The organism is Georgenia alba (genome assembly GCF_042665525.1).
Lineage (GTDB): Bacteria > Actinomycetota > Actinomycetes > Actinomycetales > Actinomycetaceae > Allobogoriella > Allobogoriella alba.
Genome location: NZ_JBHTCQ010000002.1, coordinates 56,828 through 112,666 on the forward strand (window position 1 = coordinate 56,828; position 55,839 = coordinate 112,666).

At 72.5% G+C, this 55,839-nt stretch carries 56 protein-coding genes (1 of these 56 running past the window's edge); 37 read left to right on the forward strand and 19 right to left on the reverse strand.

The genetic code is table 11. The features are described from left to right. Positions 1-43 precede the first annotated feature (43 nt). Positions 44-1,183 carry a D-alanine--D-alanine ligase family protein gene (locus ACFQQL_RS10180; RefSeq protein ID WP_382393944.1) on the forward strand — a complete coding sequence of 380 codons (1,140 nt, stop codon included), beginning with the start codon at positions 44-46 and terminating at the stop codon, positions 1,181-1,183. Between the two features lie 18 nt (positions 1,184-1,201). Here ACFQQL_RS10180 and ACFQQL_RS10185 read toward each other — a convergent pair whose 3' ends face one another. Continuing rightward, positions 1,202-1,699 carry a DUF3515 family protein gene (locus tag ACFQQL_RS10185; protein ID WP_382393946.1) on the reverse strand — a complete coding sequence of 166 codons (498 nt, stop codon included), beginning with the start codon at positions 1,697-1,699 and terminating at the stop codon, positions 1,202-1,204. A 32-nt stretch (positions 1,700-1,731) separates the two neighbouring features. Continuing rightward, positions 1,732-2,049: a winged helix-turn-helix transcriptional regulator gene (locus tag ACFQQL_RS10190; protein ID WP_382395350.1), complete on the reverse strand. Its 318-nt coding sequence runs from the start codon at positions 2,047-2,049 to the stop codon at positions 1,732-1,734. A 104-nt stretch (positions 2,050-2,153) separates the two neighbouring features. Here ACFQQL_RS10190 and ACFQQL_RS10195 point away from each other — a divergent pair, with 104 nt between their 5' ends. Next, complete coding sequence (locus tag ACFQQL_RS10195) at positions 2,154-2,906, forward strand: NAD(P)H-dependent oxidoreductase (RefSeq protein WP_382393948.1); 753 nt, start codon at positions 2,154-2,156, stop codon at positions 2,904-2,906. 170 nt (positions 2,907-3,076) lie between these two features. Here ACFQQL_RS10195 and ACFQQL_RS10200 read toward each other — a convergent pair whose 3' ends face one another. Further along, on the reverse strand, positions 3,077-3,436 hold the full coding sequence (locus ACFQQL_RS10200) for a GntR family transcriptional regulator (protein ID WP_382393950.1): 360 nt from the start codon (positions 3,434-3,436) through the stop codon (positions 3,077-3,079). Positions 3,437-3,574: 138 nt separating this feature from the next. Between ACFQQL_RS10200 and ACFQQL_RS10205 the strand changes: the two genes are divergently transcribed. The 5 genes from ACFQQL_RS10205 to ACFQQL_RS10225 all read left to right on the forward strand — a co-directional run bounded on the left by ACFQQL_RS10205 (position 3,575) and on the right by ACFQQL_RS10225 (position 9,656). Beyond that, the gene (locus tag ACFQQL_RS10205; RefSeq protein WP_382393952.1) at positions 3,575-4,558 is read left to right on the forward strand and encodes a thiamine-phosphate kinase; all 984 of its coding nucleotides are present in this window, start codon (positions 3,575-3,577) and stop codon (positions 4,556-4,558) included. Between the two features lie 174 nt (positions 4,559-4,732). After that, a complete protein-coding gene (gene rpmB / locus ACFQQL_RS10210; protein ID WP_382393954.1) occupies positions 4,733-4,927 on the forward strand; it encodes a 50S ribosomal protein L28 in 195 nt (64 codons plus the stop codon). A 126-nt stretch (positions 4,928-5,053) separates the two neighbouring features. Continuing rightward, positions 5,054-7,363, forward strand: a complete 2,310-nt coding sequence (locus ACFQQL_RS10215) for an ATP-dependent DNA helicase RecG (protein ID WP_382393956.1) — start codon at positions 5,054-5,056, stop codon at positions 7,361-7,363. 47 nt (positions 7,364-7,410) lie between these two features. Then, positions 7,411-8,133: an ABC transporter ATP-binding protein gene (locus ACFQQL_RS10220; protein WP_382393958.1), complete on the forward strand. Its 723-nt coding sequence runs from the start codon at positions 7,411-7,413 to the stop codon at positions 8,131-8,133. After that, positions 8,130-9,656 (forward strand): DUF6297 family protein, encoded by a 1,527-nt coding sequence (locus ACFQQL_RS10225; protein WP_382393960.1) that lies wholly within the window; start codon positions 8,130-8,132, stop codon positions 9,654-9,656. The genes ACFQQL_RS10220 and ACFQQL_RS10225 overlap by 4 nt, the downstream gene beginning before the upstream one ends. 90 nt (positions 9,657-9,746) lie before the next feature. Here ACFQQL_RS10225 and ACFQQL_RS10230 read toward each other — a convergent pair whose 3' ends face one another. Then, positions 9,747-10,778: an LLM class flavin-dependent oxidoreductase gene (locus ACFQQL_RS10230; RefSeq protein WP_382393962.1), complete on the reverse strand. Its 1,032-nt coding sequence runs from the start codon at positions 10,776-10,778 to the stop codon at positions 9,747-9,749. Between the two features lie 128 nt (positions 10,779-10,906). Here ACFQQL_RS10230 and ACFQQL_RS10235 point away from each other — a divergent pair, with 128 nt between their 5' ends. From ACFQQL_RS10235 to ACFQQL_RS10250, 4 genes are all read left to right on the forward strand, one after another. Continuing rightward, entirely contained in the window at positions 10,907-11,311 is a 405-nt protein-coding gene (locus tag ACFQQL_RS10235; protein WP_382393964.1) for a transferase, read from the forward strand. Positions 11,312-11,330: 19 nt separating this feature from the next. Beyond that, positions 11,331-11,885, forward strand: a complete 555-nt coding sequence (gene rsmD / locus ACFQQL_RS10240; RefSeq protein WP_382393966.1) for a 16S rRNA (guanine(966)-N(2))-methyltransferase RsmD — start codon at positions 11,331-11,333, stop codon at positions 11,883-11,885. Between the two features lie 116 nt (positions 11,886-12,001). Continuing rightward, positions 12,002-12,493, forward strand: coding sequence for a pantetheine-phosphate adenylyltransferase (gene coaD, locus ACFQQL_RS10245; RefSeq protein ID WP_382393968.1), 492 nt, complete (start codon positions 12,002-12,004; stop codon positions 12,491-12,493). Further along, positions 12,490-13,041, forward strand: a complete 552-nt coding sequence (locus ACFQQL_RS10250; RefSeq protein ID WP_382393970.1) for a hypothetical protein — start codon at positions 12,490-12,492, stop codon at positions 13,039-13,041. Before coaD ends, ACFQQL_RS10250 begins: the two co-directional genes overlap by 4 nt. A 6-nt stretch (positions 13,042-13,047) precedes the next feature. On the opposite strand, the gene ACFQQL_RS10255 is transcribed toward ACFQQL_RS10250, so the two are convergent. Next, complete coding sequence (locus ACFQQL_RS10255; protein ID WP_465254040.1) at positions 13,048-13,875, reverse strand: alpha/beta fold hydrolase; 828 nt, start codon at positions 13,873-13,875, stop codon at positions 13,048-13,050. A 117-nt stretch (positions 13,876-13,992) separates the two neighbouring features. On the opposite strand from ACFQQL_RS10255, the gene ACFQQL_RS10260 reads away from it, so the two are divergent. From ACFQQL_RS10260 to mutM, 3 genes are read left to right on the forward strand one after another with little or no spacing between them, the layout of a single operon-like run. After that, positions 13,993-14,574 carry a YceD family protein gene (locus tag ACFQQL_RS10260; protein WP_382393974.1) on the forward strand — a complete coding sequence of 194 codons (582 nt, stop codon included), beginning with the start codon at positions 13,993-13,995 and terminating at the stop codon, positions 14,572-14,574. After that, positions 14,571-15,344 (forward strand): ribonuclease III, encoded by a 774-nt coding sequence (rnc, locus tag ACFQQL_RS10265; protein ID WP_382393976.1) that lies wholly within the window; start codon positions 14,571-14,573, stop codon positions 15,342-15,344. Before ACFQQL_RS10260 ends, rnc begins: the two co-directional genes overlap by 4 nt. 3 nt (positions 15,345-15,347) lie before the next feature. After that, positions 15,348-16,370, forward strand: a complete 1,023-nt coding sequence (gene mutM / locus ACFQQL_RS10270; protein ID WP_382393978.1) for a bifunctional DNA-formamidopyrimidine glycosylase/DNA-(apurinic or apyrimidinic site) lyase — start codon at positions 15,348-15,350, stop codon at positions 16,368-16,370. Positions 16,371-16,442: 72 nt separating this feature from the next. On the opposite strand, the gene ACFQQL_RS10275 is transcribed toward mutM, so the two are convergent. After that, positions 16,443-17,267, reverse strand: a complete 825-nt coding sequence (locus ACFQQL_RS10275; protein ID WP_382393980.1) for an ABC transporter permease — start codon at positions 17,265-17,267, stop codon at positions 16,443-16,445. Continuing rightward, entirely contained in the window at positions 17,264-18,322 is a 1,059-nt protein-coding gene (locus tag ACFQQL_RS10280; RefSeq protein ID WP_382393982.1) for an ATP-binding cassette domain-containing protein, read from the reverse strand. The genes ACFQQL_RS10275 and ACFQQL_RS10280 overlap by 4 nt, the downstream gene beginning before the upstream one ends. A gap of 120 nt (positions 18,323-18,442) precedes the next feature. On the opposite strand from ACFQQL_RS10280, the gene ACFQQL_RS10285 reads away from it, so the two are divergent. The 5 genes from ACFQQL_RS10285 (at position 18,443) to ACFQQL_RS10305 (ending at position 25,698) form a co-directional block, all read left to right on the forward strand. Then, positions 18,443-19,027 (forward strand): thymidine kinase, encoded by a 585-nt coding sequence (locus ACFQQL_RS10285; protein WP_382393984.1) that lies wholly within the window; start codon positions 18,443-18,445, stop codon positions 19,025-19,027. 393 nt (positions 19,028-19,420) lie between these two features. Continuing rightward, the gene (locus tag ACFQQL_RS10290) at positions 19,421-22,513 is read left to right on the forward strand and encodes an Rne/Rng family ribonuclease (RefSeq protein WP_382393986.1); all 3,093 of its coding nucleotides are present in this window, start codon (positions 19,421-19,423) and stop codon (positions 22,511-22,513) included. Between the two features lie 67 nt (positions 22,514-22,580). Then, positions 22,581-23,966, forward strand: a complete 1,386-nt coding sequence (locus ACFQQL_RS10295; protein ID WP_382393988.1) for an extracellular solute-binding protein — start codon at positions 22,581-22,583, stop codon at positions 23,964-23,966. Between the two features lie 44 nt (positions 23,967-24,010). Then, positions 24,011-24,868 carry a carbohydrate ABC transporter permease gene (locus ACFQQL_RS10300; protein ID WP_382395352.1) on the forward strand — a complete coding sequence of 286 codons (858 nt, stop codon included), beginning with the start codon at positions 24,011-24,013 and terminating at the stop codon, positions 24,866-24,868. A gap of 11 nt (positions 24,869-24,879) precedes the next feature. Continuing rightward, the gene (locus ACFQQL_RS10305; protein WP_382395354.1) at positions 24,880-25,698 is read left to right on the forward strand and encodes a carbohydrate ABC transporter permease; all 819 of its coding nucleotides are present in this window, start codon (positions 24,880-24,882) and stop codon (positions 25,696-25,698) included. Positions 25,699-25,734: 36 nt separating this feature from the next. Here the strand turns inward: ACFQQL_RS10305 and ACFQQL_RS10310 are convergent, their stop codons facing one another. Continuing rightward, complete coding sequence (locus ACFQQL_RS10310; RefSeq protein ID WP_382393990.1) at positions 25,735-26,262, reverse strand: hypothetical protein; 528 nt, start codon at positions 26,260-26,262, stop codon at positions 25,735-25,737. Between the two features lie 110 nt (positions 26,263-26,372). Here ACFQQL_RS10310 and ACFQQL_RS10315 point away from each other — a divergent pair, with 110 nt between their 5' ends. Further along, positions 26,373-27,032 (forward strand): SDR family oxidoreductase, encoded by a 660-nt coding sequence (locus ACFQQL_RS10315; protein ID WP_382393992.1) that lies wholly within the window; start codon positions 26,373-26,375, stop codon positions 27,030-27,032. Here the strand turns inward: ACFQQL_RS10315 and ACFQQL_RS10320 are convergent. Continuing rightward, complete coding sequence (locus tag ACFQQL_RS10320) at positions 27,019-27,996, reverse strand: LacI family DNA-binding transcriptional regulator (protein ID WP_382393994.1); 978 nt, start codon at positions 27,994-27,996, stop codon at positions 27,019-27,021. The two genes, ACFQQL_RS10315 and ACFQQL_RS10320, sit on opposite strands and share 14 nt — an antisense overlap. A gap of 204 nt (positions 27,997-28,200) precedes the next feature. Between ACFQQL_RS10320 and ACFQQL_RS10325 the strand changes: the two genes are divergently transcribed. The 9 genes from ACFQQL_RS10325 to proB all read left to right on the forward strand — a co-directional run bounded on the left by ACFQQL_RS10325 (position 28,201) and on the right by proB (position 37,784). Next, positions 28,201-29,286 (forward strand): glycoside hydrolase family 172 protein, encoded by a 1,086-nt coding sequence (locus ACFQQL_RS10325; protein ID WP_465254041.1) that lies wholly within the window; start codon positions 28,201-28,203, stop codon positions 29,284-29,286. Positions 29,287-29,299: 13 nt separating this feature from the next. Beyond that, the gene (locus tag ACFQQL_RS10330) at positions 29,300-30,649 is read left to right on the forward strand and encodes an ABC transporter substrate-binding protein (protein ID WP_382393998.1); all 1,350 of its coding nucleotides are present in this window, start codon (positions 29,300-29,302) and stop codon (positions 30,647-30,649) included. Then, positions 30,646-31,584 carry a carbohydrate ABC transporter permease gene (locus tag ACFQQL_RS10335; protein ID WP_382394000.1) on the forward strand — a complete coding sequence of 313 codons (939 nt, stop codon included), beginning with the start codon at positions 30,646-30,648 and terminating at the stop codon, positions 31,582-31,584. Before ACFQQL_RS10330 ends, ACFQQL_RS10335 begins: the two co-directional genes overlap by 4 nt. Before the next feature lie 145 nt (positions 31,585-31,729). Next, the gene (locus ACFQQL_RS10340; protein WP_465254047.1) at positions 31,730-32,461 is read left to right on the forward strand and encodes a carbohydrate ABC transporter permease; all 732 of its coding nucleotides are present in this window, start codon (positions 31,730-31,732) and stop codon (positions 32,459-32,461) included. A gap of 191 nt (positions 32,462-32,652) precedes the next feature. Then, the gene (gene rplU / locus ACFQQL_RS10345; RefSeq protein WP_465254042.1) at positions 32,653-32,973 is read left to right on the forward strand and encodes a 50S ribosomal protein L21; all 321 of its coding nucleotides are present in this window, start codon (positions 32,653-32,655) and stop codon (positions 32,971-32,973) included. Between the two features lie 54 nt (positions 32,974-33,027). Next, a complete protein-coding gene (rpmA, locus tag ACFQQL_RS10350) occupies positions 33,028-33,291 on the forward strand; it encodes a 50S ribosomal protein L27 (protein ID WP_382394004.1) in 264 nt (87 codons plus the stop codon). Between the two features lie 94 nt (positions 33,292-33,385). Continuing rightward, the gene (obgE, locus tag ACFQQL_RS10355; RefSeq protein WP_382394006.1) at positions 33,386-34,897 is read left to right on the forward strand and encodes a GTPase ObgE; all 1,512 of its coding nucleotides are present in this window, start codon (positions 33,386-33,388) and stop codon (positions 34,895-34,897) included. A 128-nt stretch (positions 34,898-35,025) separates the two neighbouring features. Further along, a complete protein-coding gene (locus ACFQQL_RS10360; RefSeq protein ID WP_382394008.1) occupies positions 35,026-36,546 on the forward strand; it encodes a hypothetical protein in 1,521 nt (506 codons plus the stop codon). A gap of 65 nt (positions 36,547-36,611) precedes the next feature. Next, on the forward strand, positions 36,612-37,784 hold the full coding sequence (proB, locus tag ACFQQL_RS10365; protein ID WP_382394010.1) for a glutamate 5-kinase: 1,173 nt from the start codon (positions 36,612-36,614) through the stop codon (positions 37,782-37,784). 4 nt (positions 37,785-37,788) lie between these two features. Here the strand turns inward: proB and ACFQQL_RS10370 are convergent, their stop codons facing one another. The 7 genes from ACFQQL_RS10370 to ACFQQL_RS10400 all read right to left on the reverse strand — a co-directional run bounded on the left by ACFQQL_RS10370 (position 37,789) and on the right by ACFQQL_RS10400 (position 44,682). Beyond that, positions 37,789-38,616 carry a carbohydrate ABC transporter permease gene (locus tag ACFQQL_RS10370; RefSeq protein WP_382394012.1) on the reverse strand — a complete coding sequence of 276 codons (828 nt, stop codon included), beginning with the start codon at positions 38,614-38,616 and terminating at the stop codon, positions 37,789-37,791. After that, the gene (locus tag ACFQQL_RS10375) at positions 38,613-39,467 is read right to left on the reverse strand and encodes a carbohydrate ABC transporter permease (RefSeq protein WP_382394014.1); all 855 of its coding nucleotides are present in this window, start codon (positions 39,465-39,467) and stop codon (positions 38,613-38,615) included. The genes ACFQQL_RS10370 and ACFQQL_RS10375 overlap by 4 nt, the downstream gene beginning before the upstream one ends. Before the next feature lie 77 nt (positions 39,468-39,544). Continuing rightward, on the reverse strand, positions 39,545-40,849 hold the full coding sequence (locus ACFQQL_RS10380) for an ABC transporter substrate-binding protein (protein WP_382394016.1): 1,305 nt from the start codon (positions 40,847-40,849) through the stop codon (positions 39,545-39,547). Then, positions 40,846-42,174: an FAD-dependent oxidoreductase gene (locus ACFQQL_RS10385; RefSeq protein ID WP_382394018.1), complete on the reverse strand. Its 1,329-nt coding sequence runs from the start codon at positions 42,172-42,174 to the stop codon at positions 40,846-40,848. Before ACFQQL_RS10385 ends, ACFQQL_RS10380 begins: the two co-directional genes overlap by 4 nt. Next, entirely contained in the window at positions 42,171-42,965 is a 795-nt protein-coding gene (locus tag ACFQQL_RS10390) for an IclR family transcriptional regulator (RefSeq protein ID WP_382394020.1), read from the reverse strand. Before ACFQQL_RS10390 ends, ACFQQL_RS10385 begins: the two co-directional genes overlap by 4 nt. Before the next feature lie 181 nt (positions 42,966-43,146). Beyond that, on the reverse strand, positions 43,147-43,944 hold the full coding sequence (locus tag ACFQQL_RS10395) for an alpha/beta fold hydrolase (protein WP_382394022.1): 798 nt from the start codon (positions 43,942-43,944) through the stop codon (positions 43,147-43,149). 84 nt (positions 43,945-44,028) lie between these two features. Further along, on the reverse strand, positions 44,029-44,682 hold the full coding sequence (locus ACFQQL_RS10400; protein ID WP_382394024.1) for a hypothetical protein: 654 nt from the start codon (positions 44,680-44,682) through the stop codon (positions 44,029-44,031). Between the two features lie 374 nt (positions 44,683-45,056). Here ACFQQL_RS10400 and ACFQQL_RS10405 point away from each other — a divergent pair, with 374 nt between their 5' ends. From ACFQQL_RS10405 to ACFQQL_RS10440, 8 genes are all read left to right on the forward strand, one after another. Continuing rightward, on the forward strand, positions 45,057-46,091 hold the full coding sequence (locus tag ACFQQL_RS10405) for an LLM class oxidoreductase (protein WP_382394026.1): 1,035 nt from the start codon (positions 45,057-45,059) through the stop codon (positions 46,089-46,091). A gap of 145 nt (positions 46,092-46,236) precedes the next feature. Continuing rightward, on the forward strand, positions 46,237-46,365 hold the full coding sequence (locus ACFQQL_RS10410) for a hypothetical protein (RefSeq protein WP_382394028.1): 129 nt from the start codon (positions 46,237-46,239) through the stop codon (positions 46,363-46,365). A 148-nt stretch (positions 46,366-46,513) separates the two neighbouring features. Further along, positions 46,514-49,036: a GH116 family glycosyl-hydrolase gene (locus ACFQQL_RS10415; protein WP_382394030.1), complete on the forward strand. Its 2,523-nt coding sequence runs from the start codon at positions 46,514-46,516 to the stop codon at positions 49,034-49,036. A 38-nt stretch (positions 49,037-49,074) separates the two neighbouring features. Further along, complete coding sequence (locus ACFQQL_RS10420; protein ID WP_382394032.1) at positions 49,075-50,385, forward strand: ABC transporter substrate-binding protein; 1,311 nt, start codon at positions 49,075-49,077, stop codon at positions 50,383-50,385. After that, positions 50,382-51,317 carry a carbohydrate ABC transporter permease gene (locus ACFQQL_RS10425; RefSeq protein ID WP_382394034.1) on the forward strand — a complete coding sequence of 312 codons (936 nt, stop codon included), beginning with the start codon at positions 50,382-50,384 and terminating at the stop codon, positions 51,315-51,317. The genes ACFQQL_RS10420 and ACFQQL_RS10425 overlap by 4 nt, the downstream gene beginning before the upstream one ends. A 38-nt stretch (positions 51,318-51,355) precedes the next feature. Further along, positions 51,356-52,213, forward strand: a complete 858-nt coding sequence (locus ACFQQL_RS10430) for a carbohydrate ABC transporter permease (RefSeq protein WP_382394036.1) — start codon at positions 51,356-51,358, stop codon at positions 52,211-52,213. After that, positions 52,210-52,875 carry a hypothetical protein gene (locus ACFQQL_RS10435; protein WP_382394038.1) on the forward strand — a complete coding sequence of 222 codons (666 nt, stop codon included), beginning with the start codon at positions 52,210-52,212 and terminating at the stop codon, positions 52,873-52,875. Before ACFQQL_RS10430 ends, ACFQQL_RS10435 begins: the two co-directional genes overlap by 4 nt. A gap of 57 nt (positions 52,876-52,932) precedes the next feature. Next, the gene (locus ACFQQL_RS10440; protein ID WP_382394040.1) at positions 52,933-53,913 is read left to right on the forward strand and encodes a TIGR03557 family F420-dependent LLM class oxidoreductase; all 981 of its coding nucleotides are present in this window, start codon (positions 52,933-52,935) and stop codon (positions 53,911-53,913) included. A 13-nt stretch (positions 53,914-53,926) separates the two neighbouring features. Here ACFQQL_RS10440 and ku read toward each other — a convergent pair whose 3' ends face one another. The 3 genes from ku to ACFQQL_RS10455 form a co-directional block, all read right to left on the reverse strand. Continuing rightward, positions 53,927-54,841 carry a non-homologous end joining protein Ku gene (gene ku, locus ACFQQL_RS10445; RefSeq protein WP_382394042.1) on the reverse strand — a complete coding sequence of 305 codons (915 nt, stop codon included), beginning with the start codon at positions 54,839-54,841 and terminating at the stop codon, positions 53,927-53,929. Between the two features lie 107 nt (positions 54,842-54,948). Continuing rightward, positions 54,949-55,323, reverse strand: coding sequence for a VOC family protein (locus ACFQQL_RS10450; protein WP_382394044.1), 375 nt, complete (start codon positions 55,321-55,323; stop codon positions 54,949-54,951). 88 nt (positions 55,324-55,411) lie between these two features. Then, positions 55,412-55,839: the 3' portion of an alpha/beta fold hydrolase gene (locus tag ACFQQL_RS10455; protein ID WP_382394046.1), read on the reverse strand. 292 nt of this gene lie beyond the right edge of the window; 428 of the gene's 720 nt are visible here — the last part of the coding sequence; the start codon falls outside the window, past its right edge — the gene reads right to left on this strand; the stop codon is at positions 55,412-55,414.

Consider the following 55,839-nt stretch of genomic DNA (forward strand, 5'->3'; position numbering starts at 1 on the left):
CTGCTGCCCGGGTGCTGGACGCCCGACGGGTAACCTCGCAGCGATGGACATCCAGCGCCCGGCACACGACCCCGCACTCCCGAGCCGAAAGGTGCGGGTCGCCGTCGTCTTCGGCGGACGCAGCGGCGAGCACTCGGTCAGCTGCGCGACCGCCGCGGGCGTGCTGCGCGCGATGGACCGGGACCGGTACGAGGTCGTGCCGGTCGGCATCACCCGCGAGGGCCGGTGGGTCCTGGCGCCCGACGAGCCCGAGCTGCTGGAGGGCGGCCGGGCCGAGGTGAGTGCGTCGAACGGCCAGCTGCTCGTCCCGCTCGGGAGCAGCCCCGCCCCGCTGGTCGTCTCGGAGTCCGGCCAGGTGCCGCAGGAGCTCGGCGCGGTCGACGTCGTCCTGCCGCTCCTGCACGGCCCGTACGGCGAGGACGGGACCCTGCAGGGCCTGCTGGAGATGGCCGGGACCCGGTACGCCGGCTCCGGGGTGCTCGCCTCCGCCGTCGGGATGGACAAGCACTACATGAAGATCGTCCTCGCCGGGCACGGGCTGCCGATCGGCCCGTACACCGTCATCACGCCCCGGTCCTGGCGCACCGACCCGGCGGCCGCGCTGGACGCCGTCGCCTCGCTCGAGATGCCGGTCTTCGTCAAGCCCTCCCGCGCCGGGTCCTCGCTCGGCGTCACGAAGGTCGAGCGGCCGGAGGACGTCGAGGCCGCGGTGGTCGCCGCGCAGCAGCACGACCCCAAGGTGATCGTCGAGGCGGCCGTGTCCGGCCGGGAGATCGAGTGCGCGGTGCTGGAGGGCCACGGCGACGACCCGCCCCGGGCCTCGGTGCCGGGCGAGGTGGTCCTGGACAACCCGGACTCCGGCTTCTACGACTACGACACCAAGTACCTCGACACGGCGCCCCTCACGATGTCCATCCCGGCCGACCTGCCCGAGGCGGTCACCGACCGGGTCCGGGACCTCGCCGGGCGGGCCTTCGACGCGCTCGGCTGCGAGGGCCTGGCGCGCGTCGACTTCTTCTACACCGACAGCGGCGACGTCGTGGTCAACGAGGTCAACACCATGCCCGGGTTCACGCCGTACTCCATGTACCCGGCCCTGTGGCAGGCCAGCGGGTTGAGCTACCCCGAGCTCGTCGACGAGCTCGTCCAGCTCGCGCTCGAACGGCCCGACGGCCTGCGGTAGCCCGGTCCGGGGTCCGGGTCAGCCGACGTCCTGCGGGCCGACGCACGTACGGTCCGGCTCGACGACGCCGACGGCGGGACCGAGCTCGGCGAGGAAGGCGGTCGCCTGGCCGCCGCCCACGGCGGCGACCGGCACCTCGACCTCGACGGCGGGCGTGCGTCCGTAGGTCACGAAGGTCCAGCCTCCGCCGTCGTCCTGCGGTTCGGTCTCGTGCAGCGAGATCCAGTCGACTGCCTCGCCGGCGGCGGTCTCGACGCTCACGCACCGGTCCGTCGTCGGGCCCGGCGGCTCGACGCCGCAGCGCAGCCGCACCGGCGGCTCACCCCAGGCCGTGGTCGCCTGGGACGCGGTGTCCCGGCGCTGCGCCCCCAGCAGCGTCTCGGGGGTGGCCACGAGCACCTCGCCGCACGCCGGGTCGGACGCGTGCGTGCCGGGCGGGACCTCGACGGGAGTGGAGCACGCCGTGACCGCCAGCAGGACGGCGGCGAGCAGCGCGGGACGTGCGGAGCGGGGCACCCGGACACTCTACGATCGCGCGACCGGCGGCCTCACACCTCGGCAGGGCCGCGGGCGGTGAAGTCGGCGCCCCACGCGTCCATCGACCTGACGATCGGCGCGAGACTGCGGCCCACGTCCGTCAGGGAGTACTCCACGCGCGGCGGGACCTCGGGGTAGACGGTGCGGCTGACGATCCCGTCCTCCTCGAGCTCGCGCAGCTGGCGGGTCAGCGTCTTGGTGTTGACCAGCGGCACCAGCCGGCGGAGCTCGCCGAAGCGGCGGGTGCCCTCCAGGAGGTGCTTGACGAGGGTGAGCTTCCACGCGCCGCCCAGCACCGAGACCGCCACCTCGACGGGGCACACCTCCATCGCACGCCGGACCGGCAGCCGCACGGCTCCTCCTCGGGCACTCGCAACAGGGGACAAAAATGTCCGTACTGGTGTAGAAGATCCTAAGGGATCACGATGGATCTATGACACGCACGATCCTCTGGTTGAGCGCCCACCCCGAGCCCCGGTCGCTGTCCGGGAGCCTGCGCCGCGACGGTGTGGACGGCCTGCTGCGGCACGGGCACGACGTGCTCGAGTCGGACCTGTACGCGATGCACTGGGACCCGGTGCTGCGCGGCGAGGGCACCGACCGGTTCCGCGTCACCGCCGACACCAGGCAGGCCTACCTGGACGGGACGCAGCCCGCAGACGTGGCGGCGGAGCAACGGAAGGTCCAGGCGGCCGACGCCCTCGTGGTGCAGTTCCCCCTGTGGTGGTACGGCATGCCGGCGATCCTCAAGGGCTGGTTCGACCGCGTCTTCGTCAGCGGCTTCGCATTCGGCAAGGACCCGGTCAGCGGGCGCCGTCTGCGGTTCGAGCAGGGCCCGTTCGCCGGCAAGCGCGCCCTGGTGGTGACCACGCTCGGCGACCGGCCGGACGCCATCGGCCCGCGTGGCAAGAGCGGGGAGATCACCGAGCTGCTCTTCGGGCTGCTCCACGGCACCTTCGCCTACACCGGCATGGACGTGCTGCGCCCCTGGGCCCTGCCGAGCGCCGACTTCACCGAGGACTACCCGGCGGTCCGGGACAGCCTCCTGGCACGCCTCGACGGGCTCTTCGACGAGCGGCCCATCCCGTACCGGCCGCAGTTCACCGGCCAGTACACGCCCGGGTGGGAGCTCGAGCCGCACCTGGCGCCGGGGGAGACAGGGTTGTCGGTGCACGTGGAGCGCTGAGCGGACGTTCCTCGCTCTCGCCTGGAAAGAAGGTCTTGGTTACCGAGACGAAGTTTCCGGGCGAAGCGTTCGGGCTTCCTCGCACTCCACTCGTTCCTCGCTCGTGCTCGTCAGCCCTCGCGTCTCTGGTCGGGCTTCCTCGCACTCCACTCGTTCCTCGCTCGTGCTCGTCAGCCCTCCATCTGAGCACGCACGATGCGCAGCGACTCCTCCGTCCCGAGGCCCAGCCCGCGGACCGTCTCCGCGTAGCGGCGTGCGGCCGCCTGCGCGAGCGTCCGGGTGTGATCGCCCATCGCGCTGACCACGGTGCCGGCCCGGCGGCGCGTGGTCACCAGCCCGGCCTCCTCGAGCTCCCGGTACGCCCGGGCGACGGTGTTGACCGCCAGCCCGAGCTCCGCGGCGAGTGAGCGCACCGTGGGCAGACGAGTCCCCACGGCGAGCGTGCCGTCGGCGATCCGGGCAGCGATCTGGGACCGCACCTGCTCGTACGGCGAGACGCTCGACCTCTCGTCGATCCGGATGCGGTCCACGGCACCAGTTCACCACGGCTCCGACGCCGCCGCGGCGATCACGCACCCGATACGGTGAGCGCCGACGTCGTCGCGGGTCCGGGCGCCCGCGGACCGCCGCCGAGCCGGGAACCAGGAAGGACGGCAGGAGATCCGCCGATGAGCACCGCACGGGTGGTCGCCGACCTGTCCGAGGACGAGCTGATCGCCTCGTTCGTCCAGCTGCTCCCGCGCGGCACGCGCACGGTCGTGCCCACGGGCGACGACGCCGCGGTGGTCGCCGCGCCGGACGGCCGGTTCTGCGTCTCGACGGACGTCCTGGTGGAGAACCGGCACTTCCGCCTGGAGTGGGGTCGCGGCTCCGACGTCGGGTGGCGGGCCGCCGCGCAGAACCTCGCCGACATCGCGGCCATGGGCGCCGAGGCCACCAGCCTTGTCGCCTCGCTCGTGCTGCCGCCGCAGACCCCGCTCGCCTGGGTCCACGACCTGTGCCGAGGCCTGGCGGAGATCTGCCGGCCACTCGGCGTCGGCGTCGACGGCGGAGACCTCTCCGGCGGGACGGAGGTGGTGATCGCGGTGACCGTGCACGGCGACCTCGCGGGCCGCTCGCCGGTCCTGCGGTCCGGCGCACGTCCCGGCGACGTCCTCGCGCACGCGGGCACGCTGGGCCGGGCGGCCGCCGGCTACGCGTTGCTGGCGTCGGGCCACGAGGACGTGGACGAGGAGCTGGTCGCGGCGTTCCTGCGGCCGGTGCCCGCCCTGGAGGCCGGACCTGCCGCGGCGGACGCCGGCGCGACCGCGCTCATGGACGTCTCGGACGGCCTGCTCCGGGACGCGGGCCGGATCGCGCGCGCCTCCGGCGTCGTCCTCGATCTGGACCCGGTCGGCGACGCGGTCCCCGCGGACCTCGCGGCGCTGGCCGGCGCCGCCGGCGCCACGGGCGCGGACCCGGTCGCCTGGGTGCTCACCGGGGGCGAGGACCACGGCATGCTGGGCACCTTCCCGCCGGACGTTCCGCTGCCCGCCGGCTTCCGCCGCCTCGGAACGGTCCGCGCGGCGGGGCACGAGGCGGCCGGTAGGGTGCTCCTCGGAGGGCAGGCCCCGGGCGAGGCGTCGACGGGGTGGGACCACTTCCGCGGCTGAGGGCCGTGTGGCGGACGCCACCGGGCGGGTCCCCCCGCGCCGTTGAGGGGCCCGGCCGCTCTCGGGTACTCTTGTCCGGTTGCCCGAGGACGCGGAGACGTCCGCGACGGGCCCACCGACCACGATGCGCGGCACGATCGGCCGCGCGTCAGCGAGAAGATCAGGAGAACGACCGTGGCTGCCACCTGCGACGTCTGCGGCAAGCGCCCGAGCTTCGGCAAGAGCGTCTCGCACTCCCACGTGCGGACCTCCCGCCGCTGGAACCCGAACATCCAGCGTGTGCGCGCCGTCGTGGGTGGATCCACCAAGCGCCTGAACGTGTGCACCTCGTGCCTCAAGGCCGAGAAGGTCGTGCGCGCCACGCGCTGACACTGCGCCCGAACGATCGGCCGCCGTCTCTGGGGACGGCGGCCGTTCTGTGTCCCTGGGCGCGACTACCCTGGTCCGAGCGGAGCGCAAGGAGCCGCGACAGTCCAGCACGACGGCGGAGGTGCCATGGGGGAGCCGGCGCGGGCGGTCAGCCCCGACGGCCGTGCGAGCCTGCCGGGCGGCCCCCGGGGAATGCTGGGCCAGAGCGTCGACCGCCACGTGGGCGCCCGGACGGCCAAGGCGCTCGGCAAGCTCGGCATCCGCACCGTCGCGGACCTGCTGCGGCACTACCCGCGCCGGTACGCCTCCCGCGGCCGGCTCAGCACCCTGCGCGAGCTGCGGCTGGGGGAGCATGTCACCGTCATCGCGCAGGTGGCCTCCGCGGACATCCGGCCCATGCGCGCCAAGCGTGGCGCGATCCTCACCGCGACCATCACGGACGGCACCGACCGGCTGACCCTGACCTTCTTCGGCAAGCACCGCGGCTCGCTCGAGTACCACCAGCGCCGGCTCCGCACCGGCGCCACCGGGATGTTCACCGGGACCGTGGGCGCCTACCGCGGCAGCCGGCAGCTCACGCACCCGAACTACGAGACCTTCGACGACCTCGACGACGAGCACGAGGCGCTGGGCCGGGCCGAGTGGCCCATCCCCATCTATCCCGCGAGCCAGGCCATCTCGAGCTGGACCATCCAGCGCGCGATCGCCGTCGTGCTGGAGCACCTCGACGCCGCGGACCTCCCGGAGGCACTGCCCGCGGACTACCGCCGCGCGCACGGGCTGCCGGACGCCCTCACCGCGCTGAGGTGGATCCACGAGCCGCACGGTGACGAGGACTGGAAGCGGGCGCAGAAACGCTTCCGCCACGAGGAGGCCTTCGTCCTGCAGACCGTGCTCGCCCAGCGCCGCGCGGCCGCTCTCGCCAGCCCGGCCGTCGCCCGGCCACCGCGCTCGGACGGCATCCGGGACGCCTTCGACGCGCGCCTGCCGTTCGAGCTGACCGCGGGGCAGCAGGAGGTCGGCCGCGTCGTCGAGGAGGAGCTGGCCGGCACCGTGCCGATGATGCGGCTCCTGCAGGGCGAGGTCGGGTCCGGCAAGACCGTCGTCGCGCTGCGCGCCATGCTCCAGGTGATCGACGCCGGCGGGCAGGCCGCGCTGCTCGCCCCGACCGAGGTGCTGGCCCAGCAGCACCTGCGGACGGTGCTCGACCTGCTGGGCCCGCTCGCCGAGGCCGGCATGCTCGGTGCTGCCGACCAGGCCACTCGCGCCGTGCTGCTCACCGGGTCGATGTCCGCCGGCGCGCGCCGTGAGGCACTCGCCGCCGCCGCCTCCGGTGAGGCAGGGCTCGTCATCGGCACGCACGCCCTGCTCAGCGAGGTCGTGCAGATCCCCGAGCTGGGGCTGGTCGTGGTCGACGAGCAGCACCGGTTCGGCGTCGAGCAGCGGGACGCACTGCGCGCCAAGGCCGCCGCCACGCCGCACCTGCTGGTCATGACCGCCACGCCCATCCCGCGCACCGTCGCGATGACGAGCTTCGGAGACCTGGAGACCTCGACGCTCCGCGAGCTGCCCCGGGGGCGGGCGGGCGTGAGCACCACGGTGGTCCCCGCCCACCTGCCACGGTGGATCGAACGCACCTGGGAGCGTCTGCGCCAGGAGGTCGACAAGGGCGGCCGGGTCTACGTCGTGTGCCCGCGGATCAGCTCCTCGGGGTCCGGGGACGACGTCGAGGAGGTGGCCGACCTCGACGACGAGGACGTCGAGGCTTACGGCAGCGCCGAGCAGGTGATCTTCGGCGGCACGGGCTCCGCGGACCGGCGCACCATGGCCTCGGTCGAGGACGTGCTGCCCATGCTCCGGGAGCTGCCCGCGCTCGAGGGGATCCCGGTCGGCCAGATGCACGGCCGGATGACGCCGGAGGAGAAGGACGCCGCGATGGCCGACTTCGCCACCGGCCGCACCCCCGTCCTGGTGTGCACGACCGTCATCGAGGTCGGCGTCGACGTCCCCGAGGCGACCATGATGCTCATCATGGATGCCGACCGGTTCGGCCTGTCGCAGCTCCACCAGCTCCGTGGCCGGGTCGGGCGCGGCAGTGAGCCGGGCGTCTGCCTCGCCGTGACCGCGGCGCCGCCGGAGTCGACCACCTTCGAGCGCCTCAGCGCGTTCGCCGAGAGCACCGACGGCTTCGCCCTGGCCGAGCTCGACCTCAAGCTCCGGCGCGAGGGAGACGTGCTCGGCGCCTCGCAGTCCGGGCGCTCCAGCTCCCTGCGCCTCCTGCGGGTCCTCACCGACGCCGACGTCATCGACGCCGCCCGCACCGCGGCCCGCGACCTCGTCGCCCGCGACCCCGAGCTGACGAGCGAGCCCGGCCTGGCGCAGATGGTCGCCGAGAGCGTCGACGAGGAGTCCGCCGCCTACCTCGAGCGGGCCTGAGGCCCGTCACCGACCGGCAAGGACCGGGCGACGGCTAGGCTCGGGGGGTGCCGCCGCGAGCCTCGACGACGCCCGGTCGTGACGTCCCCGTCGAACCGCCGCTCGTGCGCGCACGAGGCCTCCTCGTCGGCTACGGGCTCCCCGTCTGCCCGGCCGTGGACCTGAGCGTCCAGCCCGGCGAGGTGCTCGCCGTCGTCGGGGCGAACGGCACGGGCAAGTCCACCCTGCTGCGCACGCTGCTCGGGCACCTCGAGCCGGTCGGCGGCGCGGCCGAGGTCCTCGGTGCTCCGGTCGACCCGCGCGCCGCGCAGATGCGTGCCGCCGTCGCGCAGGACCTCGGCGAGGAGGCCTTCTTCCCGTACCTGACCGCACGTGAGCACCTGCTGCTCACCTGCTACGGGCACGGCGTGCCGGGGCCGGGCGAGGTCGTGGACGCCCTGCTCGAGGAGTTCGGCCTCCACGAGCGGGCCGACGCCAGTCCCGGCGCGTTGTCCTCCGGTCAGCGCCGCCGTCTCCTGCTGGCCGCGGCGCTCGCCCGGCCCCGCTCGCTGCTCGTGCTCGACGAGCCCGAGCAGCGGCTCGACGTCGGCATGCGCAACCACCTCGTCGAGCGGCTCGTGGCCGAGCGCCAGGCCGGCGGCGGGATCCTGCTGGCCACCCACGACCCGCGCGTCGTCGCCGGCGCCGCCACGGCGGTCCTGCACATCTCGGAGAGCGAGGTCCGCACGCTCGACCCGGACGACGGCGCGACCGCCGTCGCCAGCCTGTGACCGTCCTGCCGGGCGGCCGCGCGGTCCGCCGCTGGACGCGGCGCCGCGCGTGGGTGCGCGACCCCGCGCTGCTCTCCGACCTGCTCGCCGACGTCTACAACGCCCTGCTCACCGTCGCGATCGTGGTGGCGATGGTCCTCGGCGGCGCCGCGGGCCTCGGGGCCGACCTTGCCGCCCGACCGGGCGCCGAGGGGGCCGGTCTCGGTCTGCGCGTCGGCTGGCTCGTCCTGCTGGGCGGCGCGGGGGCCGTCCTCGCGGTCGTCGCCCTCGCGGCGCGCCTCGGCCCGGTCGGCGTCCGGCCCTCGCAGGCGGCGTGGTGGCTGCCGCTGCCTGTCGAACGACGGGGCCTGCTACGGCCCGCGGCCGCGATCTGGCCGGCCGTCTCCGCCGGCGTCGGCACGGTTGCCGGCCTCGCCGCCGTGCTCGTGGTGGCGTCGGGCGGGAGCGCGCCGCTGTTGCTGGCCGGCGCGACGGGCGGGGCCGGGCTGGCCGCGTCGGCCGTCCTCGCGGTCGGGCTCGCCCAGGTCACCGCGCGCGGACATCGCCGGGCACGGGTGCTGGTCGACGTGCTGCTGGCGGTGGTCCCCGTCGTCGGGATCGTGGTCGCCTCGGTCGACCTGCCGCCACCCGCCTCGACGCCGGTCGTCCTGTGGGGCACCGCTGCCGGCGCCGTCCTCCTCGCGGGATCGCTCGCCGTCGTGCTCGACGCCCGCCTGCCTCGCCTCTCCGACGCGATCCTGCGCGAGCGTGGGTTCGCGGCGGGGGAGGCGCTCGCGGCGACGTTGTCGACGGACACCCGTGCCCTGGGGCGCGCCCTGTCGGCGCAGGCCGCTCCGCTCGTGCGCCGGTCCTCGAGCTTCCGCTGGCTCGCTCCCGTGCCCCGACGGTTCGCGCCGCACGCCGCCCTCGTGACCGCCGACGCGCTGCTGCTCCTGCGCAGCCCGCGGCACCTCGCCCAGCTCCTGGTCTCCGCGTGCCTGCCGGCTGTGGCGCTCGCGGTGCCCTCGCCGGTCCCGGTGGTGACCGTGCTGCTGCTGGTCGTCGGGGCCTACGCGGCCGGCCTCGCCGTCACCGAGGCGGCACGGCGCGCGGAGGACGCACCCGTGCTGGACGCGTTGCTGCCGGTGGGCGCCGAGACGGTGCGACGGTTGCGGCTCGTGACGCCGTCGGGGGCGCACCTGGTGTGGTCCCTGGCCGTCTTCGCTCTGCTGACCTGGCGTTACGGCGGCGCCGAGTGGCTGGCGCTGGGGGCGCTCGGCGCACCGGGCTGGGCGGCCGGGGCCGTGCGCGCTGCGTACCGGCCGCCGCCGGACTTCAGCGGCGGCCTGGTGCACACCCCGATGGGTGCCTTCCCGCCGGGCGCGCTGTCCGTGGTCAGCAAGGGACCGGACGTCGCGCTGCTCTGCGCCGCGCCGGCTCTGCTGGCCGTGCTCACCGGCACCATCAGCCCGCCGTTGCTGTGGCTGCAGGCCGCCCTGACCGCGGTCGCGCTCGCGGTGGCCGCCCACGTGCCGCGGACCTGAGCCTCACCGCGGCAGCCGTCGCCGACCGCTGCTGGCATGCCTGCAGCACTCGGCGAACGGTGCAGCACCGGGAGCAGGGTGCCGTCACCGTCACCCGCCGAGCGCGAGGGCCTGCGCGAGCAGCTCGTACGAGCGGTGGCGCGTCTGCGCCGTCGGGGTGTTCGAGGCGACGATGACCTCGTTCGCCTGCGCATGCGCCACGAACGTGGCGACCTGCTGCGGGATGCTCTGCGGCGCCCCCACGACGGAGTAGCGCAGCATGGTGCGCACCTGGTCGCCCGCGGGCGTGGCGAGCACGGCGTCGGCGTCGGCCTCGGACAGGTCCCGGCGCGCCAGCCGCATGACCGTCGAGCGCAGCGCCGACCGGTGCAGCTCCTCGGCCTGCTCGTCGGTGTCCGCGGCGAACACGTTCAGCCCGGCGATGACGTACGGCTCCGGGTGCCGTTCCGACGGGCGGTACTCCCGCCGGTAGGTGGACACCGCCTCCACGAGAGCCGCCGGCGCGAAGTGGGAGGCGAAGGCGTACGGCAGACCCATCGCCGCGGCGAGCCTGGCGCCGAAGAGCGACGAGCCGAGGATGTACAGCGGCACCTCGGTGCCCGCGCCCGGCGTGGCGGTGACCTGCTGGCCGGGCCGCGCCGGAGCCAGGAGTGCCTGCAGCTCGGCCACGTCCTCCGGGAACCGGTCGGAGTCGGACGGCTCGCGCCGCAGCGACCGCAGCATCGCGAGGTCTCCACCGGGCGCCCGGCCCAGCCCGAGGTCGATACGGCCCGGGTAGAGCGTCTCGAGCGTGCCGAACTGCTCGGCGATCACCAGCGGGGAGTGGTTCGGCAGCATGACCCCGCCCGCACCGACCCGGATGGTCGAGGTGTGGCCGGCCACGTGCCCCACCAGGACCGCCGTGGCGGAGGAGGCCACGGTGTCCATGTTGTGGTGCTCCGCGAACCAGTACCGGGTGTAGCCCCAGCGCTCGGCGTCCCGGGCGAGCTCCACGCTCGCCTCGAACGTCGCCCGCACCCCCTCCTCGGGCCGCACCGTGGCGAGGTCGAGCACCGAGACCGGCAGGTTCGCCAGGGCGTCCCGGATCTCGCGGACGTCGGGGGTGGCGGGGGAGTCGGACACGTCGGGGACCTCCGGATGGTGGGCGGACTGGTGTGACGAAGACGATGGAATCATTCCCTCGACCTGCACGTTGTACATCTGTACGGTTTCGCCCGATCCGGAACGACCGGAAGGGAGAGGAGGCAGTCATGCGCAGGAAGAAGAACTATGTGGAGTTCGAGGATGACCGGGGGATCACCCGGCGGTACTTCCACCACAGCAACGGCGGAGGGCTCGTCGAATCTTCCGCGACCGTCGACCCGACCGCGTACGTGCACGCCTCCGCCTACGTCGACCCGGCGGCACGTGTCCACCACGGGGCCCGGATCGGCGACGGCGCGTGGATCGACCACGGCGCCGTGATCGCCCCGGCCGCCGAGATCGGCGCCAACGCCCACATCGGGGCGGGTGCCGTGGTCGGCAGCCGTGCCGTGATCGGTGCCCGCGCCCAGGTGGGTGCACGGGCCCGCATCGGGGACGGCGCGCGGATCCTGGCCGACGACGTCGTGACGCAGGGCGCCACGGTCGAGCACGGCAGCACCCGCGCCGCCTGAGCCCTCGTAGGCTGCTCCGGTGACCAGGATCGTCGCCGGGGCCGCGGGCGGCCGGACCCTGCAGGTCCCGCGCTCAGGCACCCGCCCCACGTCCGAGCGGGTGCGGGAGGCCCTCTTCTCGCGACTCGAGCACCTCGGCGTCGTCCGCGACGCCGAGGTGCTCGACCTGTATGCGGGCTCCGGCGCGCTCGGCCTCGAGGCGGCGAGCCGCGGTGCCGCCCGCGTCATCCTCGTGGAGTCGGCGCGTCCGGCCGCGGGCCTCATCAGGCGGAACGCCGCGTCGCTCGAGCTCGACGTCGAGGTGGTGCCCGCCCGCGTCGAGACCTATCTGGCCGGGCCGCCCCGGCCGAGCCACCTGGCCCTCCTCGACCCGCCGTACGACCTCGACGACGCCGCGCTCGCCCGCGTCCTGGAACGGCTCGCGGCCGGATGGCTCCACCCCGATGCCGTCGTCGTGGTCGAACGGTCCCGCCGCAGCCCCGAGCCGGCCTGGCCCGCAGGCCTGAGCCTCCTGGACGAGCGCACCTACGGCGACACGCGGGCCTGGTTCGCAGAGCCCGACGCGCCCGCCTGACCTGCACTTCCACCGCCGGAACGGAACGCGTGGCCCCTGCCACCGCGTGGGATCACCGGGATCGCCGCCCGCGCGGGCTAGCGTGACGGCATGGTCCGAGACGTGTGGGGACGGCGATGACCCTGGCCGTGTGCCCCGGATCGTTCGACCCGATCACCCTCGGGCACGTCGACGTCGTGCGGCGCGCCCGGGCGATGTTCGACGAGGTCGTCGTCGCGCTCGCGCACAACCCGGCGAAGCGCTACCGGTTCGACCTCGAGCAACGTGCCGAGCTCGCCCGGTCCGCCGTCGGCGACCTCGAGGGCGTCAGGGTCGACGTCGTCCCGGGACTCCTCGCCGAGTACTGCGCCGACGTCGGCGCGGTCGCCGTCATCAAGGGCATCCGCGGGCCGGCCGACCTGGACGCCGAGCACGCCATGGCCCTCATGAACCGGCACCTCACGGGAGTGGAGACCGTCTTCCTCCTCGGCGACCCGGGTCTCGCCCACGTCGCCTCCTCGCTCGTCAAGGACGTCGCCCGACACGGCGGCGACGTCACGGACCTCGTCCCGCCCGCCGTCGCGACCGCGCTGTCGTCCGACGGGCCGTCTCAAGGAGAGTCACGATGACCGCCACCGACCACCGCACCGACCCGGCGACGGCCGCGGAGCGGCACGCCGAGGACGGCGCGTCGCTGATCTCGATCCTCGACGAGCTCACCGATCTGGTGACCCAGGCCCGCTCGATGCCGATGTCCGCCTCCGTGCTGGTCAACCGGGCGGAGACGCTCGACCTGCTCGACGCCGCCCGAGCCGTCGTGCCGCGCGAGATCCAGACCGCTGACGACATCGTCGCCGACGCCGACGCCATGGTGGAGCGCGCCCGGCAGCGGGCCGAGAAGATCGTCGAGGACGCCCGCGCCGAGGCCGAGCGGCTGGTCTCCAACGAGCAGGTGGTCGCCCTCGCCACCCAGCGCGCCGAGCAGATCGTGGCCGACGCCGAGGCACATGCCGCCAAGCTGGCCGCCGACGCCGACGACTACTGCGACCGGCAGCTCGCCCAGTTCGAGATCGACCTCGGCACGATCGCCACCCAGGTCAAGGCCGGGCGCGAGGCGCTCGCCGCCCGGGCCGGCAGGGACGTGCCGGAGGACGAGCCGAACGACGGCCCGGCCTGAGGCCGCTCAGCGAACCGACGCCAGCCAGCGCTGCAGCTCCGCGGCCAGGACGACCGGCGCATCGAGCTGGATGAGGTGCCCGGCCCCGTCGACCAGGCTCACCGTGGCGCCGGCGATCGCGCCGGCCAGGCGGTGCGCCCGGTCCGGCGGGATCCACGTGTCCTCGGTGCCCCACACGATGTGCACCGGGACGGAGATGTCGCCCAGGTGCGGCTCGAGCTCCGCCGTGAAGCGCTCGTCGGCCGCGGCGATCTGCCGGTAGAACGCGGCCTGCCCCTCCTCGGTCAGCCAAGGTCCGGTGAGCATGTCGAGGTCCGCCGCGCGCAGGCCGCGATGGCTCGCACCCGCGATATAGGACTCGACAACGCCGCGATGCACGTGCGCCGGGAGCCGGCGGAACACGTCGGCATGGTCACGCACCAGCGTGAAGAACTCCGAGCCCCACGGTCGCAGGGCGACCACGTCCACCAGGCACAGCGACGCCACCGGCGCCCCGTGCAGCAGATGCGCGCGCAGCGTGACCGCGCCGCCGTAGTCGTGCGCGACGACGTGCGGCCGCTCCAGGCCCCACAGGTCGATCAGGTCGGCGAACAGCTCGCCCTGCACCGCCAGGTCCACCGCGTGGTCGGGGTCCTTCGAGGACGCTCCGTACCCCGGCATGTCCCAGACGTACACGGTGTGGTCGCGGCTGAGGGCCTCGGCGAACGGGGCCCACAGCGCCGAGGCCCACGGGGTCCCGTGGCACAGCACCACGGGAGGTCCGTCTCCTGACCGCGCCCAGGCGACGCGGCGTCCCCGCCAGGTCAGTGTCTGATCGGCTCGCACGTTCGCCATGGTGCCAGCGCGCGCCGACACTCCGGAGCGCTCCCGCCGTGCGTCGCTGGGTAGCATCGACCGGGTCCGGAGCGACCGGAGAAGCGACACCGCGCGCCGCGCGGCAGAAGGAGTGTCATGGACGCCCGCTCGCCGCTCGTGATCAGCACGCACGAGCTCGGCAGACGACCGGGGGCGATGCGCACCCTCGAACGGACGATTCCCGCGCCCGCCGACCTCGGCAACGAGGTCATCGGGGTGCCCGAGGGGTCCGACGTCGAGCTCGACCTGCGCCTCGAGTCCGTCATGGACGGCGTCTTCGTCAGCGGCACGGCTCGCGCCCGCATCCACGGTGAGTGCGTCCGCTGCCTGCGCGACGTCGACGACGAGCTCGAGGTCGACATCTCCGAGCTGTACTACTACGAGGGCACCAAGGAGCACCTGGTCGACGGCGGGGACGAGGAGGCCGAGGAGGTGCCCACGGTGGTCGACGAGCACCTCGACCTCGAGCCCGTCCTGCGCGACGCGGTCGTGCCGGCGCTGCCCTTCCAGCCGCTGTGCCGACCCGACTGCGCCGGGCTGTGCCCCGGGTGCGGGGAGCGGATGGACGACCTGGAGCCGGGGCACCGCCACGAGCAGCTCGACCCGCGCTGGTCGCAGCTCGCGGCGCTCCTCGACGAGGGCCGGGACGCCGGCGCCGCCGAGGGGGAGAACCGGTGAGCCGCCGTCGCCGCAGCGTCGAGGTCGAGCCGGCCCGCAGCGACGTCGAGACCCTCACCGAGGCCCTCGGCACCACCATCGACCCCGAGCTGCTCGTGCTCGCCCTGACCCACCGGTCCTTCGCGCACGAGGCCGGCGGCATCCCCACCAACGAGCGGCTGGAGTTCCTCGGGGACTCGGTGCTCGGCCTGGTGGTCACCGAGCACCTGTACCGCAACCACCCGGACGAGCCCGAGGGGGACCTCGCCCGGATGCGGGCGGCCACCGTCAGCCAGAAGGCGCTGGCGTCGGTCGCCCGCAAGATCGGCCTCGGCGACTACATCCTGCTCGGCCGCGGCGAGCTCGTCACCGGCGGGCGGGACAAGGACTCGATCCTCTCCGACACCGTCGAGGCACTCATCGGCGCGACCTACCTCTGCCACGGTCTGGAGCACACCCGCGGCGTGGTCTCTGCGCTCGTCGGGCCGCTGCTCGCGCGCGCCGCGGACCTCGGCGCCGGGCTGGACTGGAAGACCTCGCTGCAGGAGCTCGCCGCCGAGCGCGGCCTGGGCGCACCGACGTACGTCGTGACCGGCGAGGGACCGGACCATGCCCGGACCTTCACCGCCGCCGTCGTGCTCGACGGCGGCGAGCACGGGCGCGGGACCGGCACCTCGAAGAAGATCGCCGAGCAGAACGCCGCCGAGGACGCGTACGCGGCGCTCGCGGCCGACGGCGCGGGCACCGATGGCGCGGGCTCCGACGGCCAGGCTGAGACCGCCGCCGACTGACCCGTGCCCGAGCTTCCCGAGGTCGAGACCGTCCGAGCCGGCCTGGCCGGACGCGTGCTGGGGCGCCGGATCACCGCCGTCGAGGTCGACCACCCGAGGGCCGTGCGGCGCCAGGCAGGCGGCACCGCCGAGCTGGCGGGGCGCCTGCACGGACGGTCCTTCACGGCCGCGGTGCGCCGCGGCAAGTACCTCTGGCTCACCCTGGGCCCGCAGCCGCGTCCCGACGAGGCCCTGCTCGCCCACCTGGGCATGAGCGGGCAGCTGCTCGTCCAGGAGCCTCCCGGCGCACGCCGCGAGGACGGCGTCACGTGGGACCTCATGCATCCCGCGCCGGTCCTGGCGGCCGATGACGCCGGACGGGTCGACCTCACCGCCTCCCGGCCGCCCACGATCGTCCGTGACGTGCCCGCGACCACCGCTCACCTGCGCGTGCGCCTGCGGTTCGAGGACGGCGGGCAGCTGTGGTTCGTCGACCAGCGCACCTTCGGCCACGTCATGGTCACCGACACGGTCTCCACGGCCGACGGCGCCCCGGGCGGCCTCGGCAGCGACGCACCCGTGGTGCCCGAGCCGGTCGCCCACATCGGGCGGGACCTGCTCGACCCGGCCCTGGACCGTGCCGCACTGGTGCGCCGGACCCGCACCCGGCGGACGGAGGTCAAGCGGGCCCTGCTGGACCAGACCCTGGTCTCCGGCGTCGGGAACATCTACGCCGACGAGGCGCTGTGGCGGGTGCGGTTGCACGGCACCCGCCGCACGGACGTGCTGCGGCCGGCGCGGCTACGGGAGCTGTACGACGCCGCCACGGACGTCATGCGGGAGGCGCTCGCCGTCGGCGGGACGTCCTTCGATGCGCTGTACGTCGACGTCGACGGCGCGTCGGGCTACTTCGCGCGGTCGCTGGACGCCTACGGACGCGCCGGTCTGCCCTGCCGGCGCTGCGGCGCCCTCATCCGCCGCGAGGAGTTCATGAACCGCGGCTCGTTCTCCTGCCCCCGCTGCCAGCGCCGCCCCGCGGCGCGATGACCGGCGTGACGGCGGACGCTCCGGGCAGCCGGCGGCGGTCACCAGCCCGCGCCGCTCACCTGCCTGCCGCGCTCACTTGCGGTTGCGGTAGATCCGCATGGCGACCGGGGCCAGCACCGCGGTGAGGACGGCGGAGGCGACGAGCGCCCACACGACGTCGCCGAAGGTCGCCGTCCCGGCCATGAGCCCGCGGATGGCGGTCACCAGGTGCGAGACGGGATTGACGTCCACCCAGGCCCGCAGCACCGACGGCATCGTCTGCGGATCGACGAAGATGTTCGAGGCGAAGGTCAGCGGCATGAGCACGAGCATCGAGACACCCATGACGGCGTTCGGCGTGCGCATGAGCAGACCGAGGATGGTGAAGATCCAGCTCAGCGAGAACGCGAACACCAGGAGCAGCGCCACCGCGGCGAGCACGCCCACCGGGCCGCCCTCCGGCCGGTAGCCGATGAGCAGTCCCAGCCCGATCGTGACCGCGGAGGCGATCGTGTAGCGGACCGAGTCCCCGAGCAGCGCGCCGACCACCGGGGCGGGCCGCCACACCGGCAGCGACCGGAACCGGTCGAAGACGCCCTTGGAGATGTCCGTGTTCAGCGTGAAGCCGGTGTACACGGTGATGATGAGCACCGTCTGGACGAGGATCCCGGGCAGCAGGAACTGCACGTACGTCCGGGTGTCCCCGGCGATCGCACCGCCGAAGAGGTAGGTGAACATCAGGGTGAAGATGACCGGCGTCAGGGTGACGTCCATCAGCTGTTCCGGGACGTGCTTGATCTTCAGCAGCGCCCGGTGGAAGAACGTCAGGGTGGCGGACAGCGCCGTCGGCCGCGGCGGCAGGTCCGTGACGGTGATGGCTGCGCGCAGAGCGGTGTTGTCGACGTCCAGGGTCCTCATCGGTCCTCACCCACCTCGGCCGCCGCGGCTGTGTGGTGCCCGGCGTGCTCCGGCTCCCCTCGACCGTCCGTGCCGCCACGGTCGCCTTCCTCGCCGTTCTCGGCGTCGGCGGTGTCCGGACGCTCGCCCGTCAGCGCGAGGAACACCTCGTCCAGGCTCGGCTGGCCGAGGCTGAACTCGGGAACCGTGATCCCCGCCGCCCGCAGGGCGGGGAGCACGTCCGCGGCGGCGGCCTCGTTGCCCTCGGGCACCTGCGCATCGAGCGACGTCGGCTCCGCCGCGGGCGTGACGGTCCCGCCGAGCACCTCGCCGACGATCCGGGCGGCCTCGTCACGCTGCGCGGGCTCGGCGACCCGCAGCGTCACCGTGCCCGACCCGACCGAGGCCTTCAGCTGGGGGGCCGTGCCCTCCGCGATGACCTTGCCGTGGTCGATCACGGCGATCCGGTCCGCGAGCTGGTCGGCCTCGTCCAGGTACTGCGTGGTCAGCAGGATCGTCGCCCCCTCCCGGGCGAGCAGGCGCACGATGTCCCACACCTGGTTCCGGCTGCGCGGGTCCAGGCCGGTGGTCGGCTCGTCGAGGAAGAGCACCCGCGGGCTGCGCACCAGGGACGCGGCGAGGTCGAGGCGACGGCGCATCCCACCCGAGTAGTTCTTCACCTGCTTCCCGGCGGCGTCCGTGAGGTCGAAGGCGCCGAGCAGGTCGGCGGCGCGGGCGCGGGCCGCGGGGGAGGGGAACCCGTAGAGCCGGGCGATGAGGAACAGGTTCTCCGCGCCGGTGAGGTCCTCGTCGACCGAGGCGTACTGGCCGGTCAGCCCGACGGCGGAGCGGACGGCGTCCGCGTCGGTGACGATGTCGTGGCCGAGGACGTGCGCCTCGCCGGCGTCCGGGCGCAGCAGCGTGGCGAGCATCCGCACCACGGTGGTCTTCCCGGCGCCGTTCGGGCCGAGCAGCCCGAAGACGGAGCCGGCCGCGATGGTGAGGTCGACGCCGTCGACCGCCCGGGTCTCTCCGAAGTGCTTGACCAAGCCGAAAGCCTCGATCGCTGCGGGCACGGCTACCTCCTCGGGTTCACCGACAACGGTACGGAACCGGTCCGACACCGGGCGAGGGGTTTTGCCGGTGGGTCCGCCGCACAGGTGCCGGTCGCGCGGGTCGGGTGCTTGACTGTCAGCGTGGACGACGACGGTCTCGGGGCCGGCCGGCTCGAGGTGATCGGCGGGCCGATGTTCGCCGGCAAGTCGGAGGAGCTGCTGCGCCGCGTGCGCCGGGCGCAGATCGCGGGCCGCGGCGTCCTCGTGGTCAGCCACGCGCTCGACACGCGCGCCGGCCACGGGACGGTCACCTCCCACTCCGGCCTGCAGGCCGCCTCCCGCACGGTGGGCTCCGCCCGGGACATCGCGGGCCTGGTGGAGCCCGGCACGGAGCTCGTGGCCGTCGACGAGGCCCAGTTCTTCGGTCCGGACCTGGTTGACGCGGCGCAGGACCTCGCGGACCGAGGGTTGGTGGTGGTCGTCGCCGGGCTCTCGGTGACGTTCGACGCACGCCCCTTCGAGCCGCTCCCGACGCTCATGGCGCTGGCGGAGCGGGTGGACCGGCTCACCGCCGTGTGCGGGGTCTGCGGCCGCGACGCCGCCTTCCACGTGCGCCAGCGGGACGACGACGCCGCCCGGTCCGACCCGCTCCGTCCGGTCCCCGCTCACGTCGGGGGCGCCGAGGTGTACGAGGCGCGTTGCCGCCGGCACCGGCACGTCGCGTGAGAGGTTCGCGGCGGCGTGTCGCCGCACGATCCGCGCCGTGGTGCGCCTGCCTCCGTCCCACCTTTCGGACCGCGGGTCGCGGACGGTGGTCGTCCGCCGCTGTGCGATACTGGACGAGATCGAGGAGCAGCACCACACCCCGCTCTTCGGTCCGACGACGACGTGACCTCCCCGTAGCCGGTCCGACTCGCGCCGCCTCGTACCACGATGGCGCTGCAGCAGAGGGCCGAGAACCGGGGGCACCGCGCCTCGCGCGGCAGGCCGCCCGTTCGTCGGGGCCCGAGCACATCGGGTCGCACACAGGACTTCCGTCCTCGGTCCGCCGGGGACGATAACTGCCCACCGGGCGCCGCAGGGTGTGGAGGTGCTCCGGAGGGCGAAGGGGCATACCCCATGGACGAGCAGCACACCGAGAGCACCACGCAGGACGGCAACGAACAGGCACCGGAGCAGGCGACGAAGCCGCGACGCTCCCGGCGCCGGGCCAGCAGCCCGGCGTCCAGCCCCGCCCCGTCGGCCGAGCCGACGACGGCGGACCAGCCCGAGACCGGCGAGGCCACCACCGTCGGGGCCCAGGAGGGCGCCGCCGCCGCTGCCGTGGCGGAGAAGGCCGCCGAGGCCGCCGCGTTGAGCGAGACCACCGAGCAGAGCACCGAGCCGAGCACTGAGCCGGAGGAGGCTCCCGAGCCGGAGCAGGCCGAGAAGCCGGCCGTGCGTCGCGGGCGCCGGAGCGGTGCGAGCGCCCGTGCACCCGAGCAGCGGCTGGACGTGCTGGCCGAGCTCGGGCTCGAGGAGCAGGCAGAGGACGCCGACGAGGGCGCGGCCGATGCCTCCGAACGTGCGGATGAGGCCCAGGAGACCGACCCGGACGACGCCGGGACCGGCGAGCCCGAGGACGTCGGGGACGCCGAGGAGACCGCAGCGGACGAGGCGACCCAGGAGGGGTCGGCCGAGGAAGGGCCGCGGCTCCCTGCCGCGAGCCTGCTCTTCCAGGCGCCCGACCTCAGCGCCGCGCGGCCCCGGCGCCGGCGCGCGCAGGCGCCCGCCGGAGAGCCGCCGGCCGAGGAGCCCGCGGACGGCGCGGACGAGGAGAGCAGCGACTCCCCGGACGAGGCCGACGAGGGCCAGTCGTCCGGGCGGCGTCGTCGCCGCCGGGGCGGCCGAGGACGCCGCAACCGGGGCGGTCAGGGCGACGGCGGCTCCGACGGCTCCGACAAGGACCCGTCGGACGACCAGACGGACGGTGACGGAGCCGGTGACGACGGCTCGGAGGCCCCGACGGGCAAGGACAAGAGCACCAAGAGCACCAAGGGCAACAAGGGCGGCAAGCCCAAGGACAAGGACTCGAAGGACAACGGCCCGACGGACGAGGACTCCGCGGACCAGGACGTCCAGGACGACGAGGGTGGCTCGAGCTCGCGCCGCCGTCGTCGTCGGCGGCGCTCCCGTGGCGGTGAGGGCGACTCCCGCCGGGACGAGGTCACCGCGCTCAAGGGCTCCACCCGGCTGGAGGCCAAGCGGCAGCGGCGGCGCGAGGGCCGCGAGGCCGGGCGCCGTCGCACCACCCTCAGCGAGGCCGAGTTCCTCGCCCGCCGGGAGGCGGTCGACCGCAAGATGGTGGTCCGGGAGAAGGACGGCCTGAACCAGATCGCGGTCCTCGAGGACGACGTCCTCGTCGAGCACTACGTCGCCCGGCACACCCAGACCTCGATGGTCGGCAACGTCTACCTCGGCCGCGTGCAGAACGTGCTGCCCTCGATGGAGGCCGCGTTCGTCGACCTCGGCAAGGGGCGCAACGCCGTGCTCTACGCGGGCGAGGTCAACTGGGACGCCGCGGGGATGGAGGGGCAGCCGCGCCGTATCGAGCAGGCCCTCAAGTCCGGCGACACCGTTCTCGTGCAGGTCACGAAGGACCCCATCGGGCACAAGGGCGCCCGGCTGACGTCGCAGATCACGCTCGCCGGCAGGCACCTCGTGCTGGTGCCCTCGGGCGCCATGACCGGCATCTCCCGCAAGCTGCCGGAGAACGAGCGCGCCCGCCTGAAGAAGCTGCTCAAGGAGATCGTCCCGGACGGCGCCGGCGTCATCGTGCGTACGGCCGCCGAGGGCGCCACCGAGGAGCAGCTGCGTGCCGACGTCGAACGCCTCACCAAGCAGTGGGCGGACATCGAGGCGAAGTCCAAGAACACCAAGAGCGCGCCCGCACTGCTCAAGGGCGAGCCGGAGCTTGCCGTCCGCGTGGTCCGCGACGTGTTCAACGAGGACTTCGAGTCGCTCACGGTCGCCGGCGACACCGCCTGGAAGACGATCTCGAAGTACGTCAAGGACCTCTCGCCCGAGCTGGCCGACCGGATGCACCACTGGACCTCGGAGAAGGACGTCTTCGTCGAGCACCGGGTGGACGAGCAGCTCGCCAAGGGCATGGACCGCAAGGTGTGGCTGCCGTCCGGCGGTTCCCTCGTCATCGACCGCACCGAGGCGATGACGGTCATCGACGTCAACACCGGTAAGTTCACCGGCTCCGGCGGCACCCTCGAGGAGACCGTCACCCGGAACAACCTCGAGGCGGCCGAGGAGATCGTCCGGCAGCTGAGGCTGCGGGACATCGGCGGCATCATCGTCATCGACTTCATCGACATGGTGCTGGAGTCCAACCGCGACCTGGTGCTGCGTCGCCTGCTGGAGTGCCTCGGCCGGGACCGCACCCGCCACCAGGTCGCCGAGGTGACCTCGCTCGGCCTGGTCCAGATGACCCGGAAGCGGGTCGGTCAGGGGCTCATCGAGGCGTTCTCCACCCCGTGCGAGCACTGCAGCGGCCGCGGCTTCATCGTCCACGACCACCCCGTCGAGCGGGGCAACGAGGGCAAGGACGACGGCGGCGGGTCGCGCCGCCGCGGCCGGAGGGGCGGCGGCCAGCAGCAGTCGGCGTCCACGTCCTCGCCGTCACCCGCCGAGGCGGAGGAGGACCCCGAGGCGGCGGCCGCGCGCGAGGCCGTCAAGGCCACGCTGGCCACCATCGCCGCCGCGGCCGCGAGCGCTCATGAGCAGGAGGAGGAGCGTGCCGCCTCCTCCGCCGACCACGCGGAGGCCGGCGACGAGTCGGAGCAGGCCGAGACGACACAGCCCGAGACGACACAGCCCGAGACGACAGAGCCCGAGACGACACAGCCCGAGACGACACAGCCCGAGACGACAGAGCCCGAGCACCGGCGGACGCCCGACGTCGCCGAGCCGACAGCCGAGGGCGGTGAGACGTCCCCGCAGACCCCGGACGAGCCGACCGGCACGGGTGTCGTCGGCGCGCCGCACGGAGGCTCGGTGGTCGTCCCGAGCGACGCCGAGCAGGCCGCCGAGGACGCTGCGTCCGAGGACGCGCCCGCGCCCCCGGCCGAGCCGCGCCGTCGACCGCGACGCAGCCGTCGGGCCGTCTCCAGCGGCGTGGTGACGCCCGGCGAGTCGCCGGTCATCACCGTCGAGGAGGAGTGAGCGGGTCGTTCGTACAGGGTGGTGGGCCGTGTCCGCCACAATGGGGCCGAGAAGACAGGAGACTCCCATGACCTTCGCTCTGCGTGCCCGGACGATCTCGGGCCTCGGCACCGTGGCCGCGGCCGTCCTCGCCCTGGCAGCCTGCACCCCCGGTTCCAACACCGCCCCCGAGGAGACGCAGGAGCCGACCGGCGGGCCGAGCGAGGTGGTCACCGACATCTCCGACGTCGGCGACGTCACGCTCGTCGTGTGGGACCAGGAGGTCCGGGGCGGGCAGAACGAGCAGATCGAGCAGCTCAACGCCGCGTTCATGGAGGAGTACCCGAACGTGGACATCCAGCGGCGCACCCAGTCCACGGACGACCTCAACGCCACGCTGCGTCTGGCGCTGTCCGGCGAGGACGCGCCCGACGTCACCCAGGTCAACAACTCGCGCTCCCAGATGGGCCAGTACGTCGCCGCCGGTCAGCTGCTGGCCCTCGACGACTACGCCGCCGCCTACGGCTGGACCGAGCGGTTCGGCGAGTCGGTCCTGCAGAACAGCAGCTACAGCCCCGACGGCGTGACCTTCGGCGAGGGCTCGGTCTACGGCCTGCCGCAGGTCGGCGAGGTCGTGGGCGTCTACTACAACCGCACCAAGCTGGAGGAGCTCGGCCTCGAGGTGCCGCAGACGTGGTCCGAGTTCACCGACCAGCTCGCGACCATCTCCGAGGCCGGTGAGACCCCGCTGATGCTCGGCAACCTCGACCAGTGGCCCGCGCTGCACGTCCTCGGGCCTGTCCAGGGCGCCTACGTCGACGCCGCGGAGGTCCGCGACCTCGGCTTCGGCAACGCGGGCGCCACCTGGACCGACGACGCCAACCTGCAGGCGGCCACCACCGTGCAGGAGTGGGCGGAGGCCGGGTACTTCAACGACGGCTTCAACGGCGCGGACTACGACGCCGTGTGGCAGTCGTTCACCGAGGGTGAGGGCGTGTACCTCATGGCGGGCTCGTGGCTCGCCGCGGACATCCACGCCGCCATGGGCGAGGACGTGGGCTTCTTCGCCCCGCCGCCCACGCAGGAGGGCGCCGGACCGGTGACGACCGGCGCGACCGGCCTGCCGTTCGCCGTGACCTCGCAGGCCGAGCACCCTGAGGTGGCTGCTGCCTACATCGACTTCATCACCAGCCCGGATGCCATGTCCGTGATCGCCGAGACGGGCAACATGCCGGTGGTCGACACCGCGGAGCACGAGGCGCCGGACCCGCTGAACGCCGAGGTGTACGAGGCCTACGGCCAGGCGGTCGGCGAGGGCGCGCTGCTGCCCTACCTCGACTGGGCGACGCCCACGATGGGGGAGACCCTGGGGCAGGCGCTGCAGTCGCTCCTGGCAGGCGAGATGACGCCGGAGGAGTTCGCGCAGGCGGCCGAGGACGACTACGCGGCGTTCGTCGGCGACGCGAACCCGTGACCGTGCCCCGCCGCACCCCGCGGGAGCGGGCGGGGCGGCGGAGCATGTACGGCGCCACGCCGTACTGGTTCGTGCTGCCCGCGTTCGTGGTCTACGCGATCTTCCTGCTCTACCCGCTCGGCAAGGCCGTGCAGATCTCGCTCTACGAGTGGGACGGGCTGACCCTGGCGACGTTCGTCGGCCTCGCGAACTACGCGGAGGTGCTGACGGACGGCGCGCTGCGCGCGGCCTTCGGGCACGCCGCGGTCCTCATCTTCTTCTTCTCGGTGCTCCCGCTCGGCATCGGCCTGGTGCTCGCGGCGCTGCTGGTCCGTGCCCGGGTGCGCGGCCTGGCGTTCTTCCGCACCGTGGTCTTCCTCCCGCAGGTGATCGCGATGGTCGTCGTGGCGGTCGCCTGGCGGCAGATCTACGCGCCGGACGGGCACCTCAACACCCTGCTGCGCGCCGTCGGGCTCGATGCGCTCACCCGCACCTGGCTGGGTGACTTCACCCTCACGCTGCCCGCCGTGGGCCTCATCGGCACCTGGGTCTCCACCGGCCTGGTGACCGTGCTGCTCATGTCCGGCATGACGCGGGTCCCGACCGAGCTGTACGAGGCGGCCCGCCTCGACGGTGCCGGCCCGGTCCGGACGTTCCTGGCGATCACGGTGCCCTCGGTGCGGGCCGAGGTCGTCGTCGCGCTCACCCTGACCATCGTCGCGGCGCTGAAGACCTTCGACCTGGTCTACGTCACCACCGGCGGCGGACCCGGCAGCACGACGACGGTCCCCAGCTTCGAGGTCTACCGTCGTGCCTTCGAGCTCGGCCAGGTCGGCTCGGCCGCCGCCGTCGCGGTGGTGCTGACGGTGCTGATCTTCGGGGTCAACCTCGCGGTGAACCGGATCGGGGAGCGGGAGCGGTGACGGGCACGGGCGTGCGGGTCTCGGCCGGGGAGCGGGCTGCCAACTACGGCATCCTCGTCTTCTTCGCGCTGCTCGCCCTCGCACCGGTGGGGACGATCCTGGTCACGGCCCTCTCGCCGGAGACACCCGCGGACGCCGAGGCCGGCGGGCCGCTGCACTGGGAGAACTTCGCGCGGGCGTGGGAGCAGGGCCGGTTCGGCGAGTACCTGCAGAACTCGGTCATGGTGGCCCTGGTGGTCGTCACGCTCGCGACGGTGCTGTCGGTGATGTCCGGGTACGCGTTCGGCACCTTCACCTTCCCGGGGTCGCAGGTGCTGTTCTACGTGTTCCTGCTCGGGATCATGGTTCCGGCCGAGGCGATCGTCGTCCCGCTGTTCTTCGACCTGCGCTACCTCGGTCTCACCGACACGATCTGGGCCATCGCGCTGCCGCAGGTGGCCCAGTCCGTGGCCTTCGGGACCTTCTGGATGCGCGCCTGGTTCCGTGGCGCGAACCGGTCCCTGGTGGAGGCGGCCCGGATCGACGGCGCCGGTCACCATCGCGTGCTGTGGCAGGTCCTCGTCCCGGTGGCCCGACCGGCGCTGGTGACCATGGTGCTGCTGATGTTCATGTGGACCTGGAACGAGTTCCTCATCCCGCTGGTCATGTCCCCGTCCGGGCAGCTGCGCACCGCGCCGCTCGGCCTCGCGCTCTTCCAGGGCCAGTACGTGCAGGGCACCACGCTGCTGGCCGCCGGCGCGGTCATGGTGGCCCTGCCGGTGGTCGTCCTCTACCTGATCCTCCAGCGGCACTTCATCGCGGGGATGCTCTCCGGCGCCGTCCGGGAGTGAGGAGGCCCGGGCGCCGTTCCCGGGACGCGCGGGCACTCAGGTGCGTTCGGGCATCCACCGGGTCCCGGTGGTGTACGGCGTCCGCACGTGCGTGATCGACCCGCGCGTCACGGCGATCCCGGCCTCGCGGGCGGCCCGCTCGACCGTCCCGATCAGCTCCTGCCACCGCGGGCCGCCCTGCGGGAAGCCCCGCTCGTCGCGCGAGGACTCGATCGCGAGGCGCGAGCCGGCCTCGGTGCGCGTCAGGGCGAGCACGGCGTCGTCGTTCTCGCCGATGACGGCCCGGAGGTTCCAGCGGCCGTGCCCGATCGGGACGGCCGCCTGCGGATCGGCGGCGAGGGCCTTGGTGACCACGGGGTCGACGTCCTCGGCCGGCGCGGCGAAGTCCAGGGTCGCGCCCAGGTTGGCCAGGATGCCGGGCATCTTGCCGGCGAACATCCGCTTGGTGAGTCCCTCACCCAGGCGGCTGCCCAGGTCCCTGCTCCTGCGGCGCAGGGGCCGCAGCAGGAGGAAGAGCACGATGACCACGCCGGCGACCAGGGCGAACAGCACGGGAGTGTCCATCGTGGATGTATACACCGAGGGGCGTGCGGTGTCCGGCGGGGGCACGGGGGTGACGGAGCGGTCGGTCGCACAGGTGACGTCCCGGTGCCGGGGCCAGTAGCGTCGATGCCATGCGCATCGTCATCGCCGGAGGCCACGGCAAGATCGCCCGTCACCTGGCCCGACAGCTCGCCGCTCGCGGCGACATGGTCCTCGGGATCATCCGGAACCCCGATCACGTCCCCGACCTGCAGCAGGACGGCGCCCACCCCGTGGTCCTGGACCTCGAGCGGGCCGGCGTCGACGAGCTCGCGACGATCGTCACCGGCGCGGACGCGGTCGTCTTCGCCGCCGGCGCGGGACCGGGCAGCGGTGCGCCGCGCAAGGACACGGTCGACCGCGGTGCGGCCGTGCTCCTGGCGGACGCCGCGCAGGCCGCGGGCGTCCGCCGGTACCTCATGGTCTCCTCCATGGGTGCCGCCACCGGCGGGGCCGGGATCGAGGACGAGGTCTTCGCGGCCTACCAGGACGCCAAGAAGGCCGCGGACGAGGACCTGATGGCCCGCGACCTCGACTGGACGATCATCCGCCCTGGCCGGCTGACCGACGGGCCCGGCACCGGGCTGGTACGGCTCGCCGCCGAGACCGGGCGCGGGGACGTGCCACGCGAAGACGTCGCGAGCGTGCTGCGCGGAGCGCTCGACGACGACTCGACCGTCGGGCTGGTGGCCGAGCTCGTCTCCGGGGACGACCCCGTCGACGTGGCGCTCTCCGCCGTCAGTCGCGGGTAGCGCCGAGGCTGACCGGCTGGGTGGGCTGGACCACCCGCCGCGCCGGGCCCGACTCGCCCCGGATCCGTTCCACCAGCATCCGGGCCGCCGTCAGGCCCATCTCCCGCGGCCGCAGCTGCAGCAGCGAGACGTCGTCCACCCGCGAGGTCACGAACGGCAGGTCGCCGATGATCCCCAGCCCGACGTCGCGGTGCGAGGTCGCCGAGAGCACCCGCAGGGCGCCCACGCCCACCAGGTTGTTCGTGGCCAGTACGGCGTCCGGCGGCTTCGGGCCGGCCAGCAGGTCGCGCATCGCCGCCTCGCCGCCGTCGACCCGGAAGTTCGCGAAGACCAGGCTCTCCTCCGGAGCCGGCAGGTCGGCCTCCGCGAGCGCCTGGCGCCACCCCTCGGCGCGGGCGACCGCCGTCGGGGTGGTGTGCGGGCCGGTGACGCACGCGATGCGCCGGTAGCCGCGCTCCACGAGCGCGCGCGTCGCCCGCAGCCCCAGCTCGACGTTGTCGAACGTCACCTGGTCGATGCCGTCGTCCACGGCGCGGTCCACGATGACCACCGAGCGGTGCCGCTCGATCAGTCGCTGCAACAGCTCCGAGGGGCCGGCGGGCGCCAGGATGACGCCGGCCATGTTCTCGTCCTCCGCGACGCGGAGGTACTGCTCCTGCTTCTCCGGGTCCTCGTCGGTGTTGCAGAGCACCACCGACAGCCCCGCCTCCTGAGCGACGTCCTGGACCCCGCGCGCGAGCGAGGTGAAGAACGGGTTCTCGATGTCGGGCAGCACGAGCGCGATGACCTCGGAGTGCTGGCGCCGCAGGGACCGGGCGGTCCGGTTGGGGGAGTAGCCGAGCTCGTCGATCGCGCGCCGCACGGCAGCCTCGAGGTCCTCCCGGACCGACTTGCCGTTCAGGACCCGTGAGACCGTCGCCGTCGACACGCCGGCCAGTGCCGCGACGTCCACGATCCTCGCCATCTCACCCCTCCCGACGTTGCTTCACCCTAAGGGCACGAGGCGGCGAACCGGGCCAACAACGGGCCGCTCAGCAGGCAAGTTGACACCCCTCGGGTCGGCCTCTACCGTCTGAAATCGATTACTCACCATAGCGCGGTTGTCCAGCGGTCTCCCGCCCACGCCGTGGCCCGCGCACCGACGCCCCCTCACCGAGGAGCCCTCCGTATGACGCCGTCCGACATCGCTGCCTTGCGACCCGTGACCACCCGGTCCATCAGCCCGGAGAACTTCACCGGCGAGAAAGGTGCGGGAGGCCGCGCCACCGAGGGCACCGGCGCCGGGCCCGCGCGGGACCTCGGGCAGGGCTGGAAGGTCTCGCCGAGCGTCGAGATCGCGGCGGGAGAGACGTTCGACGTCGCCCGGATCGCGGGACCGGGGCGCATCACGCACATCTGGCTCACCACGCACACCGACCACTGGCGCTCTCTCCTGCTGCGCGCCTACTGGGACGGTGCGGACGAGCCGGCCGTCGAGGTCCCGGTGGGCGACTTCTTCGGCCAGGGCTGGGGCAGCTTCGCCCAGCTGAGCTCCGCGATGGTCGCCGTCAACCCGCACGGCGGGTTCAACAGCTACTGGCCCATGCCCTTCCGGCAGGACGCGCGGATCACGGTCGAGAACCTCGGCCAGGAGCCCGCGGTCGTCTACTACCAGGTCACCTACGAGCTCGGTGAGCAGAGCCCGGAGGCGGGTTACCTGCACGCCCAGTGGCGCCGCTCGAACCCGCTGCCGGACCGCACCACGCACCCGATCCTCGAGGGCGTGCGTGGCAGCGGCCAGTACGTGGGCACCTACCTCGCCTGGGGCGTCAACAGCTCCGGCTGGTGGGGCGAGGGCGAGATCAAGTTCTACATGGACGGGGACCGCGGCGACTCCGCAGACGGCAGCCGCGGCGGGTTCCCGACGATCTGCGGCACCGGCACCGAGGACTACATCGGCGGCGCCTGGAACTTCGACGTGCCGGGCCAGGGCTACACCGCGTTCAGCACGCCCTACCTCGGCCTGCACCAGATCCTTCGGCCGGACGGGCTCTACCGCTCCCAGCAGCGGTTCGGGATGTACCGCTGGCACGTGCCGGACCCGATCCGGTTCGAGGAGGACCTCACGGTCGACATCCAGGCGCTCGGCTGGCGCTCCGGGCACCGGTACCTGCCCCTGCACGACGACATCGCCTCCACGGCGCTGTTCTACCTCGACCGGCCGACGGCGCAGCGTCCGGAGACGCCCGACGCCGACGCCCTCGAGGTTCTCTGAGACGGGCACCACGATGAGCAACCAGCTGAGCCGACGCGGCGCCCTCCGCCTCGGCGTCGCAGCCGCCGGCGGCCTCGGCGGCGCCTGGGCCCTCGGCGGATGCACGCCGAGCTCGGGCGCGCAGGGGCAGGCCATGCAGTTCTGGAACAACTACTCGCCCCAGACGGTGACCGACCCGAACATCGTCGCCCAGAGCGACTGGTTCCTGGACGCCACCGCCCGGTGGGAGGAGGCCGGGGAACGGCCGGTCGAGATGGTCTACATCCCCGGCTACACCGACCCGACGAACACGCGGATCACGACGGCGTTCGCCTCGGGCGCCGGTCCCGACCTGTTCCTCATCTCGCCCGGCGACTTCCTGCGCTACTACAACGGCGGGGTCCTGACCGACCTCACGGACTACATGAGCCAGGAGGCGATCGACGACTACTACCCGGACGCGCTCGCCACCCGGATGGTCGACGGCCGGGTCTACGGCCTGCCGATGGAGCAGGAGCCGCTGGCGGTCTTCTACGACATCCCGGCGTTCGAGGAGGCGGGCCTGTCCGAGGGCGATCTGCCCCAGACGTGGGACGAGATGCTCGAGCTCGGGCGTCGGCTCAGCGGCGGCCAGCGTGCGGGCCTGGTGTTCGACACGACGCCGAGCTACTACCAGAACTTCACCTTCTACCCCTGGGTCTGGCAGGGCGGCGGCGACGTCATCGACCCGGAGAGCCAGCGGCCGATCTTCGACTCGGACGCGGCGGTCCAGGCCCTGGCGATGTACCAGGAGGCCGTCCAGTCCGGCGCCTCGCCACGCACGCTGCCAGCCGGCGGTGACCTGGTCGGCGCGTTCACCAGCGGCTACGCGGCCATGTGGCACACCGGCATCTGGCAGGTCGAGGCCATGCGCCAGAACGCGCCTGACCACCCCTATGGCATCTTCCCGATGCCGACCCCGCCCGGAGGGGAGCCGACCACGGTTCTCGGCGGATGGGCGTTCGTGGTGAACAGCCGCGGTGTGGACCCGGACGCCGCGGCCCGGTTCACCGTGGAGCTCATGGGCAGCATGAGCCGGGAGTCGATCGACGCCCTGGTGCAGTGGAACGGCGTCGCCAAGGGCAACCTGCCCGCACGCCGGTCCGTCACGGAGGCGATCGGCGACTCCGGGGCGTTCGAGGACCCGATCCTGCAGCGCTTCCGGGACGAGATCCTGCCCACCGGTCGTGCCGAGCCGCGCTACCCACCGGTGATCTACAAGGCCGTGTCCAACGCCATCCAGAAGGCGATGCTGGCGGGCGCTGACCCACGGGCAGAGGCGCAGACCGCCCAGTCCGCGATCGAGAGCTACCTGGAGACCTACGAAGGAGGCTCGCTCATATGAGTGCCATCTCGGTCTCCCGCACCGCGGGCAAGCCCTCGGGGGCGAACGGACGGGCAGAGCGCGCCCGGCGCGAGCGGCGGGCCGCCTTCTGGTTCCTGCTGCCCGACACCCTGGGCCTGCTCGTCTTCGTCGCGATCCCCATGCTGCTGGCCATCGCGCTCGGCTTCTTCCGGATCGACGGGTTCGGCTCGTTCGACTTCATCGGGCTGGACAACTACGTCCGCATGTTCGGCGACCCGGCGTTCTGGAGCAGCGTGCGGATCACGCTGCTGTACCTCGTCGGCGTCGTCCCGGCGATCTTCGTCATCGGCCTGGCGCTCGCGCTGCTCGTCCAGCAGCGCATCCCGTTCGTCGGGGCGATCCGCAGCATGCTGTTCGTGCCGTACGTCATCTCGCTCGTCGTCGTGGCGATGGTGTGGCAGTTCATGCTGGGTGAGCGCACGGGCGTGGTGAGCCGGCTCTTCGGGCTCTTCGGGATGGAGAACGTCTCGTTCCTGGGCGAGCCCAACCTGGCCCTCGGCGCGGTCATCGTGGTGACCATCTGGTTCCAGATGGGCTACTACATGATCATCTTCCTCGCCGGGCTGCAGGACATCCCGGCGGAGTACTACGAGGCCGCCCGGATCGACGGCACGAGCGCCTGGCAGCGGCTGCGGCACATCACGCTGCCGCTGCTGCGCCCGACGAGCTTCTTCGTCATCATCACCGCCACCGTCGGGGTCATCACCGGCGGGCTCGACCTCGTCTTCGTCCTGACCGGCGGCGGACCGGCCGGAGCGACGTCGCTGCTCATCTTCTACGTCTACGAGCAGGCGTTCCTCTTCGGCGAGCTCGGCTATGCGGCGGCCATCGGCTCCGTCCTGGTCGTCGTCATGCTCGCCTGGTCCGGCCTGATGTTCGCGATCACCCGGGGAGGGCGATTCGACAATGACTGACACCGCCACGGCGCCCGCGCAGGTCTCGGCACCCACCGGGGCGGCCCCACGCGCCAAGGGCGACCGCCTGTGGACCGGCCGTCGCACCACCCTGACCATCCTCGGCCTGATCGTCGGCCTGCTGACGATCTTCCCGCTCGTGTGGATGGTGGCCGGCTCCTTCAAGGGGCCCGCGGAGGTCAACAGCGTCGACCTGATCCCGGCCGAGCCGACGCTGGAGAACTTCCGGTACGTCTTCACCGAGGTGCCGTTCCTGCGGTACATGTTCAACAGCTTCTTCATCTCGGCGACCATCACCGTGCTGGCGCTGTGGTTCCACTCGATGGCCGCCTATGCGCTGGCGCGGCTGAAGTTCCGTGGCCGCGAGACGCTGTTCCTGCTGATCTTCTCGACCCTGCTGGTCAGCCTGCCGGTCATCCTCATCCCGACGTTCGTGGTCGTGCGGACCCTCGGGATGGTCGACAGCTACGCGGGTCTGATCGTCCCGGCGATCTTCAACGCGTTCGGCATCTTCCTGCTGCGGCAGTTCTACGTCTCGCTCCCGGCCGAGCTGGAGGAGGCGGCGCTCGTCGACGGCGCCAGCTACTGGCGCATCTACCGCAGCATCATCCTGCCGCTCTCCCGGCCGATCCTCTCGGCGCTCGCGGTGTTCTTCTTCCTGGCCAACTGGAACTCGTTCGTGTGGCCGCTGACGATCACCTCAGACCCCGACCTGCGCGTGGTCCAGCTCGGCATCGCGACGTTCCAGCAGCAGTACGCCGCCGACTGGAACTACGTGCTGGCGGCCTCGACCGTCGCGGCGATGCCGACGCTGCTGATCTTCTTCTTCTTCCAGAAGCAGATCGTGGAGTCCATCAAGACGGCCGGCTTCAAGTGAGCTGTTCGCGGTCGCCGGAGTGGGTGTGCCAGATCCCACAGGAGCATCGCGGGGATCACACCCCGCGGAGGTTTGCCGGGAACGGCGCCGGCGCGTAATCTAGAGCGTCGGTGCCCTGGGTGTGCACCGGTTCCGTGAGTCTCGAGCGCCTCGCCCTGCGCGCACGGCCGCTCGACCCGCAAACGACAGAGATGAGCAGCAACGTGGTGTACGCGATCGTCAAGGCCGGCGGCCGACAGGAGAAGGTGTCCGTCGGCGACGTCGTCGTCGTGGACCGTCTGAGCGGCGAGGTGGGGCAGAGCGTCGAGCTGCAGCCCCTCATGCTCGTCGACGGCGAGAAGGTCACCACGGGTGCCGACGACCTCGCCAAGGTGAAGGTCACCGCGGAGATCGTCCGGGACGAGAAGGGCCCGAAGATCTCCATCATGAAGTTCAAGAACAAGACCGGCTACCGCCGCCGTCAGGGTTACCGCTCGAGCCTGACCCGGCTGAAGGTCACCGGGATCAAGTAATCGCGGCCCGTAAGGGTCCTTCGCCAGTCAGCACGAGTAGAAGGCAGGTTCGAGATGGCACACAAGAAGGGCGCCAGCTCCTCCCGGAACGGCCGCGACTCCAACGCCCAGCGCCTCGGTGTGAAGCGCTTCGGCGGTGAGGTCGTCAAGGCCGGCGAGATTCTCGTCCGTCAGCGCGGCACGCACTTCCACCCCGGCAACAACGTCGGCCGGGGCAAGGACGACACGCTGTTCGCGCTCGAGGCCGGTTCGGTGGCCTTCGCGAGCCGCCGCGGCCGCAAGGTCGTCGACGTGGTGCTCGCCGAGACCACGGTCTGACCGACCGACAGACCACGCTCCAGGGGCGGACGGCGCGAGCCGTCCGCCCCTGCTGCATGCTTGAGACGGCACGACGCCGAAGGACGGAGGAGCGATGGCCACGTTCGTGGACCGGGTCGTGATCCACGTCGCCGCCGGCGACGGTGGGCACGGCTGCGCCTCCATCCGACGTGAGAAGTTCAAGCCGCTCGCCGGGCCCGACGGCGCCAACGGCGGCAAGGGCGGCGACATCGTCCTCGAGGTCGACCCGCAGACCACGACGCTGCTCGGCTACCACCACCAGCCGCACCGGAAGGCCGAGTCCGGCACCCAGGGGTCCGGGGACATGCGGGCCGGCAAGACCGGGGCCGACCTCGTGCTGCCCGTGCCGGACGGCACCGTGGTCAAGACGCCCGACGGCGAGGTGCTCGCCGACCTCGTCGGCGCCGGCGCCCGTTACGTGGCGGCGAAGGGCGGTCACGGTGGTCTCGGCAATGCCGCGCTCGCCTCACCACGCCGCAAGGCGCCCGGCTTCGCGCTCCTCGGCGAGGAGGGGGAGCAGGCCGACCTCGTCCTCGAGCTGAAGTCGGTGGCCGACGTCGCCCTCGTCGGCTTCCCCAGCGCGGGCAAGTCCTCGCTGGTCGCCGCCATGTCCGCCGCCCGGCCCAAGATCGCCGACTACCCGTTCACGACCCTGGTGCCGAACCTCGGCGTCGTGCAGGCGGGCGACGAGCGTTACACGGTGGCGGACGTGCCCGGACTCATCCCCGGTGCCGCACAGGGCAAGGGCCTCGGACTGGAGTTCCTCCGGCACGTCGAGCGGTGCGCCGTGCTCGTGCACGTCCTGGACTGCGCGACCCTCGAGCCGAACCGCGACCCGCTGAGCGACCTCGACGTCATCGAGGCCGAGCTCGCCCAGTACGCCGCCGACCTGTCCGCAGGCGTCCCGCTCATGGAGCGGCCCCGGGTCGTCGTCCTCAACAAGATCGATGTGCCCGACGCCCGCGAGCTCGCCGAGCTCGTCCGGCCGGACCTTCAGGCCCGCGGACTGACGGTCTTCGAGGTCTCCACGGCGTCGCACGAGGGCCTGCGGGAGCTGTCCTTCGCGCTGGCGCGGACGGTGGCCGAGGCCCGTGCCGCGGCGCCCCCCGCCGAACCCGCGCGGATCGTGCTGCGGCCGAGGGCGGTCGACGACGCCGGGTTCACCGTGACGGCGCGGCGGGGGTCGGACGGCCCGTACTTCCAGGTGCGGGGCGTCAAGCCCGAGCGCTGGGTGCGGCAGACCGACTTCACCAACGACGAGGCGGTCGGCTACCTCGCGGACCGGCTGAACCGGCTCGGGGTGGAGGACGAGCTGTTCGCCGTCGGCGCGGTCGCCGGGGACACGGTGGTGATCGGTCCGGACGACGGCGGTGTGGTCTTCGACTGGGAGCCGACGCTGCACACCGGCGCCGAGCTGCTCGGTCCGCGGGGGACCGACCAGCGGCTGGAGGAGGGCGCCCGGCCGACTCGCGCCGAGCGGCGCCGCGGCTACCACGAGCTGATGGACGCCAAGGCGGCGGCGCGCGAGGAGCTCTGGACCGAACGGGAGGCCGGGCGATGGACCGACCCCGACGAAGAAGCGTGATCCCGCTCACACCGGTCCGCGCCGATACGCCGCGAACCTGAGGATTTCCTGATCACACACGGCGTTTCCGGTGGCGTACGGTCGCCCAGACGCCACGCACGAACGTTCCCGCCCACCCGAGGAGAAGCATGTCCACTCCCGAAGAGCCCCGACGCCGTCCGGAGGACGCCGCGGCCGCCACCGCGGACGAGGACACCGAGACCGTCGACGTCGACCCCGAGGACGTCGAGGACGACGACGTCGAGAGGGACCGGCAGGACGAGACGGAGTCCTACGGCGTCCCCGAGCTCGACGACGCCGACGAGGACGACGAGGACGAGGACGACGACGTGGAGGGCACGCCGTCGGACACGATCGCCCGCGTCCTGAACCTGGCGGTCGGTCTCGTCGTGGCGGTGTTCATCGCGCTGCTCGTGATCGTCGCCCCGAACGCCGGGTCCACGCCGCGGAACGTCCCGATCGGCATGGCCGGTCCCGAGGCCACCGTCACCCAGCTCAGCGACCTGCTGGAGCAGGCACGGCCGGGCGCCTACGACGTGCGCACCTTCGACGGGGCGGAGGCCCTGCGGAGCGCCACCGAAAGCCGTGACGTCTATGGCGGTTTCGTCCTGAACCAGAACGCCCCCGCGATGTTCGTCGCCACGGGCGGCAACGCCGAGCAGGCCCAGTTCCTCAGCTCGCTCGGCCAGCAGATGGGGATCTCCAACGTCACGGACGTCGCCACGACCACGCCGCAGGACCCGGACGCGCTCGGCCTGGCGGTCACCGCGGTGCTCGCCGCCGTCGTGGGTCTGATCGCCGCCGTCGGGCTGCGCCAGCAGCTGGCGGGTCGCGTCCGCGCCCAGGCGATCGGCGCCGTCGCCCTCTCGGTCGTCCTCGGCCTGGCGTTCTCCGGGGCGCTCCACGGCCTCGGCTCGGTGGCGGGCGCCTTCTGGGCACTCGCCGGCGTCGTGTCGCTCGGTGTCCTCGCCCCGACCCTGCTCGGCGTCGGCCTGCTGGGCCTGGCCGGCCTCGCCGGGGGAGCCATCACCCTGCTCCTCCTGGTGCCCGCGATCGGGCTCGGCGCCCTGTGGAACGTGCCCGAGGCGATGCCCTCGGTCTGGGGCACCGTCGGTCAGTACCTGCCCACCGGTGCGACCGGCCAGGTCTTCACCTCGACCGCGTACTTCGGCGGCGGCGGGCTCATGCAGCCGCTGCTCGTGCTGCTCGGCTGGGCGCTCCTCGGCGCGCTGCTCGTGCTCGGCGCCGGGCTCTACGCCCGCCGCGTCGCGGCCCGGTCCGCGGCCCTGGAGAGCGCGTTGGCGACCGAGGCCGCCCTCGAGGACGACGACGACGAGCGCACCGACGACGAGGACGACGACGAGGACGCCGCACGCGACGACAAGATGCCGGAGGACTCCGCCGGTGCCACGGTGGAGGACATGGACGCTACGACGGACGACGACCGCCAGCCGGGACAGTCGGACTGGCTCCGTGACGGCGGCGCCGAGGACCGCCCCGGGTCGACCGAGGACGAGAAGACCGGCGACGCCCTGACGGCCTCGCAGGAGGTCCACGGCGACGAGGGCGGGGGTGACCCGGCCGCCGGAGCCGAGGAGGATGCGACCGACCGCCCGGACGGCGGACACCGCAGCTCCCGGGACGTCTAGGCGTCGGGCCGCTCGCACCAGCTTCCGGACGCACCGGGCACCAGCGGGCCGGTGTGCGGGAGGATGTGCCCGTGACCGAGCCGCGGACCCGGACCGACCTGCCGCGCGCACGGCGCGTCGTGGTCAAGGTCGGCTCCTCCTCGTTGACGGGGGCAGACGGGCACCTCGACGTGCCGGCGCTCGAGGCGCTGGTGACCGTCCTGGCGTCCGCACGCCGCGCGGGGCAGCAGGTGGTGCTGGTCTCCTCCGGCGCCATCGCCGCCGGCATCGGGCCGATCGGGCTCGCGGCGCGGCCGCGCGACCTGGCCACCGCCCAGGCCACCGCGAGCGTGGGCCAGGGGTTGCTCGTCGCCCGCTACACCGAGGCGTTCGGGATGCACGGCCTGCGCGTCGGCCAGGTGCTGCTCACCGCGGGTGACCTGGTCCGGCGCCAGCACTACGCCAATGCCCAGCGCGCCCTGGAGCGGCTCCTCGCGCTCGGCGTCGTGCCGGTGGTCAACGAGAACGACACCGTCGCCACGGACGAGATCCGGTTCGGCGACAACGATCGTCTCGCGGCGCTGGTCTCCCACCTCGTGCGCGCCGACGCTCTCGTGCTTCTCACCGACGTCGACGGCCTGTACGACGGACCGCCGGCCCGTGCGGGCTCCCGGCCGGTCCGCGAGGTGCGGTCCGCGGCCGACCTCGCCGACGTCGAGGTGACCGGCCGCGGCAGCGACATCGGCACCGGAGGGATGGTCACCAAGCTCGACGCCGCCTCGATCGCCACCGGCTCCGGCATCCCCGTCCTGCTGACCTCCGCACCCAACGCCGCCCGGGCCCTTGCCGGCGAGGAGGTGGGCACGTGGTTCGCGGCGACCGGTCGGCGCACCTCGGCGCGTCGCCTCTGGCTCGCCCATGCCGCGCAGGTGCGCGGACGCCTGCACCTGGACGCCGGGGCCGCTCGGGCGGTGACCGACGGCAAGCGCTCCTTGCTCGCCGCCGGGGTCACGGGCGTCGAGGGGGACTTCGAGCCGGGTGACGCCGTCGAGCTGGTCGGCCCCGACGGCGTCGTCGCGCGCGGTCTCGTCGCCTACGGCTCGACCGAGCTGCCCGACATGCTCGGGAAGTCCTCGGCGCAGCTGCGCCAGGACGGGGAGAACCTTCCACGCGCCGTGGTCCACCGCGACGACCTGGCGCAGCTGTCGGTGCACGTCCGTCGAGAGCGGCGCAGGGGCCGGTTCAGCCGGGGTAGTTGACGTCTCAACCCTTGATGCCGCTGGCGAAGCCGGCGATGAATGAGCGTTGCATGAGGAAGTACAAGACCAGCACGGGGACGATCGCGATCGCCATACCGGCGAAGAAGACTCCCCAGTCGGTCGCGAATTCGCCACGGAAGGCGAAGATCGCGACGGGCAGCGTCTGTTGCGGACTGCCGCCGACGTAAAGCAGGGGAGTGAGAAAGTCGTTCCAGGTGTTGATCCCGGTGAGGATGACGACCGTGCCGGTGATCGGACGGAGCAGCGGGAAGACGACCTTGCGGAAGGCCGTCAGCGCACCGGCGCCGTCGATCCGTGCCGCCTCCTCGTACTCGCGCGGGAGTGCGCGGACGAACCCGGCATAGAGGAAGATCGTGAACGGCAGTTGGTGGCCCGCCTCGAAAATGATCACCGCGGTCCACGTGCCGAGCAGGTTGGCGGTGTTCATCCACTGGTAGAGCGGCACCATCGCGAGCTGAAGCGGGATCATCAGGCCCAGCAGGAACAGTAGGTAGAGCCCGCCGCTCAATCTGCTCAGGCGCCGGGCCAGCACGTAGGCGGCGAGTGAGCCGAATGCGACGAGGATGACAACCGTGAGTGATGTGACCGTGATCGAGGAGACGTACGCGCTGCCGAGGTTCCCCCGATCCCAGGCCGTCGCATAGTTGGACCACTGCAGTGTGGTGGGCAGGGCCAGCGGGTCGGCGGCGACCTCGGACTGTGTCTTGAACGAGGCGGTGAAGAAGACGTAGAAGGGAAAGACGAATGCCGCTGCGGCGGCGATCATCCCCAGCTCGGTGCCGACGCGGGCCGGGGTGATCCGCCACCTCATCGGTCCACCTCGTAGCGGCGCAGCGCGCCGAGCTGGAGGAGCGCGAAGGCGAACACGAGCATGGTGAGCACCAACGCGATCGCCGTGGAGTAGCCGAAGTTCCCGGAGACGAACGCCTCCTTGTACATGATCACCGAGAGGACCTCGGTCGCGTAGCCCGGGCCTCCTCCCGTCATCGCGAAGACCTGGTCGAACACCTTGAGACTGGTGATCAGGGTCAACGACATCGCGACCGTGGTGGCCGGGATCAGCAACGGGATCGTGACCCTTCGGAGTCGCTGCCAGGTACCGGCACCGTCGAGCGCTGCCGACTCGAGGAGCTCAGCCGGGACCCCCTGGAGCCCGGCGAGGTAGATGACCATGGTCAACCCCGCGTTCTGCCAGATCATCACGGCGATCACCGTGACCAGTGCGATGTCGGAGTCGCCTAGCCAGTTCTGGGTGAGGCCGCCGAGACCCGCCGACCGCAGCACCGTGTTCAGTGGACCCGAGGGGGTCAGGAGGAACTGCCAGACGAACGCCACAACGACCGGAGGCAGCAGGGCCGGGGCGAAGAACAGGGTGCGCAGCACGTCCCGGGTGACCAGTGCCGTGTTGAGCGCCAGCGCCAGGGCGAGCCCGAGGATCGTCTGCAGCAGGGTCACCGTGACTGCGATGACCAGCGTGTTGCGAAGCGCGGCCATGGCCGCAGCATCGGACAGCAGTACGGAGAAGTTGTCCCAGCCCACGGAGGTGGTCTCGTCCGACCGGCCGCTCCAGTCCGTGAAAGCGTAGGTGGCACCCTGCACCGTCGGATACAGGACGACGAGGATGTACAGCGCCAGCGCCGGCAGCAGGAAGGCGTACGGCACGCCCGCCGGTGTCGTGCCCCCGACCCGGGACCGTACGGTTGCCGATGAGACGCCCCCGGGACGGGTGAGCGTTACCGTCACGGCGTCCCCTGGTCGTAGTCCTGGTCCATCCGGGTCAGCAGGTCCTCGACGGAGATCTCCGCGGCGTGCAGTTGTGCACCCGACTGCAGCATCGTCTGTTGGACGTCACCGTTCGGCCACAGGTAGTTCGCATACGGGACGATCCGGCCTTCGTCGACGAGGGGCTCCAGTGGCTCGAGCTGGTCGCCGGAGACGTCGACGTCGATGTCGAGACCGGGCATGACTGACAGCGCGTCCGCGTAGGTTCCGACGTTCCTCGGTCGGGCGAGGTACTCCAGGAAAGCCCGCGCGCCCTCCGGGTTCTCGGCCTCGGCGTTCACGGCGAGGTAGTCGGGGGCTGTCGGCAGCAACGTGGCGTCTGCGTCATCGTCGGCCGGCATGGCGAAGATGCCGATGTCCTCAGGCCCGTTCGGTGCGTAGCCGTAGACCTGGGGTAGCGAGGAATTGGTGAGCAGCATCATGCCGGCCTCACCCGTCGCGAGGTCCTGCATGGCCTGGTCGAAGGGCACCCCGAGCGCGTCCTCGGTGAAGAAGCCGCGGTCTCGAAGCTCCAGGTATTTCTCGAACACCTCGGTCCAGCCGGGGTGGTCGGCAAAGTTCACCTCGTCGGCCCGCATGCGGTCATCGAGGTTCGGTTCAGGACCGTAGAGCAAGGTGCCGGCCAGCGCGTAGACGTAGAACTGCAGGTAGATCGCGCCGTCGGCGAGGCCTAGTGCCTGGGCGGTTCGGCCAGAGTCCTCGATCGCCTGACTGACGTCGAGCAGTTCTGACCACGTCGTGGGCGGCTCCAGATCGAGCTCCTCGAATATCGAGACGTTGTAGGCCATGACGAGCGAGTTCCGGGCGACCGGAAAGCCGTAGAGGTTGCCGTCCACGCTCGCCAGGTCTGCAGTGTCGTCGTCGACAGCGTCCACCCAGGGTTCCTCCGAGAGGTCGAGCAATGTCCCTTCGCTGCCCAGCACACCGGCGGCGACGGGGCTGGAGTCTCCGGGGGAGACGCGGAAGAGGTCCGGAGCGGTCCCGGACCCGAGCTGGACCGTGAGCTGCTGGTTCAGGTCGGCGGTTTCGGCCGAGGTGAGGTCCAGCGTGGTCGCGCTTTCCTCCTCGAACCCTCCAACGAGCGTCTCCAGACCGGTGCCCTGCTCGGTAGAGACGTATGCCGTGACACCGGAGGCCGTGCCTCCGTTGGTCCCGTCCGCACCGCCCTGATTCACGAATCCGCTGCAGCCCACGAGCGACAGCGCGGTGGCGGCGCACAGGAGTGCGGTGCTACGTCGGACGTGCTTCGGGGTGCTGCTCATGGCCTCTCCTTCGAGGATCCAGGTTCCGGTTGCGTGGATAGGGCGGTCTCGTCCTCGCCCGCGACGTCGGGCACGATCGCGCCGTGCGCGCGCAGCGCGGCGCGAATCTTTTGCAGCGGTACGTCGACGGGAGCGACACCGAGATGGGCCGCGAGCGCCGTCGTCGCGCCGGCCGCCTGTCCCATCGCCATGCAGGATGCCTGCACCCGGTAGGCGGAGTTGGCCTCTTGGTCTCCGGCCACGGATCGGCCGGCAACCATGAGCCCATGGCTGTGCTGCGGGATCATCGCGGACCGCGGAACGGTTGGCACGACACCATGCGCGAGGGGGCGGATGTCGATCCCGTCGCCGTCGGAGGAGTGCACGTCGACGGGGTAGAAGCTGTAGCTCAACGCGTCGGGCCATAGTCGCCCGCCGGTGTAGTCGGCCACGGTGATCCGTTCCAGACCCTCGATCGTGTACGTCTCCCGCACGCCCGTCTCGGTGGCCCAGCGCTCGACCGTCAGACCATCGAGTCCGGGCAGTCCCCGCAGGAACCGGTAGACCCGCAGGAAGGTCCGTCGGCCGGCTATCTCGGCGGATGTCTTCTCGGCCGAGGTGCCCGCCCCTACCCCGGGGACGTGGATCGAGTTCTCCCCGCGACTCCGCAGAAACTTGCGCATCGGCGCCGTGAACCGCTGTAGGTCCCCTGGCAGGAGCCGCCCACCTGCGACGGCCTGCTCGTACTCGGCGTCGAGCAGGTCGTAATCGAGCGCGTCGGGATCGTAGCCTCCGAGCCGCACCATGATCGTGCCCGGCTGACGGGCGCGGTTCGCGCGCCGCGGCAGTCCGGCAAGAGCCACGACGTCCGCGTCGCCGGTGGCGTCGACCACCATTGCCGCCTCGACCGTGTGAAGGCCCTCCTTGCCGCACAGCGTCAGCCGCCATCCGGAGTCGGTCTGCTCGGCCGCGCCGACCATGGTGTGGAGCAGGAGATCGGCGCCCGAGTCCATGATGGTTTCGTCGATCACGGCCGCGAGGACGGCGGGCTGCACCGGCACCTGCAGCTTGTAGTGGGGCAGGTCCCATCGCGTGAAGTCCGGCAGCTCCTGGCCGGTCAGTGCCGCGGTCCGGGAGACCATCTCCCAGCCGACCCCGGCGATGATCTGTCGGCCCCAGGCGTGGAAGAGGCCGGGAAGGGCGACGCCGGCAACCGTCGTTGTGCCGCCGAGCGCACCGTTCTTCTCGACGAGGAGCGTGCGGGCACCCAGGCGAGCGGCCTGGATCGCTGCCGGCGACCCTGCGGGGCCGCCCCCGAAAACGACGACGTCGTAACGCTCGCTCATCGTCGGTCCGTCCGACCGCCGAGCAGGGCTGACAGATGCGATGCGCAGGCGACAACCGCGGCCCGCAACGTCTCATCGTGTTCAGGTGTCCGGCGTACCGCGGGATAACCCACGCACACCGCAGCCACCACCCTGTCGGAGTGGTCCCGGACCGGTGCCGCCACGCCGCAGACGCCGGGTGCCTCTTCCTCGAAGTTGGTGGCGAACCCGTCGTGTTCGATCCGCTTCGCGAGCTTCTCGAGTGCGGCGACGTCCTCTGTCACGGTGCTACGCCACGGCGCTGACGACACCAGTGCACGACGTTCGTCTGGATCGAGCCCAGCGAAGAGCACCTTGCCGGCTGCGGTCCGAAACGGAGGTGCGGGCAGGTCGTGCGACCGAGTCGGGTTGACGTTGAGCAGCTGCTGGCTCACCAGTACGGAGATGTCGACTCGCTGTGCGTCCTTGAGTACGGACAGGTGGACGGTCTCGTCGGTCGCGAGCCACAGCTCATGCAGCAGGGGTGCTGCCACCGAAGCCAGGTCGGACTGATCGACGTACGCGCGGTTCAACTCGAAGAACGACGGACCGAGGAGGTACCGGCGTCCGGGCTCGGTCTGGCGTACCAGACCATGGGTCACAAGGGCGCTGAGGAGGGTTCGTGCCGTTGAGGCGGGAAGGCCGACGTCCTGTGCGAGCGACCCGAGCGACTGACCGCTCGGACCACCGTCTGCGATCCGGCGAAGGAGCGCCATCGAGCGGTCGATCACCTGGATCGAGCTGCGTGCTCCACCGGGATGCGAAGTGGTCATGGCCGCCTCAGCGTGGCTTTCGACAATATCGAATATCGCTCGACTATGTCGTTGACGCGACGCTAACGCCACCGAAGCGCGACCGTCAATCTGCCTCGTGGTCGAGAGGTCGCCACACCGACCACATTCGACGTGACGTCTTCACTGATACGTGGCTTCTCATCGCCAGGTGCGGCGCAGATCAACCCCGGTAGAACGCGTCCAGGACCGGGGCGAGACGGGCCGGGTCCACCCGGTGACCGGTGCCGGGCACCACGGCACGCTCCGCACGCGGCACCGCGGTGGTGATTGCCTCGGCGGCGTCGTCGAAGAAGCCGGGCTGCAGGCCGCCCATCACCGGGTCGAGCACGGCGCCGGTCGCGACGAGAACCGGCACGTCGATCGAGCCGAGCAGCTCGACGGGCACCACCCCGTCGCCCAGGCACGCAGCGTCGTGGGCGAGCGTCGGGGCCACCGCCTCCAGCTGCGGCCAGTACTCGGAGGCCCGCGCGCCGGCGACGTCCTCCGGCGAGGCGCCCGCGAGCCCCATGAACAGAGCGACCGCGTCGCCGTGCCGCCCATCGTCCAGCGCCGCGGCGAGGTCCCGCCGGTAGGCGCCCCAGACCTGCACCATCCCCTCGTCCACCATGTACGGGACCTCGTACACCGCGACCCGCGCCACCGCGAAGCCCGCGGCGACGGCCCGGAGCACCAGCGCGCCGCCGGAGGAGGCGCCGAACAGGTGCGCGGGTGGCCCCAGTGCCTCGACCAGAGCGGCGAGGTCCTCGATCTCCCGCTCGACGGCGTACGCCGGAGAGTTCCCGCTGCGGCCGCGGCCGCGCCGGGAGTAGGTGCACACCGTCCAACCCTCGAGCGCCTCGAGGAGCCCGGCGTTCTCGGCCCCGTCGTCGAGGGCGCCACCGACGAGGACGACCGTCGGTCCCTCCCCACGGTGCTCGTACGCGATCCTCGTCCCGTCCTGCGACGTCACGCTCGGCATCGGCTGCTCCTCGCTCCCGTGGCGCGGTCGGGCGCGCCGGCTGGCAGGAGTGAACCGCAGTCGGGCCGGTACGTCGAGAGCCGGTTACGTCGAGAGCCCGGAGGGCAACGCCAGGCCACCTGCGGCGACCGCGCGGCGGAGACGGTCCCGGGCCCGGGGTGCACGCAGGCGTTCGACGTTCCCGAGCTCGCCCGGCAGGTGGCGGCGCAACCACGCCAGCACCTCCCGCTGAGGGCCGAAGTGCCGCGGTCGGCCGGCGCGGCCCAGAACGCCGTGGCGGGAGTCGTACACGTGGGCCCGTACCACCGTTCGGTCCGGCAGGACGCACCTCACCCGCCGCGCCCGGCGGACGTAGTTCGGCTCGGACGCGTCGAGGGCCGCCAGCTGACGGTCGTCGAACCAGCCGAGCGAGACGGACGCCGTCGCGCCGCCGTCGGCGAACGGCGCGGCGGCGACGTACCCGCCGGCCGAGACGTGCGCGGAGTGCCCGACGCCGAGGTTCTCCGCCGTCGCGGGGGAGAGCGGCACGCCCGGGTCGAGGAGCCCGTCGAGCTTCCGGCGCAGCACGTGCTCCACCGCGTTCGACCCGACGGCGACGACCGGGGTGAGATGCTCCAGCCGCTCCGTCGGCGGCCACGCGGCGGCGGGGTCGGAATCGCCGGCGACGACCATCGGCGCCGTCGGCGGGCCGCCCCACGGGTAGCGGCGTGGGTCCAACGGCTCTGGCACGGGTCGCATGTCTCAGTCATCGAGGTTACGTGTCCAGGAGTTGACACGCGAGTTCGACACGGCTTAGCGTCAGCGGGCCGGCAGAATGCCGGCTGCCTGTGCATCCTTCCGCGAAGGACCGGAACGACCATGAACACGCACGTGCGCCACCGCCAGGACCTCCTGACGACTCGCCGCAGCATGTGCATGTCCATGTGCGCTCGTTCCCGAATGTCCGCCTGACGGCATTCCCGCGACGCCCCGGCGCGAACGAGCGCGCCGACGCGTCACCCCCGACCTGAGCCCCGTCGGCGGCGAGTGGCACGCCGCTGCACGGACCCGGCCTCGTCGGGTGTCCTTCCCAGTGCGCGCCGACCGCGCGACGACACCCCTGGATGTGCACCGTGGCTGCTCTCACCTCTTCTGTCCTGTCCTCTTCCGTCCTGTCCTCGTCCTCCACCCTGTCCCTGCTGCCCGGGAGCTCCGGGCCCGCCCGGTACGCGACGCTCGGGCTCGACCTGACCGGCCTGGGCGTTCGCACGGACGACCTCAGCGACGAGCTCCCCGTCGAGAAGGCCGACCTCGCCCGCATCGCCTCCTACACCCGTGCCGCGCACCAGGCCGGCGTGGGCCTGGTGTGCCTCGACGAGGCGTTCCGGCTCCGCTCGGACCACGCCGTCCGGCACCACGACTGGCTCGACCCGCTCGTCGCCGCCCGCCGCCTCGCCCCGCACGCCAGCGCCGGTCTGATCGCGGCCCTGCCGGCCGGCTTCGACCCCGACGTCATCGACGGCGAGCTCACCCGCGCCCCCCACGACCGGCGCACGTGGACCGGCCTCCAGGTCACCGGTGCGGACGCCGCCCGGCTCGCGACCCGGCGCCGCCCGACGCGCACCCGTCCGTCCCGTGTCGTCCTCGCTCTCTCGGGCGAGTCCGACGTCGAGCTCGCCGGGCGGTACGCCGACGTCGTGCGCCTCCGGGAGGCCGACCCGCAGCGGGCACGTCAGCTGCGGGACGCCGTGCGGGCCGAGGCTCGGTCCGCCGGGCGGAAGGGTGCCGTCACGGTGCTCGCCGACGTGCACACGGTGGTCTCCAGCGACCGGGCGAGCGCGGCCGAGCGGGCCGCGCTCGTCGCGGACATCGCCGGCGAGCAGGCCCCGTGGACCGGAGCACTGACGGCGTACGGGACCGTCGCCGACGTCGCAGACCTTCTCCAGGCCTGGCTCGAGGCCGGTGCTGCGGACGGCTTCGTGGCGCTCCCCGGATCGCTGCCCGCCGACGTCGCCGGACTCGTCCGTGGGGTCGTCCCAGAGCTGCGGAAGCGCGGCGTCCTGGAAGACCGTCCCACGGCGCCGGTGGTGTCGGCCCCGGCTGCACCGGCGGCGACAGAGACGACGAGCGCCCGGGCGCGGCTCAGGCGCGCAGCCGCCGTGGCCTGACCTTGCGCGGGCAGGGTTCCGCCCCGGGTGGGGTACAGTCAGCTCGGCGCTGCGCCGTTCCGGGACGTCAAGACCGTTCGCCGAAGGACTCGGTGTGAAAAGGGACCACAACCGAAGGCACGAAGATCCGATCATCCGTGCGGCGGTGGAACACGTCGATGAGGGACTACGGGCCCGCGTCTCGCACCCGCTGGCCCGGGCAGGGTTCTGGTTGGTGCTGATCGTCGCGCTCCTGGGCGGCCTCTGGCTGCTTGGTTTCGCGTTCGGCTCGTAGCGCGCCGGACGTAGCAGGCTCCGCCTTCCCGATCGACGCCCAGGGGGGGGCGGTTGACGCCTGCGGCCGAACGGAGCTAAGTTCGGGAGAAATCGATTACACACCGGGTGTCGTCGCGAGCACGGGCCCGCTCATCTGGAGATGGCATGTGAGGCACCTCAGTCACACGTCGGGAGGCAGCGTCGCCCTCCCGCTGGGCGGCATCGGGACCGGGAACGTCGCCGTCTGCGCCGACGGCGCGCTTCGCCAGTGGCAGCTGCACAACATCGGCAACCATCGCGGGGACCTGCCCTGGTCGTTCTTCGCCCTACGCGTCCAGCGGCACGAACCGCCTCTGAACGACGTCCGCATCCTGCAGGCCCCGCCCGCCGACCTCGACCGCCCGGCACCCCTGGTGACGGACCACGAGGTCCCGGCGTGGCAGCGGGACCTGCTCGCGAGGTTCGGCGGCGTCCGGGGCACCACGTTCCGGGGGACCTATCCGTTCGCCGCGGTCGACTACGACCTCGACGCTCCCGTGGACGTGCGGATGGAGGCCTTCACCCCGCTCGTCCCGCTCGACGTGGACCGCAGCTCCCTGCCCGCGGCGATGTTCACCTTCACGCTGACGAACACCGGCGACATCCCGCTCGGCGTCTGGCTCGGCGCGGCCATGCAGAACCCGGTCGGCCTCGACGGGACCACCGCGCCCGACGGCGTGCGGGCCGCCGGGTACGGCGGCAACACGAACCGGGTACGCCGCGAGGACGGCTGGACGTCCCTGGTCATGGAGAACGCGGGCCTGGACCCCCTCGCCCCGGGCGCCGGCCAGGCCGTGCTCACCTGCGACACGCCCTACACCGTCGCCCTGCCCCAGTGGGTGGAGGCCGGGGAGTTCCTGTCGTTCCTCCGCTCCCGCTCGCCCTACGCCGATCGGCCGCGCCTGGACGCCACCAGCTACGCGGCCGACCATCAGGCCGGTGCGCCCGTGGGCGCCGTCGGTCCGAGCCCGGCCGGGCAGACCTGGAACGGCGGACTCGCCGCCCCGCTGCGCCTCGCGCCCGGCGAGACCGCCACCGTGCGGTACGCGCTGACCTGGCACTTTCCCAACCGGTACGTCAACTTCCACCAGTTCGGCCCGCCCAACCCGCAGTGGGGCCCCACGCGGTTCTGGCTCGGCAACCACTACACGACCCGGTACCGCGACGCCGAGGGCGTCGCCGCACGCCTGCGCACCGAGTGGGAGGACCTCGAGCGGGACTCCCGCGCCTGGACGGACGTGCTCGCCGGATCGGGCCTGGGGGACGACGCCGTCGAACACCTGGCCGCCCAGGCCGCCGTGCTGCGCAGCCCCACGTGCTTCCGCACGGCCGACGGCGCCTTCTTCGGGTTCGAGGGGGTCAACGGCGCGTCGACCACCGGCCATGCGGGCGACGTCGGCGGCTCCTGCCCGCTGAACTGCACCCACGTGTGGAACTACGCCCAGGCGCTCGCCGCACTCTTCCCCGAGCTCGAGCGGTCGATGCGGGACACGGAGCTCGACGTGCTGCAGGCCCCGGACGGGTCCGTACCGCACCGGGTGATCTCCCCGACCTACCTGCCCCAGCTGTGGGGCAAGCCGATCGGCGGGCCGGACACGCCTGCGCTGGACGGCATGCTCGGGGTGCTGCTGAAGACCTACCGTGAGCTGCGCTCCGGTGCCGTCGACCTGGACTGGCTCGCCGCGCGCTGGTCGCGGCTGGTGCGCCTCCTGGAGCACGTCCGCGCCGGCTGGGACCCCGAGGGCACCGGGGTGCTGCGCGGCATCCAGCCGAGCACGCATGACATCGACCTGCGCGGCGTGAACACCTTCATGGGCACGTACTGGCTCGCCGCGCTGCGCGCCGTGGAGGAGATGGCGCGGCTGCGTGGCGAGGACCACCTCGCGGCGGAGGTGCGCGCGCTGTTCGAGCGGGGCAGCGCCGCCTACGACGAGCAGCTGTTCACCGGCGAGTACTACCGTCAGGTCCTCGAACCCGGCGAGCCCGACGAGTTCCAGTGGGGCGAGGGCTGCCTGTCCGACCAGCTCATCGGCCAGTGGTGGGCGCACGAGCTCGACCTCGGGCACCTGCTGCCCGCGGACCACGTGCGCACCGCGCTGAGGTCCGTCGTGCGGCACAACCTGCGCTCCGGCTTCGACGGGTTCGAGCACACCTACCGGGTCTTCGCCGACCGGGACGACACCGGCCTGCTGGTGTGCTCCTGGCCCACCGGCGGGCGGCCCGAGGTGCCGACCCGGTACGCCGACGAGGTCTGGACGGGCACCGAGCAGCAGGTCGCCGCGCTGTGTCTGCGCGAGGGGCTCGAGGACGAGGCGTGGGCGATCCTGGAGGGCCTCTGGCGCCGCTACGACGGCCGCCGTCGCAACCCGTACAACCACATCGAGTGCGGCGACCACTACGTCCGGTCGATGTCCGGATGGAGCGTCCTGCACGCCTGGACCGGGCGCGCCTGGGACGCCGTCAGCGGCACGCTCAGCCTCCGCGAGCCCGCACCGGGGGAGCGGCTGCCGGTCCTGACCGGCACCGGGTGGGGCTACGCCCGCCGCCGCGACGACGGGGAGACCGAGCTGGTCACCGTCGGCGGCGACCCCGGTGTGCGGTCGCTCGAGGTTCGCGCTGCGGGGGAGGTCCTGGCGCCCGACCACGCCTGAGACAACGTGACTGTGCGACGACGGACAGGAGACGAGCGATGACCGTGACCCCCGGCGGTCGCGGCCTGACGCGCCGCGGCGCCCTCGGACTGCTCGGCTCGGGCGCGCTGCTGCCGCTGGCAGGCTGCGGCGGAGCGCCCGGCGCGGCGTCCGAGGGTGTCTCGGCCGGCACCGTGGAGTTCACCTACCTCGGGGACATCAACCAGCGGGAGAAGTTCGAGGCGCTCTTCGCCGAGTTCAACGCCGAGCATCCCCAGATCGACCTGCAGGCGTCGGCGAAGTCCGGCACCTGGGCCCAGTTCGCGTACGCGGTGGCCACGCAGATCGCGGGTGGCCGGCCACCGGACATCGTGCAGATCGCGACCGAGGGGCAGCAGCTCTTCGCCTCCAAGGGCGTCCTGGAGCCGCTGGACCGGTTCATGGACGAGGACCGTGACCTCGTCGAGGAGTACTACGCCGACATCCACGACAACCTGCGGATCTGGACCCAGCGGTACGGCTCGCTCGACGAGCACACCTACTACGTCCCCGGCGGCTACAACCCGATCGTGCAGTTCTGCAACGCCGAGCTCCTCGAGCGCGCCGGTGTGGACCTGCCGGACGAGGGCTGGCGGTGGGACGACCTCATGGAGGCCGGCCGGAAGGTCAAGGCCCAGGGCGCGTACCTCATGACCGTGCAGAACGGCTACTGGCACGACGTGCTGCCCTGGCTGACCAACAACGGGACCTCGAGCCTGAACGAGGACTGGACCGAGGCCATCATCAACAGCCCCGAGGCGATCGAGGCCGCGGAGATGGCCCGGGCGCTCGTCGCTGCCGGCTATGCGCCGGAGCCCGGCGGCAGCTACGACGCGCCCACCCTCATGCAGCGCGGGGAGCTCGCGGCGTTCCACGACGGCGCCTTCGGCATCGTCAACGCCGACCGCATCGGCATGACCGACCGGATCAAGGTGGTCTTCTTCCCCAACAACGGCGTGCACGGCTCACCCGTCGGCTGGGACGCCTGGGACATCACCCGGGCCTCCCAGCACCAGGACGAGGCGTGGACCTTCATCTCCTACCTCATGTCGCGGGAGGCGGGGGAGTTCTTCGCCGAGACCGGCGGCACCATCGTGCCGGCCCGCCGCTCCGTGGCCGCCTCCGAGGCGTTCCTCGGCGGTGCCCCCGAGGGCAGCATCCGACTCGTGGAGGCGTTGGAGGTCGAGTACGCCACGCCGGTGCCCTCGCCCGAGCGGGGCCCGGAGATCCAGTCGATCGTCGAGGAGGGCTGGCTGCAGATCATCGCCGGTTACGCCGATGCCCGCACCCAGCTGACCCGCACCTACGACAAGATCGGGCCGCTGCTGTGACGCTCGCCCCCGCACGCCCCGTCGCGGCCGCCGCGCCCCGGCGCGAGCAGCGTTCCGGCGACCTCGCCCGGAGCTGGCTCGGCTACGTCTTCGTGAGTCCCGCCGTCGTGCTGTTCGTCGTCTTCATCGGCGGGCCGTTCGTCGTCGCGATCGGGCTGAGCCTCTTCTCGTGGGACATGCTCACCCCGCCGGAGTTCGTGGGCCTGGAGAACTTCCGGCTGCTGCTCGCCGACCCCACGCTGCTGCAGGCGTTCGGCAACACGTTCCTGTTCGCGATCGCCTCGGTGGTGACCCACGTCGTCGGGGCCCTCGTCCTCGCGCTCGCGGTCAACCGCGTCGCGAGCCGCGTGGTGTCCTACTTCGTCCGAACGGCCGTGTTCTTCCCGTTCATCATCTCGTGGGCCGCCGTCGCGCTGCTGTGGCAGTACATGCTCGACCCGACCTTCGGGCTGGTGAACCACTACCTGCAACGGGTGGGCATCACGCCACCCGACTGGTTCCTCGACCCGAGCTGGGCGTTGCCGGCCATCATCGGGATCGACTTCTGGCACACCCTCGGCTTCACCTTCGTCATCATGCTCGCCGGTCTGCAGACCGTCCCGAAGCAGCTGATCGAGGCCGCCCGCACCGACGGCGCCACGAACCGGCAGGTGTTCTGGCACGTCACCGTGCCGATGATGTCCCCCACGCTGTTCTTCGCGATGGTGGTGACCTTCATCGGCGCCTTCCAGATCTTCGACCCGATCCAGATCATCACCCAGGGCGGGCCGGACGACGCCACCACCACGCTCGTCATGTACCTCTACGAGCAGGGCTTCCAGGCCTTCCAGGTCGGATACGCCGCCACGGTGGCGATCGTCGTCTTCGTCGTCATCATGCTCGTGACGCTGCTGCAGTTCTGGGGCTCGCGGAAGTGGGTGCACCAGCAGTGACGGCACAGAGCGCACCGTCCGGGACGACGACGCCGCCCGTGCCGACGTCACACCCCGCGGCGCCGCGACGCCGGCGGCTACGGACCGGCAACCTCGTGGTCGACGTGCTCCTGGTGCTCTTCGGCCTGGTCATGGTCGCGCCGCTCGTGTGGCTGGTCTCCACGAGCCTCACCGACCCCGCCGAGGCGTTCCGGCTCCCGCCGAACTGGCTCCCGGTCCGCCCCACCCTCGGCAACCTCGCGGGCGTCGGGGGGCTGGTCCCGTTCGGGCAGATGGCCCTCAACAGCATCACCGTCTCGGTGGTCGCGACGCTCGGCTCCCTCGTGGTCAGCTCGCTGGCCGCCTACGGCTTCTCGCGGTTCGCGTTCCGCGGGCGGGACACGCTCTTCATGATCATGCTCAGCGCCCTCATGGTGCCGGCGCAGCTGCTCATCATCCCGGTGTTCATGCTCATGCGGTCCCTCGGGCTCGTCGACACCCTCGTCGCGCTCTGGCTCCCGGCGCTGATCCAGGTCTTCTCGATCTTCTTCCTCCGGCAGTACTTCAACTCCATCCCGCGCGACCTCGACGACGCCGCCAAGCTCGACGGCGCCGGCCACCTGTGGATCCTCTTCCGCATGATCGTGCCGCTGTCCGGCCCGGCGGTCTCCGCCGTGGCGATCCTCGTCTTCGAGTCCACCTGGAACAGCTACTTCCAGCCGCTGATCTTCATCAGCACGCCGGAGAACATGACGCTGCCGCTCGGCCTCGTCGCGCTGCAGTCCGCGCAGGGCGGCGTCGAGCCCACGGGCGTCTTCGCCGCCATCACGGCGGTCGTGCTGCCGGTGCTGGTCCTCTTCCTGGTCTTCCAGCGCCACTTCGTGGCCTCCATCGCCACCGCGGGCATCCGGGGATGAGCGTCACGGGAGGGACCGACGAGGCGGTCCTGCGCGCGGCGGTGCGCGGCGCGTGGACCCAGCTCCCGGTCCTGCTGGCCGGCAGCCTCGCGGTCACCGGGGCCGCCGCGCTCGCCCTGCTGGCGGCCGCGGTCTGGGCGCCGGCCGGCCCCGTGGTGGCCGTGCTCGGCGTCGCGCCGACGGTGCACGCCCTGGTCCGGTGCGCGCTCGACGTCGTCGACGGCGCCGAACCCGGCGTGCGCGACTACGGCACGGCGCTGCGGGAGCTGGCCGCCCGCGCCGTGGCGACGGCGGCGGTGCCGGCGGCCCTCGCGGGCCTCACGTTGGCGGCGCTGGCCGCCCACGCGCGCGGCGGACCGGTCTTCCTGGTCCCGGCCGGGCTGGGGGTGACGGCCACGGTGCTCGGCACCGCCGCTCTGCTGGTCCTGCTGCCGCTGCGCGCCCGACGGCGTGAGCCGGGCGGCGCCGCCGCATGGCTGCTCGCCCTGCACGTGCTGGGCCGTGCCCCCGTGCCCTTCCTCGCCGCGGCCGCCCTGGCCGGGCTGGGGATGTGGGCCTCGGTGACCGTGTCCAACGGGCTGTTCCTCCTGGTGCCGGCGCCGGTCGCGCTGGTGCTGGCAGCGGCGTACCGCGTCTCGCCCGCGGAGCGGATGCTGGCCTGAGCCGCCGACGCGCCGCCTGCGGATGCCGACGCCGCGACGTGCTGCGAACCTGGGCGCATGACGCGATTCGGCTACACCCTGATGACCGAGCAGGCCGGCCCCAAGGACCTCGTGCGGTACGCCCAGGAGGCCGAGCGGCGCGGGTTCGACTTCGAGGTCTGCTCCGACCACTACTTCCCGTGGCTGGACTCCATGGGCCACTCGCCCTACGCGTGGGCCGTCCTCGGTGCCGCCGCGCACGCCACCGAGCGGGTCGAGCTGCTGTCCTTCGTGACCTGCCCGATCATGCGCTACCACCCCGCCGTGGTGGCGCAGAAGGCCGCCACCGTGGGCCTCCTCGCCGATGGCCGGTTCATCCTCGGTCTCGGCGCCGGCGAGAACCTCAACGAGCACGTGGTGGGGGAGCGATGGCCGGCCGTGGCCGAGCGGCACGACATGCTCGAGGAGGCCCTGGTGATCATTCGCGACCTCCTCGACGGCGAGCAGCTCACCTTCGCCGGCGACCACTACCGGGTGGACCAGGCCAAGCTGTGGGACCTGCCCGAGCAGACCGTCGAGACGGGCGTCGCGGTCTCCGGCCCGGAGTCCGTCTCGCGGTTCTCCTCGATGGCCGACCATCTCATCACCACCGACCCCGACCCCGAGGTGGTCAGTCAGTGGCAGGAGCAGCGCCGGGAGGCGGGACTGCCCGAGGGTCGCGTGATCGGCCAGGTGCCGATCAGCTGGGACCCGGACCCCGACATCGCGCTGGAACGCGCGCACGAGATGTTCCGGTGGTCCGGCCTGGGGTGGCACGTCAACGCCGACCTGCCCACCACGCAGGCGTTCGAGGCGGCCACGGCGGCCCTCCGGCCGGAGGACGTGGCGAGCTCGATCGCCTGCGGGCCCGACCTGGACGCCGTGGTGGAGTCCGTCCGGCCGTACTGGGAGGCGGGGTTCACCGACGTGGCCGTCGTCCAGGTGGGCGGGGACACGCAGGACCGGTTCTTCGAGCAGGCGGCGGAGCCGCTGCTGGAGAAGCTCCGCGCGGCCGCCTGAGGAGTACGCCTCGTCAGGCGGAGCGGGCCTTCTTCTTCGCCGTCGACTTCTTCCGGGCGGGCTTCGTCTCGGCGGTCTCCGGCGCGGGCTCCTCGTCGGCCGGTTCCTCGGCCGGTTCCTCCGCCTTCCCGCCGGCGCGGTCCTTCCTGGACTCCTCGACCGAGCGGCGCAGCGCCTCCATGAGGTCCAGGACCTGTCCGCCCTCCTCGGCCTCGGCCTCCTCGCCGAACGTCGCCTCGGTGTCCAGGGCGTCGCCCTGCTCGAGCTTCGCGGCGACCAGCTCCCGGAGCTGGATCTGGTAGTCGTCGCTGAACGCGCCGGGCGTGAAGTCTGACTCGTAGCTCCGGACCAGCGCCGCGGACATCTCGAGCTCCTTGTCCGAGACGTCCACCTCCTGGTCGAGCTCGGGGAAGTCGGCGGCGCGCACCTCGTCCTCCCACAGCAGTGACTGCAGGACCAGCACGTCGTCGCGCACGCGCAGCGCCGCCAGCCGGGTCTTCTGCCGCAACGTGAAGGTGACGATCGCGGTGCGGTCGGTCTGCTGGAGCGTCTCGCGCAGCAGGGCGTAGGACTTCAGCGACTTCGAGTCCGGGGCCAGGTAGTAGGCGCTGCCCATCATGATCGGGTCCACCTGCTCGGTGGGCACGAACTCCTGCACGTCGATCTCGCGGGTCCGCTCGACGGGCAGGGCCGAGAAGTCGTCCTTGGTGAGGACCACCGTCTGCTGGCCGTCGTCGTAGGCCTTGTCGATGTTCTCGTAGTCGACGACCTGGCCGCACTTCTCGCAGCGGCGCTGGTACCGGATGCGTCCGCCGTCGAGGTCGTGCACCTGGTGCAGCGGGACGTCGTGGCTCTCGGTGGCGCTGTACAGCTTCACGGGCACGTTGACGAGCCCGAAGGTGATCGCGCCCTTCCAGATCGCGCGCACGGCGGTGTCCTCTCTCTTGTCGCTACCCCAGTGAACCGCCTGGGCATGGCTTCGCGCCAGCGTTCAAGGACGCGATCACGCGCGATCACACGCGCGATCCGGCGCGCTCAGGCGGACTCGGGGTCCTCCGGGTCGCCGCCGAAGCCGATCTCGCTGCCGTCGGGGTCGTGGTACAGCGCCTTGCGCACGCCGTTGTCGTACGTCTCGGTGCGGTCCGGCCGCAGCCCGCGGGCCTCGGCGGCGGCGACGAACGCGTCGAGGTCGCGCAGGAACACCGTGAGCTGGGTGTGGCCGGCGTGTGCCGGCTCCTCCTCGACGGCGAGGTAGCGGTGCTCGTCCAGCTCCCACACCGACTCGGTCGGGTGGGCGACGAAGGCGGGTGGGCCGCCGAGCAGCTGCTCGTACCAGGCGGCCGCGGCGGCGAAGTCGCTGACGGAGACGACCGCGAAGAGGTCGCAGTCCTTCGTGTGGCTCGATGTCATGTGGTTGCTCCTCGTCAGGCGGGTTCGACGGCGTCGAGATACCGGTCACGGTGCGTGGGGGCCACCGTCAGCCACCCGGCGACGACGATCATCGGCCCGCCCGTTCCGGCTCCGCCGCCCGGGAGACGGCGAGGATGGTCGCGGCGAGCTCGGCCGGGTGTGAGAGGTAGGCGCAGTGGCCGCCGGGCACCTCGGCGGGGGACTGGATGCCGAGGCGACGGCGGGCCAGGTCGCGTTGGAACGCCGCGGGGAGGAAGCGGTCGTCACGGAAGACGACGAACGACGTCGGCACCTCCGGCCACGTCTCGAGCGGGAACGGTTCGGCCATCATGCTGGCCGACTGGTCGCGGGCGCGCCGCAGCTCCTCCTCGGCGAGCTCGGGCTCCACGTCGTGGAGGAACGTGGCGATCTCGCCGTCGTACGACGGCCGCTCCGCGGCGGTGAAACCACTGGCCTCCCACCACTCGTCCGCCGTCTCGCCGGGCGCGGGGATCATCGCAGCGCAGAGCACGAGGT

Coding starts and splice junctions, on each gene's coding strand:
- ACFQQL_RS10180 (WP_382393944.1), top strand. CDS start 44: ATGGACATCCAGCGCCCGGCACACGACCCCGCACTCCCGAGCCGAAAG.
- ACFQQL_RS10190 (WP_382395350.1), bottom strand. CDS start 2,049: ATGGAGGTGTGCCCCGTCGAGGTGGCGGTCTCGGTGCTGGGCGGCGCG.
- ACFQQL_RS10195 (WP_382393948.1), top strand. CDS start 2,154: ATGACACGCACGATCCTCTGGTTGAGCGCCCACCCCGAGCCCCGGTCG.
- ACFQQL_RS10205 (WP_382393952.1), top strand. CDS start 3,575: ATGAGCACCGCACGGGTGGTCGCCGACCTGTCCGAGGACGAGCTGATC.
- ACFQQL_RS10215 (WP_382393956.1), top strand. CDS start 5,054: ATGGGGGAGCCGGCGCGGGCGGTCAGCCCCGACGGCCGTGCGAGCCTG.
- ACFQQL_RS10235 (WP_382393964.1), top strand. CDS start 10,907: ATGCGCAGGAAGAAGAACTATGTGGAGTTCGAGGATGACCGGGGGATC.
- coaD (WP_382393968.1), top strand. CDS start 12,002: ATGACCCTGGCCGTGTGCCCCGGATCGTTCGACCCGATCACCCTCGGG.
- ACFQQL_RS10250 (WP_382393970.1), top strand. CDS start 12,490: ATGACCGCCACCGACCACCGCACCGACCCGGCGACGGCCGCGGAGCGG.
- ACFQQL_RS10255 (WP_465254040.1), bottom strand. CDS start 13,875: ATGGCGAACGTGCGAGCCGATCAGACACTGACCTGGCGGGGACGCCGC.
- ACFQQL_RS10260 (WP_382393974.1), top strand. CDS start 13,993: ATGGACGCCCGCTCGCCGCTCGTGATCAGCACGCACGAGCTCGGCAGA.
- ACFQQL_RS10275 (WP_382393980.1), bottom strand. CDS start 17,267: ATGAGGACCCTGGACGTCGACAACACCGCTCTGCGCGCAGCCATCACC.
- ACFQQL_RS10290 (WP_382393986.1), top strand. CDS start 19,421: ATGGACGAGCAGCACACCGAGAGCACCACGCAGGACGGCAACGAACAG.
- ACFQQL_RS10295 (WP_382393988.1), top strand. CDS start 22,581: ATGACCTTCGCTCTGCGTGCCCGGACGATCTCGGGCCTCGGCACCGTG.
- ACFQQL_RS10300 (WP_382395352.1), top strand. CDS start 24,011: ATGTACGGCGCCACGCCGTACTGGTTCGTGCTGCCCGCGTTCGTGGTC.
- ACFQQL_RS10310 (WP_382393990.1), bottom strand. CDS start 26,262: ATGGACACTCCCGTGCTGTTCGCCCTGGTCGCCGGCGTGGTCATCGTG.
- ACFQQL_RS10315 (WP_382393992.1), top strand. CDS start 26,373: ATGCGCATCGTCATCGCCGGAGGCCACGGCAAGATCGCCCGTCACCTG.
- ACFQQL_RS10320 (WP_382393994.1), bottom strand. CDS start 27,996: ATGGCGAGGATCGTGGACGTCGCGGCACTGGCCGGCGTGTCGACGGCG.
- ACFQQL_RS10325 (WP_465254041.1), top strand. CDS start 28,201: ATGACGCCGTCCGACATCGCTGCCTTGCGACCCGTGACCACCCGGTCC.
- ACFQQL_RS10330 (WP_382393998.1), top strand. CDS start 29,300: ATGAGCAACCAGCTGAGCCGACGCGGCGCCCTCCGCCTCGGCGTCGCA.
- ACFQQL_RS10335 (WP_382394000.1), top strand. CDS start 30,646: ATGAGTGCCATCTCGGTCTCCCGCACCGCGGGCAAGCCCTCGGGGGCG.
- ACFQQL_RS10340 (WP_465254047.1), top strand. CDS start 31,730: ATGGTGGCCGGCTCCTTCAAGGGGCCCGCGGAGGTCAACAGCGTCGAC.
- rplU (WP_465254042.1), top strand. CDS start 32,653: ATGAGCAGCAACGTGGTGTACGCGATCGTCAAGGCCGGCGGCCGACAG.
- rpmA (WP_382394004.1), top strand. CDS start 33,028: ATGGCACACAAGAAGGGCGCCAGCTCCTCCCGGAACGGCCGCGACTCC.
- obgE (WP_382394006.1), top strand. CDS start 33,386: ATGGCCACGTTCGTGGACCGGGTCGTGATCCACGTCGCCGCCGGCGAC.
- ACFQQL_RS10360 (WP_382394008.1), top strand. CDS start 35,026: ATGTCCACTCCCGAAGAGCCCCGACGCCGTCCGGAGGACGCCGCGGCC.
- ACFQQL_RS10370 (WP_382394012.1), bottom strand. CDS start 38,616: ATGAGGTGGCGGATCACCCCGGCCCGCGTCGGCACCGAGCTGGGGATG.
- ACFQQL_RS10380 (WP_382394016.1), bottom strand. CDS start 40,849: ATGAGCAGCACCCCGAAGCACGTCCGACGTAGCACCGCACTCCTGTGC.
- ACFQQL_RS10385 (WP_382394018.1), bottom strand. CDS start 42,174: ATGAGCGAGCGTTACGACGTCGTCGTTTTCGGGGGCGGCCCCGCAGGG.
- ACFQQL_RS10390 (WP_382394020.1), bottom strand. CDS start 42,965: ATGACCACTTCGCATCCCGGTGGAGCACGCAGCTCGATCCAGGTGATC.
- ACFQQL_RS10395 (WP_382394022.1), bottom strand. CDS start 43,944: ATGCCGAGCGTGACGTCGCAGGACGGGACGAGGATCGCGTACGAGCAC.
- ACFQQL_RS10400 (WP_382394024.1), bottom strand. CDS start 44,682: ATGCGACCCGTGCCAGAGCCGTTGGACCCACGCCGCTACCCGTGGGGC.
- ACFQQL_RS10420 (WP_382394032.1), top strand. CDS start 49,075: ATGACCGTGACCCCCGGCGGTCGCGGCCTGACGCGCCGCGGCGCCCTC.
- ACFQQL_RS10435 (WP_382394038.1), top strand. CDS start 52,210: ATGAGCGTCACGGGAGGGACCGACGAGGCGGTCCTGCGCGCGGCGGTG.
- ACFQQL_RS10440 (WP_382394040.1), top strand. CDS start 52,933: ATGACGCGATTCGGCTACACCCTGATGACCGAGCAGGCCGGCCCCAAG.
- ACFQQL_RS10450 (WP_382394044.1), bottom strand. CDS start 55,323: ATGACATCGAGCCACACGAAGGACTGCGACCTCTTCGCGGTCGTCTCC.